This window comes from Enterobacter cloacae complex sp. P47BA, assembly GCF_014930485.1.
Lineage (GTDB): Bacteria > Pseudomonadota > Gammaproteobacteria > Enterobacterales > Enterobacteriaceae > Enterobacter > Enterobacter bugandensis.
Genome location: NZ_JADBRF010000007.1, coordinates 115344 through 172242, shown reverse-complemented (window position 1 = coordinate 172242; position 56899 = coordinate 115344). Strand labels below are relative to the sequence as shown.

Annotated in this window: 53 protein-coding genes, 1 tRNA gene, 4 pseudogenes and 1 riboswitch (2 of these 59 only partly in view); of the genes and pseudogenes, 25 read left to right on the top strand and 33 right to left on the bottom strand. The window is 55.0% G+C overall.

Translation table 11 applies throughout. The features are described 5' to 3' along the window. The 7 genes from IM299_RS09750 to IM299_RS09720 all read right to left on the bottom strand — a co-directional run. A protein-coding gene (locus IM299_RS09750; protein WP_135346065.1) for a hypothetical protein crosses the window boundary here: on the bottom strand, positions 1-483 show its 5' portion. It extends 72 nt beyond the left edge of the window; the window shows 483 of its 555 coding nt (coding positions 1-483); the start codon lies at positions 481-483; the stop codon falls past the left edge of the window. A 29-nt stretch (positions 484-512) separates the two neighbouring features. Beyond that, complete coding sequence (locus IM299_RS09745; RefSeq protein WP_193357408.1) at positions 513-1112, bottom strand: LuxR C-terminal-related transcriptional regulator; 600 nt, start codon at positions 1110-1112, stop codon at positions 513-515. Positions 1113-1140: 28 nt separating this feature from the next. Next, positions 1141-2046 (bottom strand): hypothetical protein, encoded by a 906-nt coding sequence (locus IM299_RS09740; protein ID WP_193357407.1) that lies wholly within the window; start codon positions 2044-2046, stop codon positions 1141-1143. A 10-nt stretch (positions 2047-2056) separates the two neighbouring features. Beyond that, a complete protein-coding gene (locus tag IM299_RS09735; protein WP_193357406.1) occupies positions 2057-2830 on the bottom strand; it encodes an OmpA family protein in 774 nt (257 codons plus the stop codon). Positions 2831-2880: 50 nt separating this feature from the next. Further along, entirely contained in the window at positions 2881-7788 is a 4908-nt protein-coding gene (locus IM299_RS09730) for a YadA-like family protein (protein ID WP_193357405.1), read from the bottom strand. 264 nt (positions 7789-8052) lie between these two features. Further along, positions 8053-8577, bottom strand: a complete 525-nt coding sequence (locus IM299_RS09725) for an OmpH family outer membrane protein (protein ID WP_193357404.1) — start codon at positions 8575-8577, stop codon at positions 8053-8055. Between the two features lie 97 nt (positions 8578-8674). Continuing rightward, positions 8675-9109 carry a winged helix-turn-helix domain-containing protein gene (locus tag IM299_RS09720; RefSeq protein WP_193357403.1) on the bottom strand — a complete coding sequence of 145 codons (435 nt, stop codon included), beginning with the start codon at positions 9107-9109 and terminating at the stop codon, positions 8675-8677. Positions 9110-9829: 720 nt separating this feature from the next. Here IM299_RS09720 and IM299_RS09715 point away from each other — a divergent pair. Together IM299_RS09715 and IM299_RS09710 are read left to right on the top strand one after the other, a co-directional pair. Beyond that, positions 9830-10672: a helix-turn-helix domain-containing protein gene (locus IM299_RS09715; protein WP_193357402.1), complete on the top strand. Its 843-nt coding sequence runs from the start codon at positions 9830-9832 to the stop codon at positions 10670-10672. Continuing rightward, the gene (locus tag IM299_RS09710) at positions 10650-11141 is read left to right on the top strand and encodes a hypothetical protein (RefSeq protein WP_193357401.1); all 492 of its coding nucleotides are present in this window, start codon (positions 10650-10652) and stop codon (positions 11139-11141) included. Before IM299_RS09715 ends, IM299_RS09710 begins: the two co-directional genes overlap by 23 nt. A gap of 66 nt (positions 11142-11207) precedes the next feature. On the opposite strand, the gene IM299_RS09705 is transcribed toward IM299_RS09710, so the two are convergent. Then, positions 11208-11567, bottom strand: a complete 360-nt coding sequence (locus IM299_RS09705; RefSeq protein WP_193357400.1) for a helix-turn-helix domain-containing protein — start codon at positions 11565-11567, stop codon at positions 11208-11210. Between the two features lie 100 nt (positions 11568-11667). On the opposite strand from IM299_RS09705, the gene IM299_RS09700 reads away from it, so the two are divergent. Next, the gene (locus IM299_RS09700) at positions 11668-12417 is read left to right on the top strand and encodes an SDR family oxidoreductase (RefSeq protein ID WP_028012645.1); all 750 of its coding nucleotides are present in this window, start codon (positions 11668-11670) and stop codon (positions 12415-12417) included. Between the two features lies 1 nt (position 12418). On the opposite strand, the gene IM299_RS09695 is transcribed toward IM299_RS09700, so the two are convergent. Continuing rightward, positions 12419-12922 (bottom strand): DedA family protein, encoded by a 504-nt coding sequence (locus tag IM299_RS09695; RefSeq protein WP_188245800.1) that lies wholly within the window; start codon positions 12920-12922, stop codon positions 12419-12421. A gap of 154 nt (positions 12923-13076) precedes the next feature. Beyond that, positions 13077-13246, top strand: a riboswitch (M-box (ykoK) riboswitch). 60 nt (positions 13247-13306) lie between these two features. Between IM299_RS09695 and IM299_RS09690 the strand changes: the two genes are divergently transcribed. Next, positions 13307-14308, top strand: coding sequence for a magnesium transporter (locus IM299_RS09690; protein ID WP_193357399.1), 1002 nt, complete (start codon positions 13307-13309; stop codon positions 14306-14308). Positions 14309-14350: 42 nt separating this feature from the next. Here the strand turns inward: IM299_RS09690 and IM299_RS09685 are convergent, their stop codons facing one another. Continuing rightward, entirely contained in the window at positions 14351-15427 is a 1077-nt protein-coding gene (locus IM299_RS09685) for a LacI family DNA-binding transcriptional regulator (RefSeq protein ID WP_193357398.1), read from the bottom strand. Positions 15428-15696: 269 nt separating this feature from the next. Here IM299_RS09685 and IM299_RS09680 point away from each other — a divergent pair, with 269 nt between their 5' ends. Next, entirely contained in the window at positions 15697-16962 is a 1266-nt protein-coding gene (locus IM299_RS09680; protein WP_193357397.1) for a maltoporin, read from the top strand. 104 nt (positions 16963-17066) lie between these two features. On the opposite strand, the gene IM299_RS09675 is transcribed toward IM299_RS09680, so the two are convergent. The 6 genes from IM299_RS09675 to IM299_RS09650 all read right to left on the bottom strand — a co-directional run bounded on the left by IM299_RS09675 (position 17067) and on the right by IM299_RS09650 (position 24172). After that, complete coding sequence (locus IM299_RS09675; protein ID WP_072250618.1) at positions 17067-17309, bottom strand: PTS transporter subunit EIIB; 243 nt, start codon at positions 17307-17309, stop codon at positions 17067-17069. Between the two features lie 131 nt (positions 17310-17440). Then, the gene (locus IM299_RS09670) at positions 17441-19498 is read right to left on the bottom strand and encodes a beta-galactosidase (protein WP_193357396.1); all 2058 of its coding nucleotides are present in this window, start codon (positions 19496-19498) and stop codon (positions 17441-17443) included. Positions 19499-19527: 29 nt separating this feature from the next. Continuing rightward, positions 19528-20730 (bottom strand): arabinogalactan endo-beta-1,4-galactanase, encoded by a 1203-nt coding sequence (locus IM299_RS09665; protein ID WP_193357395.1) that lies wholly within the window; start codon positions 20728-20730, stop codon positions 19528-19530. 2 nt (positions 20731-20732) lie between these two features. Beyond that, complete coding sequence (locus IM299_RS09660) at positions 20733-21584, bottom strand: sugar ABC transporter permease (protein WP_042715482.1); 852 nt, start codon at positions 21582-21584, stop codon at positions 20733-20735. Positions 21585-21595: 11 nt separating this feature from the next. Beyond that, complete coding sequence (locus IM299_RS09655; protein WP_041910572.1) at positions 21596-22900, bottom strand: carbohydrate ABC transporter permease; 1305 nt, start codon at positions 22898-22900, stop codon at positions 21596-21598. A 57-nt stretch (positions 22901-22957) separates the two neighbouring features. Then, positions 22958-24172, bottom strand: coding sequence for an extracellular solute-binding protein (locus tag IM299_RS09650; RefSeq protein ID WP_041910573.1), 1215 nt, complete (start codon positions 24170-24172; stop codon positions 22958-22960). A 321-nt stretch (positions 24173-24493) separates the two neighbouring features. Here IM299_RS09650 and IM299_RS09645 point away from each other — a divergent pair, with 321 nt between their 5' ends. Beyond that, positions 24494-25609 (top strand): ABC transporter ATP-binding protein, encoded by a 1116-nt coding sequence (locus tag IM299_RS09645; protein ID WP_193357394.1) that lies wholly within the window; start codon positions 24494-24496, stop codon positions 25607-25609. On the opposite strand, the gene hpxK is transcribed toward IM299_RS09645, so the two are convergent. The 7 genes from hpxK to hpxU all read right to left on the bottom strand — a co-directional run bounded on the left by hpxK (position 25606) and on the right by hpxU (position 31941). Continuing rightward, a complete protein-coding gene (gene hpxK / locus IM299_RS09640) occupies positions 25606-26832 on the bottom strand; it encodes an allantoate amidohydrolase (RefSeq protein WP_193357393.1) in 1227 nt (408 codons plus the stop codon). The two genes, IM299_RS09645 and hpxK, sit on opposite strands and share 4 nt — an antisense overlap. Then, complete coding sequence (locus tag IM299_RS09635) at positions 26829-28070, bottom strand: alanine--glyoxylate aminotransferase family protein (protein ID WP_025912976.1); 1242 nt, start codon at positions 28068-28070, stop codon at positions 26829-26831. Before IM299_RS09635 ends, hpxK begins: the two co-directional genes overlap by 4 nt. A gap of 13 nt (positions 28071-28083) precedes the next feature. Then, entirely contained in the window at positions 28084-28821 is a 738-nt protein-coding gene (locus tag IM299_RS09630) for an amino acid ABC transporter ATP-binding protein (protein ID WP_008499843.1), read from the bottom strand. Beyond that, entirely contained in the window at positions 28802-29458 is a 657-nt protein-coding gene (locus IM299_RS09625; RefSeq protein ID WP_193357421.1) for an amino acid ABC transporter permease, read from the bottom strand. Before IM299_RS09625 ends, IM299_RS09630 begins: the two co-directional genes overlap by 20 nt. Further along, positions 29458-30123, bottom strand: a complete 666-nt coding sequence (locus IM299_RS09620) for an amino acid ABC transporter permease (RefSeq protein WP_045630219.1) — start codon at positions 30121-30123, stop codon at positions 29458-29460. Before IM299_RS09620 ends, IM299_RS09625 begins: the two co-directional genes overlap by 1 nt. A 4-nt stretch (positions 30124-30127) precedes the next feature. Further along, entirely contained in the window at positions 30128-30910 is a 783-nt protein-coding gene (locus tag IM299_RS09615) for a transporter substrate-binding domain-containing protein (RefSeq protein ID WP_045261681.1), read from the bottom strand. A gap of 191 nt (positions 30911-31101) precedes the next feature. Continuing rightward, a complete protein-coding gene (gene hpxU / locus IM299_RS09610; protein WP_045261682.1) occupies positions 31102-31941 on the bottom strand; it encodes a MurR/RpiR family transcriptional regulator HpxU in 840 nt (279 codons plus the stop codon). 143 nt (positions 31942-32084) lie between these two features. On the opposite strand from hpxU, the gene hpxW reads away from it, so the two are divergent. From hpxW to hpxZ, 4 genes are read left to right on the top strand one after another with little or no spacing between them, the layout of a single operon-like run. After that, positions 32085-33668 carry an oxamate amidohydrolase gene (gene hpxW, locus IM299_RS09605; protein ID WP_193357392.1) on the top strand — a complete coding sequence of 528 codons (1584 nt, stop codon included), beginning with the start codon at positions 32085-32087 and terminating at the stop codon, positions 33666-33668. Between the two features lie 10 nt (positions 33669-33678). Continuing rightward, on the top strand, positions 33679-33867 hold the full coding sequence (gene hpxX, locus IM299_RS09600; protein WP_028012637.1) for an oxalurate catabolism protein HpxX: 189 nt from the start codon (positions 33679-33681) through the stop codon (positions 33865-33867). Continuing rightward, entirely contained in the window at positions 33864-35261 is a 1398-nt protein-coding gene (locus tag IM299_RS09595) for an AtzE family amidohydrolase (protein WP_193357391.1), read from the top strand. The genes hpxX and IM299_RS09595 overlap by 4 nt, the downstream gene beginning before the upstream one ends. Further along, entirely contained in the window at positions 35258-35644 is a 387-nt protein-coding gene (hpxZ, locus tag IM299_RS09590; protein WP_060572763.1) for an oxalurate catabolism protein HpxZ, read from the top strand. The genes IM299_RS09595 and hpxZ overlap by 4 nt, the downstream gene beginning before the upstream one ends. A gap of 48 nt (positions 35645-35692) precedes the next feature. Here hpxZ and puuE read toward each other — a convergent pair whose 3' ends face one another. From puuE to IM299_RS09575, 3 genes and pseudogenes are all read right to left on the bottom strand, one after another. Then, positions 35693-36625 carry an allantoinase PuuE gene (gene puuE, locus IM299_RS09585; RefSeq protein ID WP_193357390.1) on the bottom strand — a complete coding sequence of 311 codons (933 nt, stop codon included), beginning with the start codon at positions 36623-36625 and terminating at the stop codon, positions 35693-35695. Further along, positions 36513-37381: pseudogene (locus IM299_RS09580) on the bottom strand (aspartate/glutamate racemase family protein); the annotation flags it as partial. The pseudogene IM299_RS09580 and the gene puuE, both read right to left, overlap by 113 nt. Then, entirely contained in the window at positions 37381-38097 is a 717-nt protein-coding gene (locus tag IM299_RS09575) for a GntR family transcriptional regulator (protein ID WP_045630054.1), read from the bottom strand. The gene IM299_RS09575 and the pseudogene IM299_RS09580, both read right to left, overlap by 1 nt. A gap of 144 nt (positions 38098-38241) precedes the next feature. Here IM299_RS09575 and IM299_RS09570 point away from each other — a divergent pair, with 144 nt between their 5' ends. Together IM299_RS09570 and guaD are read left to right on the top strand one after the other, a co-directional pair. Further along, the gene (locus IM299_RS09570) at positions 38242-39738 is read left to right on the top strand and encodes an NCS1 family nucleobase:cation symporter-1 (protein WP_193357389.1); all 1497 of its coding nucleotides are present in this window, start codon (positions 38242-38244) and stop codon (positions 39736-39738) included. Between the two features lie 101 nt (positions 39739-39839). Continuing rightward, entirely contained in the window at positions 39840-41156 is a 1317-nt protein-coding gene (gene guaD / locus IM299_RS09565) for a guanine deaminase (protein WP_193357388.1), read from the top strand. On the opposite strand, the gene uraH is transcribed toward guaD, so the two are convergent. Together uraH and uraD are read right to left on the bottom strand one after the other, a co-directional pair. Further along, complete coding sequence (gene uraH, locus IM299_RS09560; RefSeq protein WP_045630051.1) at positions 41136-41459, bottom strand: hydroxyisourate hydrolase; 324 nt, start codon at positions 41457-41459, stop codon at positions 41136-41138. The genes guaD and uraH overlap by 21 nt on opposite strands. Next, on the bottom strand, positions 41456-41956 hold the full coding sequence (uraD, locus tag IM299_RS09555; protein WP_048958410.1) for a 2-oxo-4-hydroxy-4-carboxy-5-ureidoimidazoline decarboxylase: 501 nt from the start codon (positions 41954-41956) through the stop codon (positions 41456-41458). The genes uraH and uraD overlap by 4 nt, the downstream gene beginning before the upstream one ends. A 239-nt stretch (positions 41957-42195) precedes the next feature. Between uraD and hpxO the strand changes: the two genes are divergently transcribed. From hpxO to IM299_RS09540, 3 genes are read left to right on the top strand one after another with little or no spacing between them, the layout of a single operon-like run. Next, a complete protein-coding gene (gene hpxO / locus IM299_RS09550; RefSeq protein ID WP_193357387.1) occupies positions 42196-43350 on the top strand; it encodes an FAD-dependent urate hydroxylase HpxO in 1155 nt (384 codons plus the stop codon). Between the two features lie 15 nt (positions 43351-43365). Continuing rightward, a complete protein-coding gene (hpxD, locus tag IM299_RS09545; RefSeq protein ID WP_193357386.1) occupies positions 43366-44400 on the top strand; it encodes a molybdenum cofactor-independent xanthine hydroxylase subunit HpxD in 1035 nt (344 codons plus the stop codon). A gap of 11 nt (positions 44401-44411) precedes the next feature. Next, positions 44412-45347, top strand: coding sequence for a PDR/VanB family oxidoreductase (locus IM299_RS09540; protein WP_193357385.1), 936 nt, complete (start codon positions 44412-44414; stop codon positions 45345-45347). Positions 45348-45437: 90 nt separating this feature from the next. Here IM299_RS09540 and IM299_RS09535 read toward each other — a convergent pair. Next, positions 45438-45622, bottom strand: a pseudogene (locus IM299_RS09535) (DJ-1/PfpI family protein); the annotation flags it as partial. A 22-nt stretch (positions 45623-45644) separates the two neighbouring features. Then, a pseudogene (locus IM299_RS09530) lies at positions 45645-45960 on the bottom strand (glucuronyl hydrolase); the annotation flags it as partial. A gap of 73 nt (positions 45961-46033) precedes the next feature. Here IM299_RS09530 and IM299_RS22890 point away from each other — a divergent pair. Continuing rightward, positions 46034-46251, top strand: a pseudogene (locus tag IM299_RS22890) (helix-turn-helix domain-containing protein); the annotation flags it as partial. Between the two features lie 272 nt (positions 46252-46523). Here IM299_RS22890 and IM299_RS09525 read toward each other — a convergent pair. Together IM299_RS09525 and IM299_RS09520 are read right to left on the bottom strand one after the other, a co-directional pair. Continuing rightward, positions 46524-47024 carry a hypothetical protein gene (locus IM299_RS09525; protein WP_193357384.1) on the bottom strand — a complete coding sequence of 167 codons (501 nt, stop codon included), beginning with the start codon at positions 47022-47024 and terminating at the stop codon, positions 46524-46526. Next, positions 46997-47827, bottom strand: coding sequence for a winged helix-turn-helix domain-containing protein (locus IM299_RS09520; protein WP_193357383.1), 831 nt, complete (start codon positions 47825-47827; stop codon positions 46997-46999). Before IM299_RS09520 ends, IM299_RS09525 begins: the two co-directional genes overlap by 28 nt. A gap of 401 nt (positions 47828-48228) precedes the next feature. Here IM299_RS09520 and IM299_RS09515 point away from each other — a divergent pair, with 401 nt between their 5' ends. The 8 genes from IM299_RS09515 (at position 48229) to IM299_RS09480 (ending at position 56301) form a co-directional block, all read left to right on the top strand. Continuing rightward, positions 48229-48852, top strand: coding sequence for a hypothetical protein (locus tag IM299_RS09515; protein WP_193357382.1), 624 nt, complete (start codon positions 48229-48231; stop codon positions 48850-48852). An 820-nt stretch (positions 48853-49672) separates the two neighbouring features. Next, positions 49673-50233 (top strand): type 1 fimbrial major subunit FimA, encoded by a 561-nt coding sequence (fimA, locus tag IM299_RS09510; protein ID WP_048958396.1) that lies wholly within the window; start codon positions 49673-49675, stop codon positions 50231-50233. 73 nt (positions 50234-50306) lie between these two features. After that, positions 50307-50846, top strand: a complete 540-nt coding sequence (locus IM299_RS09505; protein WP_048958394.1) for a fimbrial protein — start codon at positions 50307-50309, stop codon at positions 50844-50846. A gap of 74 nt (positions 50847-50920) precedes the next feature. Continuing rightward, positions 50921-51607, top strand: coding sequence for a fimbria/pilus periplasmic chaperone (locus IM299_RS09500; RefSeq protein WP_048958392.1), 687 nt, complete (start codon positions 50921-50923; stop codon positions 51605-51607). Between the two features lie 80 nt (positions 51608-51687). Beyond that, the gene (locus tag IM299_RS09495) at positions 51688-54306 is read left to right on the top strand and encodes a fimbrial biogenesis usher protein (protein ID WP_193357381.1); all 2619 of its coding nucleotides are present in this window, start codon (positions 51688-51690) and stop codon (positions 54304-54306) included. A gap of 10 nt (positions 54307-54316) precedes the next feature. Continuing rightward, positions 54317-54847: a fimbrial protein gene (locus IM299_RS09490; RefSeq protein WP_193357420.1), complete on the top strand. Its 531-nt coding sequence runs from the start codon at positions 54317-54319 to the stop codon at positions 54845-54847. 12 nt (positions 54848-54859) lie between these two features. Further along, entirely contained in the window at positions 54860-55363 is a 504-nt protein-coding gene (locus tag IM299_RS09485; RefSeq protein WP_048958388.1) for a fimbrial protein, read from the top strand. Between the two features lie 17 nt (positions 55364-55380). Continuing rightward, complete coding sequence (locus IM299_RS09480; protein WP_193357380.1) at positions 55381-56301, top strand: fimbrial protein; 921 nt, start codon at positions 55381-55383, stop codon at positions 56299-56301. A gap of 162 nt (positions 56302-56463) precedes the next feature. Here IM299_RS09480 and IM299_RS09475 read toward each other — a convergent pair. Then, positions 56464-56551: transfer RNA gene (locus IM299_RS09475), tRNA-Ser, on the bottom strand. A 278-nt stretch (positions 56552-56829) separates the two neighbouring features. Between IM299_RS09475 and IM299_RS09470 the strand changes: the two genes are divergently transcribed. Continuing rightward, positions 56830-56899, top strand: partial view of a D-alanyl-lipoteichoic acid biosynthesis protein DltD gene (locus IM299_RS09470; RefSeq protein WP_193357419.1) — the beginning only. The gene runs 1067 nt beyond the window's last position; 70 of the gene's 1137 nt are visible here — the first part of the coding sequence; it begins with the start codon at positions 56830-56832; the stop codon falls past the right edge of the window.

The following is a 56899-nucleotide window of genomic DNA, read 5'->3' as shown; positions in this document are numbered from 1 at the left end:
GAAAATATTTTCCCAAATCTGGTTAATGACCTCTGGCGTGGAAACGGCAACCTCAATAAACAGTGCAAAGATAAGTGAAATCCCTTCAGGCAGATGGGTGTAAGCTCTTCGACTACATACCTGGTTAGCCCTGAACTCGATAAGAGAGATATTCTTTTTGAAGAGGAGATCAACATCTCTCTCGGTCTTCAAATCTAAAATTTCCTTGTAAAATCGGTCAGAGATAATCGCATGTTCATTTACGGTATCGGCACTCATTAACGTACAGCCAAACCTTTCACACAGATCCTTATCCATAGCCTTTACGAGCAAACTGTTTTTTGCGTAGGTGGTAATCGGATTGAGAAACTCCTTATTTATCAATCCCAGAATAACTTCATTCTTGGTCTTGCCTAAGGTTCTGGATATGGCACTTAGGGCGTAAAGCACATCCCTGTCTATTCCAGAAACCGTTAACTCAATGTTTTTTTCTTCATCGTACATCGGATCGCTCTCCCTGTTAGAGAAAATATTTACAGCTTACTGTCAGTATTTAATATCGTGTTCTTAACAATGAAAACATCAGCCAGCGTCTTGATTCCGCACTTGGTGAAGGCTCTATATTTGTAGGTGTAGACGGTTTTCACACACATATTCAGACTTCGTGCAATATCATGAATACTCCTTCCCGCGATGATCGCATTCATGATGTATCGCTCTGTAAATGTTAAGCACAAACTTGCAAACGAAGTAATGTGATCTGAAGCTATTACCTTATTGGTTAACACATTATAGATTGCCTTCAGAAAACAATTTAAGGTATTTTTGATTAGGTAAACTTTGCCTCTAACCTGAATCCTGACAATATCACGAATGATTGAGAATATTACTGACTCCCTGGTGACACTGCGGGGTGTAATAAATTCATTTACCCCATTGTAACGCACATCAATAAGGTTGATAATTCGCGAGACCCCATGGTGCTTCGTTAACAATGCAGGGTTCTCGGCCACGGCAATCTTCAGGCCATCGCGGCTTAATTGCGGTGCGATGCGCTCCTCAATTAAGCATTTCAACCCATGCGTAAAATAGGGATTTTTGCAATGTATGGCTATGAGTATTGAACGGTTCATAACACTTCCTGTATGGAATGAAACATAATCAATCAGCGGGTATCGTAGTCACTTTTGCGTCAGCAGCCAGATTAACGGTTATGTAATAATCTTTACCCATGATTTTCCCGTTCCCAAGCCATGGGATTTGCTGATAAGCCAGAAGAAAATCATCACCTTCTTTTGAAAGGGAAGTCCCTTGATTATCAGTTATTTTGTACCCTGCGCTTGAGAGTTCACTCACTTCAATACCAGCAGACCGAAGTGTTTCAGCATTAATTTTAATCGCATTTAAATATTGGGCGGCGTAGCTAGCAATCGACGTATCAAGATCTTGTTTAAGCTCAGAAAAAGAATATTCAGATTTCTGTTGCAAATCATTGGCTATTAGCGAATAAAACTGGGCCGTGGATTTCGCCACGGCCATTTGATCGATGGCCAGTTCGTTGAAACGTGCTTTATCCCATTCGATAGTCTCGGATGGTTCCTGTTTATTGCTTTGATTCATCAGTGGCCAGAATGACCACGTTTTGCTCTTATTATTATCTGCGTCTTGCGTCTTTTTTATCTTATATGCATCCAGGTTCATTTTATTGTGCAGGGAGATCGCAAGCCACGATGCACAAGCTTTTTGCTGATGTTTACTGTCCCTATTCACCAGCAGCGAAAGCGGGTTCCCCGAAGCGGGAATGGAAGAGATATTGACATTATTTTTCGTCAGGATGAAATTGATCTCATCCTGACGTTTTACACCGCGGGCAAGATCGCATATGAGGCGCATCAATGGCTTATTCTCTTTTCCATTAACCAGCGGAAAGGCGCTCTTGAGTGCATCATTAATTACCGTATAGGCCGGCATGCTGATCGTATTGAACGGTCTGTAATCCTGCTCAGCGACGGCGTGCGCAGGATTTAACAGTAATTGTGATGAAATCAAGGCCATTTTTGCGCTCATATGCTATTCCTTATTTTACTTCTATTGTAATTCGACGATTTTCTGCCAGGCAGGCGATCACGGCTGGTGATACAGGCCCTGGACACATCACGCGTGGCATCATCGATCCCATACCTTCAACCGCGATCGCAGAAGGAGAAATGCCTTGTTCGATAAGAATTTCTTTTACTGCCTGCGCACGGGCCATTGAAAGCAGGTAATTTTTCTCCTGCGAACCAATTCTGTCCGTATGGCCAGTGACCTTGATACTCTGAGGCTTGTTACTCGTTTGTTGAATCTCTTTCGCAACCTGGCGAATTGTACGCACACCCTGCGGGCTTAATCTGCTCTCTGCGAAGGCGAACAAGGCTTCCGCTGAGATATCTTTATTATAAGTATCGCCTTTTGTTTTTTTGCCTGCTAACGTTAGGCAATTTTCTGGTTTAAACCAAGTGCTGCCAATTTTCATATGGGAATCAAATAGAACCTTATATTGGCATGTCATTTCTTCGCCTTCAGCGTTGGGAATATGGACAATGTAATCCCATTCTTTTACGCCTAATACACCCTCATTGAAATGTGGAACGCCAATCATTTCATATAAATTATGCTTGGTCATGCCGGGTTTTATTCTGGAAATATTCTCCAGCGTAACGTAACTCCCCTCTCCGACTACCGCCTGGTTTAAATCCGGGAAAATAGGTGAAGCCGTTTTTCCTGCTTTATCCACATCGCTGATAGAGTGAGTACAGCCGACCAGCGCCATTGAAAAGGCAATGGCCAGTTTATTAATGTGCAGTTTCATTTTGTGTCCTTTAATTTTTATACTCCCCGCCCGGAGGCGGGGAAATATAATTACCACTGATAGCCTACGCCGATAGCCGCGCCAAAATCACCCTGACTATTTGTCGAGCCAGACAATTTTGTTACCCATTTGCCGTTATCAGAAATCGTGGAAACACCTAAGGCAATGGCAGACTGCCCCTGATAGGTACCCCCCGCCATACCGACCATGCTGGCGCCAGGAGAATAAGGCTGAGGCAGACCAGACATCGCCATCGCGCCTGCAATACCCGCGCTTAATTTATCCTTCTGGTCGTTCACCATATTTTTTAAGGCTTTGAACTGGTTGTTCGTATACTGGTTAGCATTCGCTTCCGTCTGCTTAAGCTGGCCTACGTTTACGGCATCCGTCAGTTCAGTACCAGCGGCAACGTTCGTGATTTGACGTTCCCCCCCGGCAACCCCTACGGATACCGTATTCATGCGATCGGCAACCGAGTTTGCGCCCAGGGCCACTGAGTTGGTGGCCGTAGCGGAAGAACCGTTACCCAGTGCAACGCTATTTTCCGCCGTCGAAGATGCGAGCGTACCGATTGCCATGCTATTGCTTCCCGACGCTTTCGAGCCCGCCCCCCCTGCGACGGCGTTATTCCCTTTAACCACTGGCTTGGCATAGTTATCGGTATTATTCACCTGGAACATCCCTTCCGTTCCGTTGGAAATATTATTCACCGTGTTGCCGATGTTGGAGACATCGCCACTGACTTCTTTCAGCTGCGCAACGTTTACCGCGTCGGTATCTTCGGTACCTGCGGCGACATTGGTAATCTGACGTTCATTATCTTTAGCACCTACAGAAACAGTATTTTCACGATCGGCAACGGATCCCGCACCGAGGGCGACGGAGTTGTTGGCCGTCACGCTGGCGTTTTCACCTATCGCCACGCTTCCTTCACCTGCAGCATTCGCGTTGTGGCCATTAGCAATCGCCCCACTTCCCGTTGCGTGGGCGCCATTACCCGTCGCCACTGAATTATCACCCGATGCCAGGGTTCCTTGTCCCAACGCCACGGCATCAGCGCCGGTCGCCATCGCTTCTGTTCCCGTAGAGTTCACTTTCAGGTAGCGCATCGTCGGTACAATACTGCCGTAGACAACGTCCTCTACATCAATCAGACGGTTATCAATATTTTCCACCTTGACATTGGTCGCATAAAGCTGGGAGCCATTAACGGCATCGGTACTGGTTGCAGACAATTCGCCTTCAGCCACGTTAGTGATCTTATTGATCACCGTGCCGCCGTGGCTGGCGCTAAACGCATTAAGTGCGGGATCCCACAACAACGCATCGTTTTGCAGACCCTGGACATCACCATAAATGTTCTCAATTGCGCTGTTCGTTGCAAAAAGCTGCGAACCGTTCACGGCATCAGTGCTGAGGGCTGACAGACGTCCAGCAGCGACGTTGGTGATGGTGCGTTCGCTGCCCAGATCGCCAATACTGAGCGTGCTTTTCGGATCTATACCGGCAAAATAGTACTCAGTCCCCGCCAGAGTTGTTTTTTCCGTTTTAGCAGCCTTCGCCGTCTTTGAGCCGGCTCCCAACGCAATATCATTATCGTAGTTAGCAACGGCGCCCATACCGATGGCAACGGAGTCATCACCTATGGCGCTGGAATCTTTCCCGGTCGAGTTAGCATGGAAGTACTTCGTACCCGTGTCGTAAATATTCGTCACTCTGTTATCAACATTGGCAATATCCTGCGCATTTTGCGTGATATTGTTAGTGTTCGTTGTGACCTGGTCATTTGTGGCCTTGAGCTGAGAACCATTGACCGCATCCGTACTGCTATCCGTCAGGTCACCGGCCATGACGTTGGTGATCTTGTTGACCGCAGTAGTGCCGTGGCTGGCGCTGTACGCATTCAGGGTCGGGTCCCACAGCAGCGCATCGTTCTGTAGGCCGCTTACATTGTTGTACAGCGTATTCACCGCTGAATTAGTGGCGTGCAGCTGGGAGCCATTCACGGCATCAGTACTTTTATCAGACAGACGTCCGGCAGCCACATTAGTAATGGTGCGTTCGCTGTCCAGATCGCCAATACTGAGCGTGCTTTTCGGATCTATACCGGCAAAATAGTACTCAGTCCCCGCCAGAGTTGTTTTTTCCGTTTTAGCAGCCTTCGCCGTCTTTGAGCCGGCTCCCAATGCAATATCATTATCGTAGTTAGCAACGGCGCCCATACCGATGGCAACGGAATCATCACCTAAGGCACTTGAGTCAGTGCCATTAGAATTAGCATGGAAATACTTCGTTCCCGTCTCGTAGACATTCGTCACTCTGTTATCAACATTGGCAATATCCTGCGCATTTTGCGTGATATTGTTGGTGTTCGTTGTGACCTGGTCATTTGTGGCCTTGAGCTGAGAACCATTGACCGCATCCGTACTGCTATCCGTCAGGTCGCCGGCCATGACGTTGGTGATCTTGTTGACCGCAGTAGTGCCGTGGCTGGCGCTGTACGCATTCAGGGTCGGATCCCACAGCAACGCATCGTCCTGTAGGCCGCTTACATTGTTGTACAGCGTATTCACCGCTGAATTAGTGGCGTGCAGCTGGGAGCCATTCACAGCGTCAGTACTTTTATCAGACAGACGTCCGGCAGCCACATTAGTAATGGTGCGTTCGCTGTCCAGATCGCCAATACTGAGCGTGCTTTTCGGATCTATACCGGCAAAATAGTACTCAGTCCCCGCCAGAGTTGTTTTTTCCGTTTTAGCAGCCTTTGCCGTCTTTGAGCCGGCTCCCAACGCAATATCATTATCGTTGTTAGCAACGGCGCCCATGCCAATGGCAACGGAATCATCACCTAAGGCGCTTGAGTCAGTGCCATTAGATTTAGCATGGAAATACTTCGTTCCCGTCTCGAAAATATTCGTTACTTTGTTACCCAGGTTAGTAATGTTGGACGTATTAGTTGCTACATTTTGATTCGTCGCATAAAGCTGGGAACCATTGACCCCTTCAGTACTATTACTGTTCAGTGCGGCAGCGGCAACGTTAGTAATCTTCTTACTGCCAGCGCTAATTCCAGACGTTGTGACAGTCGGCCCGTTGGTAATAGTCAGACCCGTATTGTCCAGCTTGGTATTACCTGCAGTTCCGCCGATCGTTGCGGAGGTAAAGACCGGATTATCTGCCATCTGTATAATCAGATTACCCGTCTGGTTATCAACGGTCGTACTGATATTTGCGGCAGAGAATGACCCCGCCGTTGACGCACCGCCAACAATGTTCACCGTATCGCCCAGTTTTTTTGCCACCGAACCGGTATTACCTTTGAATGTTAACGGCGTATCTGCGAGCGTGGAGATCGCCTGGGTATTTTTTGTGATATTAGTCGTATTCGTCGCCACGTTCTGATTTGTTGTGAACAGCTGGGACCCATTCACTGCATCGGTACTGGAACTGTTAAGCGCCCCTGCAGCCACATTGGTTATTTTATTTGTGGTCGCAGTACCATGCGTAGCGCTGTAGGCATTTTTACTGGCATCCCAGAGCAGGGCGTCGTCAGCCAGGGCGTTAACGTCACCATACAGGGTGTTGAGCGCCGTGTTGGTGGCGTAAAGCTGTGAGCCGTTTACACCGTCAGTACTCGCTGCAGTCAATTGACCGGCAGCGAGATTGGTCAGCGTTCTCTTTATTTCACCGCTTCCACTGGTTCCGGCTGTACCAATGCTCACCGTACTGTCGGGGTTCGTCCCCGCAAAAGAATAGCTCTTACCGCCCAGCGTGACGCTGGCGGTTTTATTTGCAGCACTCGTTACAGACCCGGCTCCTAAAGCCACGGAATTGGCATTACCTACACTGGTATTGTTGCCCAGCGCCAGACCGTTGGTAGCGGTTACTTTGCCGTTATTCCCGAGCAGTACTCCACTGGCAGCTGAGACGCTACCGCTGTTTCCGAGGATCAATCCGTTAGACGCCGTAACTGCGCCATTATTACCGAGGATAATACCGCCGCTGGCATTCGTAAGCTCACTCAGTTCGCCAACAGCAATACCTTTCGCGGAGTTGGATACCTTACTGGAGTTCGCTTTTTGCGTTGCTACATCGAAAGTCCCGCCGCCGATAACAATTGCGCTGTCTGAATTTTCAACCGTTGCGTGTTGACCTATCACAACACTCTTGGCGGAATTATTCACTACCCCCTGACCAGAAAAAACGTAGGCGTTATGCGAATTTGTAACAGTATTCTGGAACCCCATCACAAGGCTACCGCCGTCTGTAGGCCCACCATGTAAAGAAGAGTCGCTAATTTTATTCCATGAGCCAAACGTCATGCTCCTGCCCGGGGCATCAATGGTATTTTCATTACCTACTGCGAGCATATTTGAATTGTAATTATCTGCCGTTGAGGATACGGTATTTAAAAGTTGGTTATGGTAGCCAATAGAAACACCCGCATCCGTTAATACGCTTGAAGCACCCGCTCCAATTACAACGCTCTTGGTACCTCTGGCTGTAGAATTATATCCGATGGCAACAGACTCTTGTCCCAGAGCTTGCGCATTATCACCAAATGCAATTGTACGCGTGTTACCGGCCAGAGCATTTAATCCAAGTGCTACAGATAAATTTGAAGAGCGTGCACCGGTACCAATAGCGATGCTCGCATTTCCATCGGCTGTATTTGAGAGTACACAATTTCCAGCAGTTACTGTAGTCCCCCCATTATCTTGAGTGCCATTTGTGCAATATGCTCCTCCGGATTGCACAAATGCCTGAGCCTGAGGCACAAACAGCAGCCCCTGCAATGCAGCCAGTACAATATATAATTTCTTAAGACGGAATACAGCGTGCCCTTTTTCCTTAACGGCACCCACAACGCTGCTTTTACCATGAGAGGGAGAAAGTTCACTAACCGGTATTAACATTTGACGAGAACTATCCCAGACGAGTCTATATATTTTATTCATAGCTTATTCTCGATTAAAAAAATCCCTGAGGGCAGAGAAATATCCCTGCCATGCGTTAGTACAGATAAATACAAACTCACAACACATGCGTGCAGATGCGTAATGCCAGGCATTGCATCGCTCATACAACAGTGCTGTCAGACCGAATACCGCTAATATTGGTGGCAAAATAATTAACTTTATTACGTTCGTTATACTCCGCGTTAAATACCCTGAAACACGCCAACAACGGGTTGGCGCGGCCCTGTTCATCAGTAGCAGGAATTACTCCTCCTCAGAGCGAGTGACTTTAATTTCAGGCAATGGTCCAAAATTGACTTCGGTAACAGTTAACGCCGCAATAACCTGATCGGTAATATCCAGGCTTTGATCGTTGGTTAGCACCAGCGAACTGTCTACCGCCAACGGATAACCCCTGGCAGTGATAACGTTTTTAACAGCCTTGTTAATTTCAAGCATCGTCGCCTGCCGGGCCAGCTGACGGTTTTTTTCAATGACCTGACGCAAAATCTGCTGATCGACCATTTTTGTCTCTTTGGCTTCGTCAGCCGACAGCGTGGCGTAGAGGCTTTCAGCCTCCTGCTCAGAATTACGCACCGAATCGAGTACCGCATTCATTCGCGCCTGTTCCTGTTCACTCAGTGAGGAGGACGCAAGCACCCTGTCGGTATCAACAATCACGAACGTCGGTTTTTTGAAGTTTACAAAACACCAGCCTGTCATCAGGCCGATGATAACCAGGGTTAAAATATAGATCTTAATAAATCCGAAATTGTATTTTTTCATCATTCACACTCTTGAAATATTCGCCTTCGCATCAGCCAGGCATGCTAACCCCTCACCTTGTACGATTAACCGCAAGGGTGATAACTTCATGCAGAAGACGCTAATTTATTGAAGATTTCAGTAATAACGATTTTTTATTATCACTCACCATACTGCTTTGCCAGATAAAGGATGCCCTGATGTAAACAGGTTCCATAATTGCACGATTTGCAATATAGCCTTTACCTTCTACGCGGGTGATAAAATTTGGTTCAACCCCCAGATTCGTCAGTTTTTTCTTTAATTCGTTCATGACTTGCCATAAACGTGGAGTGGATGCTTTAAGGCCATACCCCTCCCAGACATTGCGCATGATCTCGTCATCAGGTATGAGACCCGTATTTGCTTTCTCCAGGATAAAATCCAGCAAATGAAACATCGTCCTTCTCAAACGAACGGGTTTTGAAACAATGTTTAAAGGTATCAACAGGGACTGCTCTTTCATGAAGAACACCCCTTCAGAATCGCTCCCCAGTAAATAACCTAATCGTTTCATTGTGCTGCACCTCCACTAAACCGCTGGAAAATTACAGTGTTCATTCCGTTTTAATAAAACCTTTAGATTCTATGCGGCTAATATAGATCCGGGAGAATCAAAACATCAATTTATGTAAACCATAAGTCTAAATGCGAAAATAAAAAGCACGAACCAGCACATAACACCACTTAAAAACAAAAATTCAGAATATTATACCAATAAGCGGCTTTTGATTAAATTCATTCCAGTTAAACCTCCAGTTATAATCATGAAGTTCTATCTCCTTTATTCATCTCAAAAAAAGAAGATTGTTTTATACTAACGTCGGCTATTAACATGCATAACAGCTCCACATCCCACAGTTTATTAACAAGGTTTTTCCCCCTCCTCTTTAGATCGGTTGCCACGGTTTGAATCAATAAATACGAAGCCACATTGATAATGTCGATATTCCTTTGCTGGATGGGGCTAACGCATCCCACCAGTCCCGCTAGTGCCTCGCGTTCAATCACTTCTGCGACCTAGCCTAACAACGCCAGATGCCATAAAGCCACATGTATCGTCAGTTGATTCATTTACAAATAAATAATCCATTAAAACGGTTTTTTACAAAAATTAACTCTGGTAGAAGGGGGCATATTCAGATTGTGCTAAACTGCCGCAATCTTGCATTTGACGATTTTATAAACAGATAAAGCATTTTTTTAACCACCCTTAACGGGCAAACAGGACGCTGGAATGGTTTTCTGGATTGATTCGACGGTACGATTTCGCCCGGAGGATGGGTGTTTGTGGTCTTACGAAGACGAGAGTTCAGCTATCGTCCTGACCCTGACCATGAAGCGCCTCCTCACGCTGCTGCTGGAAATGCGAGGTCACACGCTGACCCGGGACAAACTGCTGGAGTGCGTTTGGGATGCAAACGGCCTTCGCTCTTCAGGCCATACGCTGAATAAATATATATCTGAGTTAAGAAAGCACTTAACACTGTTAGGAATGAGGCGAGAATGCATTGTAACCATACCCCGAGTAGGGTTTATGTTTAATGCAGATATTGATGTACAGTTTCAACTGAGTGAGACGAGCAAGGCAGCCGCACAAATACCCGTGCTCTCTTCGGAAAAGCAAGACAACGCCGGGAAGAGTGAATCCGGATTTGCAGACAAGGTAAGCAACTTCGCGCGTTATTCCTCCCTAAACTATTTGATCTTCATCTTGTCGATCGCCGCTATGGGCGTTTTATTAACCGCTTGTGGCTATCTGCTCTCGCAGTCCGTTGTGACCAACAGAGAAGATATTCCGCGCTATTTCTTGTTTAACTATCAAAGTTGCCCTGTCTATACCGTGCAAAAAAACTCAGTGGCCCTTTCTGAAAAGAAAAAGAAGCTTTTCCTTGAACTTGCCGCGAAAGAAAACATGCTATGCCTGAGCGGCACCTCTTTTCTTTATCAGGCTTCAGAGTCTTATATTTTTGGAAAAAAAGGACGAGCGTTCATCAGCAGCTGCACTTCTGATGAAAATAACTATCTCTCGTGCCTCAACTTCTACTGGTCCGGGCATGAAAGTAATGATGAGATTTAAATACGCTTTTATAGCCGCCCTGACAGTCATATTCTTCGCTGGCTGCGGTGCGGTTCTTTATCACCACCAGACCTCTCCTGGCATAAGGGTTAACTGCTCTGCCTTAATCCAGTATGACCACCGGGAACCGGACTTTGCGTCTGTCGTTGAAGTTAATTTTCGCCTATTCAAAAATAATACGGGCAGAGCAACGCTGTCGGGCACGATCAACACTCCAGGAGAGAAGCAGACAATTTCCCGCAGCATTGCGTTTGCCTGGAACGCACTCTCTCCCGATGAAATTACCTTGCACAGTTTTGCCTATATAAAGAACATCAAAGACAGTGCAATGGATGAAATATTCAAAAAAAGCTTTTTATATGCTCCGAAAGGGGCCAGCAGACAACTGCGGCTCAGCCCGTTGAAAAACGCGTGGCTAATCGGCAACGTGCAGTCGCCTTTTGCTCTATGCATTAATAAAATGCGGTAACGATACCAGCCCTCAACGGGGCCGGTTCTTACGCTACATCACCGCCCCCACTCCAGAAACGCTGGCCTAACGCTTCAGCTGGTCGCCGTACTCGCTCATCCAGGCGGCCAGCGGCGAAAGTGCGTCCTGCAGGGTTAACCCCAGCTCGGTAATTTGATACTCCACGCGCGGGGGGATCTCCGGGTAGACCGTCCGCGTCACCAGCCCGCGCTGCTCAAACAGGCGGAGCTGCTTCGTCAGCTCTTTCTGCGTGATGGGGGCAGCGGCACGCAGCAGATCGCCAAAGCGTACGGGCGTGTTGAACACAATCAGGCGATAGAGAATGGGGATCGCCCACTTACCGGATATCAGGTTGACAAACTGCGTCATCGGGCAGGTATACGCCTCAGATTTTTTTTCGCAGCACACCTCCAGCATTTCTGCCATAGCACACCTCTTGCCTCGTTAGTATCCATTTGGTACCTGGTTTCCTTTCGATACTAACGTTTCTATAGTGCTTTCTCCAGTGACATTTCAGGAGAAGAACATGGGTCGTTTAACCGATAAATATACGCTGATTACCGGCGGTACCAGCGGCATTGGTCTTGCCACCGCGCAGGCGTTTATCGCCGAAGGGGCGCGCGTCGCCGTGACCGGACGCAACCCGGACACCCTCGCCGAAGCAGAGCGCATTCTGGGCGATAAGGCCTGGGTGATCCCAACCGACGCAGGCGATATCGCGTCGCAAAAAGCGCTGGCGGAAACTCTCGCCGCTCGCTGGCCACGCCTGGACGCGGTGTTTCTCAACGCTGGCGACGTGACGCACGCGCCGCTGGAAGCCTGGCAGGAGGATGCGTGGGACCGCCTGATGGGCATCAACCTGAAGGGACCGTTCTTTTTAATTCAGGCGCTGCTGCCGCTGCTGAATAACCCGTCGTCGGTGATCCTCTGCGGCTCCGTGAGCGCACGCATCGGCCTGCCCACCAGCAGCGTGTATGCCGCGAGCAAGGCCGCCCTCCTGTCGCTGGCGCGTACGCTGTCGGCGGAGCTGCTGCCGCGCGGGATCCGCGTCAACGGGTTGAGCCCCGGTCCGGTGGAAACGCCGGCATTTACGAAGACGGGCTTAAGCGAAGAGACGCTTAACGCGATGATGGCGGAGATCATCAAGCTGGTGCCGCTCGGCAGAATGGGCTCGACGACGGAGCTGGCAAAAGCCGCGCTCTATCTGGCGTCCGACGAGTCGAGCTACACGGTAGGAACGGAGCTGCTGGTGGACGGCGGAATGGGGAGTCTGTAACTCAAAAGGCGCTGATGCCGGTGACCGCGCCGACATACAGCGCCGCCCATGCACAGGCGGAAAGCAGGCTGACGGCGTAAACTTTGACGGCGTTCAGCCTGAGCATCCCTGCCGCCAGCGGCACGACATAACGCAACACCGCCAGAAAGCGCGACGTAAACAGTACGATGACACCGTTTTTTTGCAGCTGATGCTGAACCCGTAAAAACGTAGCGGCATGCTTCGCCGTAAAGCGCGCGACAAGCCGGGTGTGCCCCATCAGCTGGCCGATATGGTAGTTCAGCACCGATCCCGCCGTTGCCCCCAGCACCACGGCGAGCCACGCCAGCGCCAAGTGCATGCTCCCCTGGCTGACGCCGATGCCCGCCAGCAGCATCACCGAGGCGGGCGGCAGCACGGAGGAGATCAGCACCGTGGACTTGCTCAGCGCCATTACGAATAACAGCGCGAACAGATGTGCCGGATAAAGCGCAAAATGATTCAGCAGATTATCAAACCACGCCATTTTCCTTCCCCCGTTAATTAATCCTCCATTTAAAAGGAATAACCTTAAATAAACCCTCAACATTTTATCAATAAGATTTACCTAAACCTTTCTTAAACATTATTTAATTTCCTGAGCGATAAATTTAAACAGGCGTATTATTCCTCACGCTTTACAACGATCTCGTTATGGCGAAGCTCCTGTACAAATACACGTTATCGCTCTGGTGGGTTCGAGAGAACCGGCACAGGGTAAAACAGGCACTGTCGAATCAAGGCTTTGTCAGTATAACTTCCCTTGCGGGATACGGTGTACAGTGCTGAACCCAGGACGTGGGGATCTCCTTTCCGACATGCCCTGTCTTGCTCGCCCCTGAGAGATTTTATTATTCAAAGGGAATTCACTATGTCTTACGCTATTCACAACCACAACCTGGCATTCAATGACAGCGCGGTCGCGCAATATATGAATACCGATTTTATTGTCCTCGACGTTTCATTATGCGTGGCGCTGGCGCGCGAGCAATTCTTCGAAAAATTAAAAGACGATGATATTCCGTCGCATATTTTTATTAAAGACCATGGACGCCTGGCGGGCATGATTGCGGTACGCAAATTATTGCAGGTCACGGATACCGTGCAGCCAATTAAAAGCCTGATGATTTCACAGTTTTTGCAGGTCAAACCGGAAGATGAACGAGCCGATGTCGCCGGACTTCTGGCCCACGGCGAGGCGGACGTCGTGCCGGTGGTGACCCACGGCAAGCTCGTCGGCTGCCTGACCGAGCGCGAAATCGCCCATCTGCTGGAAGATGACGTCACCGAAGACGCCCAGCTTCAGGGGGCGACGCTGCCGCTGGAGAAGCCCTATCTGGAAACCAGCGCCTTAAGCCTGTGGAAGAAACGCTCCGTATGGCTGCTGCTGCTGTTTGTCGCGGAAGCCTACACCAGCTCGGTGATCCAGCATTTTGAAGAGGCGCTGGAGTCCGCCATCGCACTGGCGTTCTTTATTCCACTGCTGATCGGCACAGGCGGCAACAGCGGGACGCAGATCACCTCCACGCTGGTGCGCGCCATGGCGCTGGGGGAAGTGCGTCTGCGCGACGTTGGCCGCGTGCTGCGTAAAGAGATGACCACCTCGCTGATGATTGCCGCCACGCTCGGTATCGCCGGATGTATCCGCGCCTGGATGATGGGGATTGGGCTGGAAATCACGCTTATCGTCAGCCTGACGCTGGTATGCATTACGCTCTGGAGTGCGATTGTGTCGTCAGTGATCCCGATGGTGCTCAAGCGCTGCGGCATTGACCCGGCGGTCGTCTCCGCACCGTTTATCGCGACGCTTATCGACGGAACAGGGCTGATTATCTACTTCAAAATCGCCCAGTACACGTTGGGGCTGGAGTGATCCTGTGAGCACCTCATTCATTCGAATGAGGTGCTCACTCAGCTAACCATCGCCGAGCTGATGCGCGATCTCACGCAGCTGCTGGGCAAGCGCCTGCAGGTTTTTCCCCTTCTCCCCTTTTGGCCCGGTGGACTGCCGCACCACCAGACGGGCAGGTAAAATCGAGGACATACGCTGGGCATTATCTTCACCGCTGTCCAGTATGCGGCGTACCGCCTCTTTACCCTGCAGATCTAAATCCAGAGATACCGTCGTCAGCGCCGGGTAGAAGAACGCGCTTTCATAGGTGTCATCGTAGCCAATCACCGACTTTTCGCCCGGAATTGAAATCTGCTGCTGATGGAACGCGCTCAGCACGCCGAGCGCCATCTGGTCGTTAGCCACCAGCACGGCGGTAAATTGCCCCGCTTCACGCAGCATCTGCAAGGCACCGGCGTAACCGCTCTGAGCGTCCCAGTTTCCGCGGATCACCGCCGCAGGCTCCAGGCCGTAACCCTTGAGGGTTTCGAGCCAGCTTTTTAGCCTCAGCTGTGCCGATACGGAGGATGCCGGACCCGCCAGCAGGGCAATATCCCGATGCCCCAGTTCGTAAAGATATTTGACGCTGGCGCGGGTGCCATCCGCCGGGTTAAACGAAACGTTAAACACTGAACTGTACGGGTCTACATCAAGAAACAGGCAGACGATATCGTCGTTGTCGGTGGCGATTTTCTGCGCCGCTTCAGCCTCCAGCGGCACGTTGATGATCACCTTGCTCACCAGCTGGGATTTCAGCTCGTTGATAGAATCCTGAATACTGTGGTTGACGTTCTCATCAATCATGGAGATCAGAACCTGGTAGCCTTCCACATTGGCATAGCGTTTCACCGCCGCCGCAATCTGCGAAGGCGCGTGCAGCGCCAGCGAAATCGTCACCAGCCCAACGGTCTGGCTCTGCTTGCCCACCAGTTGCTGAGCCAGTCGGTTGGGTACATACCGCAATAACTCTATGGATTTCTCCACCTTGCTGCGCGTGGCGTCGGATACATTGGCAGATTTATTCAGTACCCTGGACACGGTCTGATAGGAGACGCCCGCATGGCGTGCCACGTCCTCTAACGTTGCGCTTTTCGACTTCATGGTCCGGTTCCTTATGTTGTTATGCGCTGATTGTAACAGGGGTGCTGAAAAAAAACGCTCACCACCCTCTCGCCGTGGGCATAACGCCATAAAAAAGTACGACGCTCACAATGCCATAATTTGTATCCAATCTCATTACTCGTCACAAAATTGTCTATTTTATTTGCTGTTAATCACACATTTAGGATCGCGTAATTGCCAGTTAACGGGTTTAGGCATTTTATGACAGCGGATTTGTGAACGTATTACAAAACAATAAGAGGGTTACAATGAACACGACGATCCGCTCTGTATCTGTTGCGTTGGCTGCCGCACTGGCATCTTCTTCGCTGTTTGCAGCGTCTTCAGTACCGATTGATTTTCATGGATATCTTCGCTCCGGCGTGGGCGTCTCACGGGATGGTGGGATGGAGGAGTGGCAAAAGAACAAAATTGGCCGTCTGGGTAACGAGGCCGATACCTACGGCGAACTGGAGCTGGGCTCCGAGGTGTACAAAAAAAACGACGTCAGTTTCTATCTCGACAGCATGGTGAGCATGGTCTCAGACGGCTCCAACGACAATGAAACCACCTTAGATGACGATGCCCAGTTCGGCCTGCGCCAGCTTAACCTGCAGATCAAGGGGCTGATCCCCGGGGATCCCAATGCGGTGATTTGGGGCGGTAAGCGCTACTACCAGCGCCATGACCTGCACATCATTGATACCAAATACTGGAATATTTCCGGCTCCGGTGCGGGTATCGAGAACTACACGCTTGGCCCGGGCGCAGTCTCCGTTGCGTGGATCCGCGGCGATGCCAACAACGTGGACTACCGTGTGGATGGCGACAGCGACGTTAACATCAACTACATCGACCTTCGCTATGCGGGCTGGAAGCCGTGGGCGGGCGCGTGGACGGAAGTGGGCATTGATTACGCCATGCCAAACCCGACCAACAAGCAGAAAGAGTACGGCGGGCTGTACGAAGCCGATAACGGCGTGATGGTCACCGGTGAGATCAGCCAGGATATGTTTGGCGGCTTTAACAAGCTGGTGCTGCAGTACGCCAATAAAGGTCTGGCCCAGAACATGGTGTCTCAGGGTGGCGGCTGGTACGACATGTGGAACTACGTCAACGACGCCACCGGCTACCGCGTGATTAACACCGGCTTAATTCCGATTACCGACAAATTCTCCTTCAACCACGTGTTGACCTGGGGCTCGGCGGACGACACCACGCAGTACACGGACAAATCCCGCCTGGTGTCGCTGGTGGGCCGCGCGCAGTACCAGTTCACCGAATACGTGCGTTTGATTGGCGAAGTGGGCGGATTCTACCAGCAAGATACCTACACCGACGGCTCTAAGTACAAGCAGAGCGGCGAGAAGTACACCATCGCGCTGGGGCTGGCAGATGGACCTGATTTTATGTCGCGTCCTGAACTCCGCGTCTTTGCCTCTTACCTGAATGATTCCGAAAAAGGGCAATCCTTCGAAGATGGTACCGCGAATAATACCTGGAACTTTGGGGTACAGGTCGAAGCCTGGTGGTAAGTTTTCATTTTTAAAAAGCGTTAATCATTATTGTATCTCCAGCTATTTGCAGCCTATATCTCTGCTCAGGGATAGCCATTACGTTGGCTATCCCTTTTTTATATTTACTGATTAAAATGTTCGTCTAATAATTTCCGTAATGTATCAGACTGCCTGCCGAATATAGCGTGCACCTGCTGACCGATAATAATCACCCCCAGCGCCCCTTCATTCTGTAACGCCTGTGAATCGACCTTATTTAAATCTTTTACCGTCACGCGCAGGCGGGTAATACAGGCTTCGACGTGCTCGATATTATCGTCGCCGCCAAATGCCGGAATTAAACGCTGGGTAATTTGACTGTCCATAATACGCCTCTCTGTTATTCAGATAAAAAAATGCCCGCTCGTAGAGCAGGCGTTTTGTGCCTTGTTGCCGGGACGGTGCGGTCTGATGCCCTCACCCCAACCCTCTCCCACAGGGAGAGGGAGAAAATCAACTACGCTTTACGCCTGAGCACCCGGCAGTCCCAGGGGAGCAGCACGATATCGCCCGCAGCGGCGGCATCGTTCATGCAGTCGGTATAACCCTGCGGCAGCGTGATGAGCTGCTGCTGGGCCGTGTAGTTCTGCACAAACACCCAGGCGGTTTCGCCATCCGTACGCGCCGTCGCGACCACGCCCGGTGGGAACTCCCCCTCGACCGCGCGCGGCAGCGCCAGCTCGTCAATAATTCCGGCGAAGAAATCGCGCTGGAACGGCAGGTCGTTGCGCGAGGCCACGTGCCACGCCTTGCCTTTGCCGAAGCGGTTGACCGTCACCGCGGGGCGACCGGCGTAGAAATCATCCCGGTAGGTTGCCAGCGCCTGTGCGGATTCGGTGTGGATCAGCTCGCACAGATGCCTGACCTGATACGGCCCCTGCAGGCCCGCCGCATTGCCCGCCAGCCCCTGAACCAGGTTTCGCTCTCCGTCACCCAGGCAGTCAATCTCTTCCGCCCAAATGCCGAGGAGCTTGCGCAGCGGGCCCGGGAAACCGCCGAGGTGGCAGAGGTCGGTCTCATCCACTACCCCGCTCCAGTAGGTCGTCACCAGATGCCCGCCCGCGGCCACAAAGGCTTCTGCCCGCTCGGCGAAACCTTCGCGCACCATGTAGAGCATGGGGGCAATCACCAGCGCGTAGCGGCTCAGATCGCCGTCAGCGTCGATGACGTCAACCGCGATGCCCTTTTCCCAGAACGGACGATAGTGTTCGTTGACGGTTTTTTCGTACTCCATCCCCATGTTGCGCGGGCCTTCGGCATCGTCCAGCGCCCAGCGGTTTTGCTGGTCAAAGATAATGGCCACGCGCGCGTCGGTGCGGCACCCCACCACATCAGGCAGACGCGCCAGCATCTCCCCCAGACGCGTCACTTCGCGCCCGACGCGGGTATCAAGATGCCCCACGTGATCGATAACCGCCCCGTGGAATTTCTCCACCGACCCGCGGCTCTTACGCCACTGGAAGTACTGCACCGAATCCGCCCCGTGCGCCACCGCCTGAATCGACGAGAGAATGTGCATCCCCGGTTTTTTCAGCTTGCTGGTCGGCTGCCAGTTAGTGGTGCTCGGCGTGGACTCCATCAGCACAAAGGGTTTACCGCCCTTCAGGCTGCGCATCATGTCGTGGTACATGGCGGTATAGCAGGCCAGCTGCGTTTCGTCTTTCTCCCTGTGCCACATCGGGTAGCTGTCCCAGGAGATGAAGTCGATCGCTTTCGCCAGCTGCCAGTAGTCGTAATCGTAGAAATACTCCATAAAGTTGGTCGTCACCGGCAGTTCGGCATTGGCGGCCTTCAGCGGCGCCACCTCATGCCGGCAAAAATCGGTGACCTGCGCGGTATTGAAGCGGCGCCAGTCAAGATTCAGGCCGTGAATCGACACTTCCCCCTGCGGCGCGGGGGACTCAATCTGCGACCAGTCGGTGTAGGTATGGCTCCAGAAGGTGCTCCACCACGCATGGTTCAGCGCGTCGAGGGTTTTGTAGCGCGCCTTTAGCCAGTCGCGGAAGCGTTCCTGACACAGTCTACAGTGGCATTCGCCGCCGTACTCGTTGGAGATATGCCAGCCCAGCACCGCCGGATGATGCGAATAGCGCGCCGCCAGCAGGCTGTTAATGTTCATCGTCTTTTCGCGGTAGACCGGAGACGACATGCAGTGGTTATGACGCCCGCCGTGCAGCGCGGGGACGCGGTTGCGCCCGACGCGCAGCACTTCCGGATATTTTTGCGACATCCATGCCGGACGCGCGCCGCTCGGCGTAGCGAGAAATATATGAATGCCCGCCGCATAGAGTTTTTCAATAATGCTGTCCAGCCAGGCAAAATCATATTCTCCTTCATGCGGCTCGAGTTTCGCCCAGCTAAATATCCCCACCGACATGACATTACATTTCGCCTGCTGCATCATGGCAATATCTTTTTCAATAATACCGGGGTAATTCTCCCATTGCTCCGGGTTGTAGTCGGCGCCATGCAATAACGCCGCGACCTTTGGACTTAAAGGCGCAAATTTATTCATATTTAAAACGTCCTGAATGGAGATAAAAACTAGTTAAATACCGTTATTGACGGCAGCACTTTCCCCTGGCAATCAAATAACGCCTGATTCTCGCGGGCGTTACCCTCTTTCCACTCGTCATGGATATATTTCATGCCGGTTTTGGTGGCCCACGTGGTGCCCGGAACGGCTATCCAGGTCGGTTCCCAATAAAAGATGCCCTTGCCGCGACGGTCAGGCACATCAATAACGGACTGCATTAAATCGTGAATATAATCGTACTGACCCTGAACGGTGCCGGGATAGCCGCCGTCCTTTTCTTCTTTCGCCTGGAAGCTGTTCTCGGCGTTATCGCAGTTCTCCAGCGTATAGCCATAGGCCGCTTCCACCACAATCACGTCTTTGTTGTAGCGCCTGCTGATGTCATCCATATTGGACTTCAGCGCGCTAATCGGGCCGTTCCAGTAGGTATACATCGACAGGCCGATGATATCGAACGGCACGTTCCGCTTCGTAATTTCATCAAACCACCAGCGGAAGGTGTCATTTTTGGTGCCTTCGGCCAGATGCAGCATGATTTTCACCTGCTCGCCGCCGGTCAGGTTCTCTTTCATCCCGCCAATGGCGGCGTTAAGTAGACCGGCTAAGCGATCAAATTCGCCGCCACCCTGCCCCCAACTTTTTCCCTCTGGCCACAACATTCCGCCGTTGATTTCGTTACCTATCTGCACCATGTCGGGCAGCACGCCCTCTTTCTTAAAGCGGGCAATGGTGTCGCGAGTGTAGTCATGGATCGCCGTTTTCAGCTGCGGGTAGTCCATCTTCTCCCAGGCTTTTGGCTTGAACTGTTTGCCCGGGTCGGTCCAGAAATCGCTGTAGTGGAAATCGAGCAGCAGCTTCATGCCCTGCGCTTTCACGCGCTTCGCCAGCGCAATCGTATTTTCGAGATTATTACTGCCGCCGCCGTAGGTATTGCCGCTCGCATCCTGCGGGTCTACCCACAAGCGCAGGCGCACGGTGTTCACGCCGTTCGCTTTGAGGATCGCAATCGCGTCCTGCTGCTGGCCGCTCTGGTTATAAAATTTGGCACCATGCTGTTCCGCTTCCAGCAGCGTCGAAATGTCCGCCCCCTTAATAAAATCCGCCGGCATGGCGTTAAAAGGACGGGTTTTCACCCCGTCCGCAGCAAACGCGCTCGCGGCAAGGCCACATGAGAGGCAAACGGCAAGTAAAGCAGGTTTGAGACTTTTCATGATTATCCTTTGGTACTCCCGGAGGTCAGGCCGGAGACGAAGTATTTTTGCAGGGCCAGGTAGAGGATCGCGACCGGCACCGCAATCAATACCGCACCTGCCGCGTAGGTGGTGTAGCTGGCACCCATTTTTTGCGCCACCAGGTTATAGAGCCCGATGGGTAAGGTGTATTTGTCCGGGGTGCGAAGAATAGTGCTGGAGAGGATGAAATCCCCCAGCGGCCCGGTGAAGGAGAACAGCGCCACCACCGCTACAATCGGCTTCGAAAGCGGCATGATAATTTCGATGAAAATCCGGAAATTACTGGCCCCGTCCATGCGCGCGGATTCATCAAGATCTTTCGGGATGGCGTCGAGGTAGCCTTTCATCAGGTAGGTATTCATCGGGATCATGCCGCCCACGTAGATCAGCACCAGCGCCAGATGGCTGTTGATGAGGCCCAAAAGCTGCGACAGCACGAAGATGGCAATCAGCGCCGAGAACTGGGGGATCATCTGCAGGAGCAGGAACAGCATCAGCCCGTTCTGGCGTCCCTTAAAGCGAAATCGCGAAAAGGCATAGGCGGTAAAACTGACGCTGATTAAGGTCAGCACCATGGTCAGGAAGCTGATCTTCATCGAGTTCCAGTACCAGGTCATGTAGTTCACCTGGCCGTTAAACAGGTCGGCGTAGTGCTGCACCGAAAAGTTCTCAGGAATAATTGAGGAGCTGAGCAGGCTATTACCCGCGTTGAACGACGCGCCGACCGTCCACACCAGCGGGTAAATGATAATCGTCGACACCAGCACGATAACCAGCCAGGAGAGCGAGAGGCGTACCCACTTCTCACGTTTAATACTTTGTGATTGAGCCATTGTTACGTCCCTTACGCCATGTCGTCGTTTTTGAAAGATTTGGTGGCGCGGAACTGCCACAGCGCCAGGCCGACGACAAAGATCGACAGCAGGATAGTGATGGTCGCCGCAATCGCGTACTGTGACGACGACATGGTGAGCTTGTAGATCCACGACACCAGGATATCTGTCCCACCCGCATTGGACCCCACCACCGCTGGCCCGCCGTTGTTGAACAGGTAGATGATGTTGAAGTTATTGAAGTTGAAGGTGTATTGGGTAATCAGTATTGGCGCAATGGCGTAAAGCACCAGCGGCAGCGTGATGGTGCGCAGCTTGGTCGCACTGCTGGCCCCGTCCATCGTGGCGGCTTCGTACAGATCGTCCGGGATCGCCTGCAGCACGCCGGTAGTCATGGCAAAAACAAACGGGAAGCCGAGCCAGGTCTGCATCAGGATCAGCGCCGTTTTGGTCCAGAACGGATCCGTCATCCAGGCTTTTGGCGCAATGCCGAAGAAGGCCAGAATGGCGTTGTTTATCACACCGAAGGAGTCGTTGAACATTCCGGCAAACACCAGAATGGTGACAAAACCCGGCACCGCCCACGGCAGAATGAAGATGGTGCGGATAAGCGGCTTAAAGCGCAGGTCTTTCTGGTTCACCAGGATAGCCAGCAGCACGCCCACGGTACATTGCAGCGTGGTGGCGAGCAGCGTCCAGACCACCGTCCACTGCAGGACGTCAAAGAAGGTTGAGCGCCAGATGGAGAGCGTGAAGATATTGATGAAGTTCTTAAACCCAACCCAGTCCACCAGCTTAGCCGGCGGCGTGTGGTAAAGATTATAGTTAGTAAAGGCGATGGCAAAACCGAAGAGGATCGGGAAGACCACCACAAACACCAGCAGAATAAAGCCCGGCGTGATCATCAGATACGGAAAGCCGTCGCTCAGCAGCATCTGATACTGTTTACGCACGCTGTTTAGCGCCAGCCCTTCATCGCGTTTTCTGCCATTCACCCACGCATCGCGCATCGACAGGTAATACACCATCACGCCAAATGCGGCGATCAGTACGCTGATGATCCCTTCTGCCAGCAGGAAGATGGAGTTATCACGCGGCACTTCCTCCCCCAGCGTCACCAGCCCCCAAAGCCCTTCGCGCAGGAAATCGGCAAAAACGCCGATAAAACTGGCCAGCAGCACCAGGAAGATAACGCCCTTCAGCCACTGGCGATGATAGAACTGGCCGAAGCCGGGGATGACCGCCAGCAGCAGGCCGGTCCAGGCGTGACGCCCGGCCCCGTGCGGTCTGGCAAAATTTTCCGGGATGATACTCACAGACAACTCCTTTCAATAAAACGGGAGAGTGGCCTCCCGTTCTGCGACGTCAGAAAATTACTGGTTGCTGGCCTGCATGGCTTCGATTTGCATCTGGACCTGTTTCTCTGCGCTGTCCAGCGCGGCTTTGGGATCCTGTTTGCCGGTCAGGCTCAGCTCCAGCGCGGCGTTGGCCGGCCCCCAGACTTCGCCCATTTCAGGGATGCCCGGCATGGCGGTGGCTCGCGCGGCCTGTACCGCAACGGCACTCGCCTTCTCGTCGTTCTTGATAACCGGGTCGTCAATCATTGCGGTCAGCGGCGGGATCTCCCGCGTGGCCACGTAGCGGGTTTTCACGTACTGCGGCTGGTTGATGAATTCGATAAATTTCTGCGCCAGCGCTTTGTCCTTGCTCCAGGTGGAAACGACGTAGCCTTTCACGCCGAGGAAGGAGCTCATGGGCTTGCCGTCCGGCAGCGTGGGTAGCGGCGCCACGCCGTAGTTGATGCCTGCCGCTTCATACGGCTGGAACGCCCACGGGCCATTGATGACGGCTGCCGCTTTCTTCTCGGTAAACAGGGAGTCGATAGCGTTCAGGCCGTTGTCACCGACTATCCCGGCCGGGAAAATATCGTCAGCGTAGAATTTTTTCAGGTACGTCACGGCTTCTACCGCACCCGGCTTGTTCAGGCCGACGTCGCTGGCGTTATAGCCGCCTTTGCCGTTTTGACCGAAGATGTAGCCTCCCATCGGGGAGATTGCGCCCCAGCTGTAGTAAATCTGATCGAACTTGGCGAGCAGACCGTACTGGTTTTTTGCGCGCTGCTGTTTAGAAAAGTCATACCAGTCCTGCAGCGAGTTGAGCGGCTTGTCGATGAGATCTTTGTTGTAGATCAGCACCAGCGTCTCAACCGCTTTCGGCACACCGTAGAGGGCGTTATCCATTTTGAAGGCGTTAATCGAGGCCGGGGTGTACTGTTCGGTCTGCTTAGCCTCCAGATTCAGGGGGGTCAATAACCCTTGCACGACGGCGCCGCCCAGTTGATCGTTAGGGATGACCAGCACATCCGGGCCAATCCCTGCCGGGCCGTCCAGACGCAGTTTTTCGAGCTGCTGTGCGTAAGGGGTTTCCTGCACGTTGACCTTCACGTCGTACTGTTTTTCAAAGTCCGCGACCGCATCTTTAATACCGGACGACTTCTTGATGTCTTCCCAGACGTTAAGCTGCGCGGTGGCGTGAGCCTGTACCGCGAGCGTAGAGAGGATCAGAGCAGCGAGTATGTTCTTTTTCATTATCAACCTCATGTGAAGGTATAACAATTTTATGGTTGTTATGGCATCTGACGCCCTACAAACCCCGCGATATATCCCGATAAAACTGGCGTTGTACGTCTAACACCAAATGCCTTTGGTTGGTTATACGCTACCCTTCACATCATGATAACTCTACATAAAACTGTAAGTTGTGTGATCGTCATAACATTAATGGAATATCTGTATAGGGCGCATGAATGCTGGAAGTTATAGTCAAGGCAGACAAATTGCACCGTCCGGCCACGTTGAACACAATTGTTATACGTAAAACATACTCGGCGGTTTACCTGGGGAACACTGATGTCGAACATACAATTGAGGAATGTCACCAAGCGCTTTGGCGACACCGTCACGCTCCACAACGTTAATCTTGATATTGAGGACGGTGAGTTTGCCGTATTCGTCGGGCCTTCCGGCTGCGGCAAATCCACTATGCTGCGCATGATTGCCGGGCTGGAGGAGATAAGCGACGGTGAAGTGCTGATCGGTAACGAGGTGATGAACGACGTCGCCCCTTCCCATCGGGGTGTGGCGATGGTCTTTCAGTCCTACGCGCTCTATCCGCATATGACGGTGGCCGAAAACATGGGCTACGGGCTGAAGGTGAATAAAGTACCGAAAGATCAGATTAGACATCAGGTCGAGATGGTCGCCAAAACGCTGCAGCTTTACCACCTGCTGGACCGCAAACCCAAACAGCTCTCCGGCGGCCAGCGCCAGCGCGTCGCGATTGGCCGCGCTATCGTCCGTAACCCGCGCGTCTTTATGTTCGATGAACCGCTGTCCAACCTGGATGCCGAACTGCGCGTGGAGATGCGCCTGCACCTCGCCCGTCTGCACCAGGAGCTGAAAACCACCATGGTGTATGTCACCCACGATCAGATTGAGGCCATGACGCTGGCGGATAAAATTGTGGTGATGAACTACGGCAAGGTCGAGCAGATAGGTGCGCCGATGGAGCTCTACTATAAGCCTGTGAACAAGTTCGTTGCCGGGTTTATCGGCTCGCCGAAGATGAACTTCCTGCCCGCCACGGTTGAAGCATGGCAGCCTGGCGCGCTGACGGTGCGGCTGTCGCAGCAGAAGTCGCTGACGCTTGCCCTGACCACCACGCCGCTGACGCCGGGAAGCCAGGTGACGCTGGGCATTCGTCCGGAACATTTGACCACCGACACTCGCCAGGGTACGGGACTGGAATTTAACTGTGAAGTGGTGGAACGCCTCGGGAACAACACCTACCTGTTTGGTCAGTGCTACGGTCACGACAACGTTAAAATCTTGCTGCCAGGAGACGTGCAGTTCGCCCCGTGGCAGAAGATTAATGTGGCCTTCGACGATCGCCACTGCATGGTCTTTGACGAACAGGATGTCCGCGTCAGTGCAGATATCGAAGATGCGGTGCGTTCGGTGGCCTAGCTCGCCAGCCTCTCAACCGCTCCCTTAAATGCCTCAATCGCCAGCGCGACATCTTCAGCCATCACCGATTCCGCCGGATGGTGGCTGATGCCCCCTTTGCAGCGCACAAACAGCATGCCCACCGGCCAGCGTTCTGCCAGCGCGATGGTGTCGTGCCCGGCACCGCTCGGCAGCGATAATGAGCGCCCCTGCACCGATTCAACGGCCTGTCCCAGCAGCGCCTGCAAACGCGCATCGCACGGCGTGGCGGCGATACGGTAAAACTCCTCGGCGCTGAAACTCAGCCCGCGACGAGCGGCAATGGTTTCCGCCTGCGCCAGCAGTTCCGCGAGCAGCGCGTCCAGCGGGGCATCCTGCGGGCCGCGAATATCCAGAGAGAGCGCAACGTCGCCCGGAATAACGTTGACCGCACCGGGCAGGCAGCGCAGTTCCCCGACCGTCGCCACCCGATTACCGCCCTGCTGTCGCGTGGTGTTTTCAATCAGCACCATCCATTCGGCGGCGGCGGCCAGGGCATCCTTACGGTGATGCATCGGCACGGTACCCGCGTGTCCGGCCTCTCCGGTGAAGCGGCAGTTGAGGCGGCGCGCGCCGTTGATGGCTTCCACCACGCCCAACGCCAGCCCTTCCTGCTCCAGACACGGTCCCTGTTCAATGTGCATCTCCAGACAGGCGCTGAAATCGTCCTGATGACGTGCCGCAAGCGCCACGCGGGCAGGATCGAGCCCCGCCTGCACCATCGCCTGCACCACGCTGATGCCGCTGGCATCACACGTCTCCAGCCAGCCCTGCGGCCAGGTGCCCGTTATTCCCCGGCTGCCTAACAGGGTGATCCCAAAACGGGTTCCCTCCTCGTCACCAAAGCCGACAATCTCAATGGCCTGGGCCAGATGCAGCCCCTGCTGGTGCAGGCTGTCCACCACTTCGATGGCGGTGAGCACCCCGAGCATGCCGTCGTAGCGCCCCGCATTGCGTACGGTATCAAGATGCGAGCCGAGCAGCACCGCCTGCGCCCCTTCCTGTGCGCCCTCATAGCGCCCACAAATATTGCCCACGCTGTCCTGCCAGACGGTCATGCCCGCCTGGCGCATCCACTCTCCGACCAGCTGGTTGGCCTGCAGATGCTGCGTGGAGAGGTAAACCCTTGTCAGCGCATCCGGGGTTTCGCTGATGGCGGCCAGCGCATCGGCGCGCGCCATCACCCGTTCTGCCGCCGGGCTCATTGCGGCGTCTCGCGGCGATAGTGGTCCCACGCGGCCTGCATGGCGGCACCCTGGGTGGTGGTGAATTTCAGGTAGTTCAGCACCGACTCCAGCGCGCTCAGGGTGGTCATCACGCAGTCTTTGCGCGCGTTGTAGCCCATGGTGCCAATGCGCCACACTTTGCCGTGCAGCGGGCCAAACGAGGTGCCGATTTCAATCCCGAAATCCTCCAGCATCAGCTTACGCACCTGGTCGCCGTTGACGCCCTGCGGAATGACCACGCCCAACACGTTGTTCATCTTGTGCTTCAGATCGCCAAAGGTCTCCAGCCCCATCGCCTGAATCCCCTTCAGCAGCGCGTCGCCGTGCAGCCTGTGGCGGGCGATGCCGTTATCCAGCCCCTCCTGCAGGATCAGTCGCGCGCACTCGCGGGCGCCAAACAGCGCGGTGGTCGCTTCGGTGTGGTGGTTGAGGCGCTCCGGCCCCCAGTAGTCCATCACCATGCCGAGATCGAAGTAGTTGGAGTAGATCATCTCCTCATCGCCGTCTCGGTGGGCGTCGGTGCGAATGCCCTCCTCAACGCATTTGCGGCGGCGGATCGCCTCCTCCATGCGCGCGCTCAGGGTGATCGGCGACGTGCCCGACGGGCCGCCGAGGCACTTCTGCATCCCGGCCGAGACGGCGTCCAGCCCCCATGCGTCGGTCTCCAGCGCGTTGCCGCCGAGCGACGCGGTGGCATCGGTGTAAAACAGCACGTCGTAGCGGCGGCAGATGGCGCCGAGCTCCGCGAGCGGCTGCAGCATGGTGGTGGAGGTGTCGCCCTGCACGGTCAGCAGCAGGCGCGGACGAATACGCTTAATCGCATCCTCCACCTGGTCCGGGGTGAACACCTCGCCCCACGGCACCTCGATGGTATGCACCTCCGCGCGGCAGCGGCGGGCAATTTCGCACAGCAGGTGTCCAAAGCGGCCAAAGACCGGCACCAGCACTTTATCTCCGGGGCGGATGGCGGAGACCAGAATGGCTTCAATCCCCGCGCGGGAGGTGCCGTCCACCAGCATCGTCCAGCGGTTCTCGGTGCGAAACACGCCGCGATAGAGCGCCATCACCTCGTTCATGTAGTGGGTCATGGCCGGATCGTACTGGCCGATCAGCTGGCTCGACATGGCGCGCAGCACGCGCGGGTCGGCGTTGATCGGCCCCGGCCCCATCAGCAGGCGCTGGGGCGGGTTGATTTGCGGAAAGTGTGCGATATCCATTTGTCAGTCCTTATCAGTTGAGGCCGCGCACGGAGGAGATGAACTGCTTCAGTTCCGTGGTCTGCGGGTTGGCGAACAGCGTTTTGCTGTCGCCCTGCTCCCAGACTTTCCCCTGGTGCATAAACACCACGCGGTCGCCCACCTCGCGGGCAAAATTCATTTCATGGGTCACGAGAATCAGGGTCATCCCCTCAGCCGCCAGCTGCTCCAGCACCTTGAGCACTTCGCCCACCAGCTCCGGGTCAAGCGCGGAGGTGATCTCGTCGCAGAGTAAAACTTTAGGCGACATCGCCAGCGCGCGGGCAATCGCCACGCGCTGCTGCTGGCCGCCGGAGAGGCTCGACGGGTAGTAATCCAGACGATCGCCAAGCCCCACTTTCTCCAGCATGCGCTGGGCCAGTTCGCGGCATTCGGCGGCGCTTTTCTTCAGCACCCGACGCGGGGCGAGCATCACGTTCTCCAGCGCCGTCATGTGCGGGAACAGGTTGAAGCTCTGGAACACCATCCCGACCGAGCGGCTGATTTCACGCGCCTGGGAATCCCGGTCGGTAATGGTCATGCCGCCCAGCTTGATGCTTCCGTCCTGATACCCTTCCAGGCCGTTGATGCAGCGCAGCAGCGTGCTTTTGCCCGATCCGCTGCGCCCGATGATGGAGATCACCTGGCCCATGTCGATATCCAGATCGACGCCCTTGAGCACGTGGTTATCGCCGTAGTACTTCTGCACCTGATTAATGGTGATGAGAGGCATTGAATTTGGTCTCCAGATAGCGGCTGTAGCGCGACAGCGGATAACACAGAATAAAGTAGCCCAGCGCCACCAGCGCAAAAACCTTAAACGGCTGATAGGTCACGTTGGTCAGCATGGTGCCGGCCTTGGTCAGCTCGATGAAGCCGATAATCGACGCCAGCGCGGTGCCTTTAATCACCTGCACCGCAAAGCCCACCGTCGGGGCGATGCCGATGCGCAGCGCCTGCGGGGCGACGACGCGAAACAGGGTCTGGCCGAAGGTCAGCCCCAGGCAGCGCGACGCTTCCCACTGGCCTTTAGGCAGGGCGCGAATGCTGCCGTACCAGATATCGAGCAGAAACGCGCTGGTGTAAAACGTCAGCGCCAGCGAGGCGGCGGTCCACGGCGAGACGTCGATGCCGAACAGCGCTACGCCAAAGAAGGCCAGGAACAGCTGCATCAGCAGCGGGGTGCCCTGAAACAGCTCGATATAGCCGCGGATAATGCGCTTCACCGTGCGCCCGCCCGTCAGGCGCAGCAGCAGGAGCGGCAGCGTCACCGCCGCCCCGCCGACAAACGCCACCAGCGACAGCAGTACCGTCCAGCGTCCGGCCAGCAGCAGGTTGCGAATAATGTCCCATTCAGTAAAGGTGGTCATCATGCCTGCACTCCCAGCCATTTGCGTCCTGCCGCCATCATCAGCTGGCGCAGGGTAATCGACAGCGCTAAGTAAATCCCGGTTGTCACCAGATAGACCTCAAAGCTCAAAAACGTTCTGGACTGGATCAGGTTAGCGGCGAAGGTCAGCTCTTCATACGAGACCTGCGACACCACCGACGAGCCGAGCATCACGATGATGCACTGGCTCACCAGCGCCGGATAAATGCGCTGCAGCGCGGGCGGCAGCACCACGCGAATAAACGTCTGCAGACGGGTTAGCCCCAGCACGCGCCCGGCCTCCCACTGTCCTTTCGGCGTGACCTGAATGCCCGCGCGGATAATTTCGGTGCTGTACGCGCCAAGGTTCACCACCATTGCCAGCAGCGCCGCCTCCCCCGCCGTCATCTTCAGGCCAAGATTCGGCAGGCCGAAGACGATGAAAAACAGCTGCACCACAAACGGCGTGTTGCGGATGATCTCCACGTAGCCGCCCCAGATCCGGCTGTACCAGCTGGTGCGTCCGCTGCGGATCGCTGCGCCGAAAATCCCGATTGCCAGCCCGCCGACGGTTGCCATTACCGTCAGCTGAATGGTGACCCACAGCCCCGCCAGCAGCTCCGGCCAGTGCGGCCAGAGGGCTGAAAAATCAAGTTGCTCCGTCATCGGCTCAGGCGCCAAGGTTTGCCGGCAGCGGGGCCTTCAGCCATTGCTCGGACAGGCCGTTCAGCGTGCCGTCCTTGATGCCCTGCTCAATCAGCGCATCCACTTTTGCCTTCAGGGCCGGTTCGTTCTTCTTCAGGCCGATAAAGCACGGTGAGTCTTTCAACATAAAGCTCGGCACTGGGGCTTTATCCGCGTTCTGGCGCGAAATGGCCGCCACCACGAGGTTGCCGGTCGCCACGTACTGCACCTGGCCGGAGAGGTAGGCCGAGAGCGTGGTGTTGTTGTCTTCGTAGCGTTTCACGTTGGCGTCTTTCGGTGCCAGGCCGGTCAGCACCATGTCCTCCACCGCCCCGCGCGTCACGCCGATGGTTTTTCCGCTCAGCGCGGCGGCGTCCTTCAGCTCGGCGCCTTTAGGGCCAAACACGCCGAGGAAGAACGGTGCGTAGGCGCGGCTGAAGTCGATCACCTTCTCGCGCTCCGGGTTTTTACCGAGGCTGGAAATGACCAGGTCCACCTTATCGGTTTGCAGGTACGGCACGCGATTGGCGCTGGTCACCGGCACCAGCTGCAGCTTGAGCTTCATCTGTTTCGCCAGATAGCGCGCCATATCGATGTCGTAGCCCTGCGGCTGCAGATCGGTCCCCACCGAGCCAAACGGCGGGAAGTCCTGCGGAACGGCAATGCGAATGGTGCCGCGCTTCTCGATATCCTGAAGCTGGTCAGCCTTTGCGGGCAGCTGAGTGAAGAGACAGGCGGCCCCGGCCAGTGCAATAAACAGTTTTTTCATGGTGCTTCCCCGTAACGTTAACATGAAACAAAAGATTCTTTGAATGTGATTTTGCAACTAATGTGCCAGATAAGGCGAAGCGGGGAATTTTCTCTTAAAGCCTGATAAAACGCGGACGGGGCGAAAATACTCTCTATTTTCGCCCCGTTCAATTGCACCATTTCAATGCAAAGCACCAGCCTGATGCCCCATTATCGTTGTTCGAGTTCGTCCAGCTGCTGGTAGAGGGAGGCAATCTCGTGAATGCGCGGGCGGCCTTTATCGAGAATGTCATGCAGGAAGGCGTTCGCCAGCAGGTTGATCAGGCTGTTGACCGAGGAATAACTGTCATAGGCGGAGACGCTGTCCAGCGGGGCGCAGAGCTGCCAGCTCGCCAGCGGAAACAGGCTGTGGGCCTGCGGCTCGCACATCAGCAGCACCGGAATGCCGCTACTCTGAAGCTGCTGCATCAGCGGACGAATGATGCGCGGGCGGCGGCGGAAAGCCATCATCACTACCAGATCGTCCGGCGTTAAGTCCACCAGCTCCTCGCTCAGGCTCTGCCCCGGCTGCGGCAGGACCAGCACCTGACCGCGCGCCTGCAGCAGCTGCTGGCGCAGGTGGAGCGCCGCCGGATAGGCGTTACGCATGCCGATAATCACAATGCGCCGCGCCTTGACCATGCAGGCCATGGCGTCGGCAAACTGCTGCGCGTCAAGGGCATTGACCCACTGGGTCAGGTTCGCCATCTCCTGCTTGTAGTGGCGCGCCAGCAGCGTGTTGCCCTGCACCGCGTCGCGGTTATCGGTAAGCGGCATCCCGCTCTGGCGCAGGGTGCGCAGCTCGTCGCGCATGTCCTTATATTTCTCATAGCCCAGACGCTTAAACAGACGGCTGACCGTGGCTTTCGACACCCCGCTCAGCTGCGCCAGCTCGGCGCTGTTGTAGCTGATCAGGTCGTCAAAATGGTCGAATATAAAGTCTGCCACCCGTTGCTCCTGCGGCGACAGCGACGGGTATTGTGCTTTCAGACGTTCATCCAGTTGTTCCATAGCGCCTCTGTAACTTTTATTTCATCACATTATACCTTTCTTTATACGTATTCATTATACGTGCCAGCTTACTGAAACTTTTCTTTCAGAACTGGAACAGCTTTTGCAGCGCCTTGTGACTTTCAGTGTTACGAGGACTTCTCATGCAAAGCAACGTCTCCACGCACGGCATGGCCGTTGCGCCCCACCATCTTGCCAGCCAGAGCGCGCTGGCGGTGCTGCGCGAAGGCGGCAGCGCGATTGAAGCGATGGTCGCGGCGGCGGCCACCATCGCCGTGGTTTACCCCCACATGAACGGGCTGGGCGGCGATGGCTTCTGGCTTATCGTGCCGCCAGAAGGCGACCCCATCGCCATTGACGCCAGCGGCGCGGCGGGATCGCGCGCGACGCTTGCCGCCTACGACGGGCACACGCACATTCCCCATCGCGGACCGCAGGCGGCGCTCACCGTCGCCGGCACGGTGAGCGGCTGGGACGAGGCGTTGAAAGTTTCCCGCGAGATGACCGGCAAGTCGCTGCCGCTGGCCCGCCTGCTGGCCGACGCCATTGACTATGCGCAAAACGGCACCCCGGTCACGGCCTCACAGGCCCATGCCACGGCCAGTAAATTCGACGAGCTGAAGGCCATCCCCGGCTTCGCGGAAACGTGGCTGGTGAACGGTAAGCCGCCCCAGGTCGGGAGCCGTTTTTACCAGCCCGCCATGGCCTCAACCCTGACGCGCCTCGTAGAGGACGGTCTGGACAGCTTTTATCGCGGCCCGCTGGCGGACGTGCTGGCGCACGGTATGGAGACGCTGGGCATGCCCGTGACGCTGGCCGATCTTAACGTGCACGTTGCCCGGCGCACCGCGCCGCTGAAGCTGCAGCATCAGCAGGGGGAGCTCTTTAACCACGCCCCGCCGACGCAGGGGCTGGTCTCGCTGGCGATACTCGGCATCACCGACCGCCTGAATATGGCGGAGGCCAACGACGCGGACACCATTCACCGCATCGTTGAAGCCACCAAGCTGGCCTTTGGCCTGCGCGATGCCCACATTACCGACCCGCGTGAACTGAAAACCGAGATTCAGGAACTGCTGGATCCCGCCGCCCTGCAGGCGCTTGCCGACAGGGTTGACGACAGCCGCGCCGCGCCGTGGGGAACCGGAAAAGGGCCCGGCGATACGGTGTGGATGGGGGTGATGGACAGCAGCGGGCTTGCCGTGTCGTTTATCCAGAGCCTTTATCACGAGTTCGGCAGCGGCGTGGTGCTGCCCGATACCGGCATCGTCTGGCAGAACCGGGGGGCGTCGTTCAGCCTCGACCCCGCCCATCTTCTGGCCCTCGCGCCGGGCAAACAGCCGTTCCACACCCTAAACCCGGCGGCGGCGCGTCTGAAGGACGGTCGCGTGATGGTGTACGGATCGATGGGCGGCGACGGACAGCCGCAAACCCAGGCTGCGCTCTTTACCCGCTACGTTATCCAGGGCGTCCCCCTGCAGGAGAGTATCACCCGCCCGCGCTGGCTGCTGGGGCGCACCTGGGGACAAACCTCAGACACCTTAAAACTGGAAGGACGCTTTAGCGCTGAGACGGTCGCTGAACTGCGGGCGCGGGGGCATGAGGTCGAACGCTTCCCGGACTTTAGCGAAGCGATGGGCCACGCGGGCGCGATTGTCCGGCACCCCAACGGGCTGTTTGAAGGGGCGTTTGACCCGCGCAGCAACGGCGCGGCCGCCGGATACTGAGGAGAAAACAATGACGACACAACAACCCGACTGGCAGGCGTATCTTGCGCAAATGGAGTCCGTACTCGGCGTGACGCTGGACGATGCCCGCCGCGCCGAGCTGCAGTTGCAGTTCAGCCGCATTGCCAGCATGGCCGCCCCGCTGATGGCGCTGCCGCTCGACGACCGTCTGGAGATCGCAGGAGTGTATAAAGCATGACGCTACACGAGATGAGTATCAGCGACATTCAACAGGCGCTGAGCGCGGGCGAGCTGAGCGCCCATGAGATTGCCCGCCAGACGCTGGAGGCGATTGGGCGCGTTAATCCGCAGATCAATGCCTGGACCACCGTGACGGAAGCACGCATGCTCGCCGAGGCCGAGAACATCGACACCCTGCGCCGCGAGAAGCGCCCCCTGCCGCCGCTGGCGGGCGTGCCCTACGCGGTGAAAAACCTGTTCGACGTTGCCGGACACACCACCCTCGCGGGCGCCGAGCTGTTCAGCCAGCGTCCCGCTGCGGCCGCTGACAGCTTCGCCGTGCGCCAGCTGCGCAGCGCGGGCGGGCTGCTGTCCGGGATGGTGAATATGGACGCCTACGCCTACGGCTTTACCACCGAGAACAGCCACTACGGCGCGACGCGTAACCCGCACGACCTGACGCGCATTGCGGGCGGGTCCTCCGGCGGTTCAGCCGCCGCCGTAGCCGCCGGGCTGGTGCACTTTTCGCTCGGCACCGACACCAACGGGTCGATTCGCGTTCCGGCCTCCCTGTGCGGCATCTATGGCCTCAAGCCCACCTTTGGCCGCCTGTCACGATCCGGCAGCCATCCGTTTGTCGCGAGCCTGGATCATGTCGGCCCATTTGCCCGCCGGGTGTGCGACCTGGCGTCCGTGTACGACGCGCTGCAGGGCCGGGACAGCAGCGACCGTTTTCAGGCAGAGAGCTCGCGCGAGCAGACGCGCCCCCTGCTAGACCGCGGGCTTGACGGCCTGCGCTGCGCGGTGCTCGGCGGCTACTTCACCACCTGGTGCGATGCGGATGCAAGAGACGCCGTGTCGCGGGTGGCGAAGGCGCTCGACGCGCAGGATGAGCTGCAGTTTCCGGACGCCGAGCTTGCGCGCTCCGCGGCGTTTATCATCAGCGCCTCCGAAGGGGGAAACCAGTACCTGCCCGCGCTTCGCCGCGAGCCGGAGCGTTTTGAGCCGCATTCCCGCGAACGGCTGCTGGCGGGCGCGATGATCCCCTCCGCCTGGTACATTCAGGCCCAGCGGTTTCGCGCGCACGCCCGGCAGGCGTTTAGCACCCTGTTCGCGCAGACCGACGTGCTGATCGCTCCGGCAACGCCGCGCAGCGCGACGCTCGCGGGTGAGCAGACCATGGAGATTAACGGCCAGCCGCTCCCCATCCGCGCCAGCATGGGGATGCTGACCCAGCCGATATCATTTTTGGGCCTGCCGGTGACCACCGTTCCGCTGCGCACCGCCCAGGGTGCACCGATTGGCCTGCAGCTGATTGCGGCGCCGTTTAACGAGCAGGCCTGCCTGCGCGTCGCGCGCGTGCTGGAAGAGAGTGGGATCGCCGATGCCCGTCCGGCGGAGGTGGCAGCATGATAAATCACGATGACATTAACCTGCCGTGGGTGGTTGCCGAGGTGACCGCCACGTTTTATCGCTATGAAGACGCGCTGGTGAGTAACAACATTGCCGTGCTGGACGAGCTGTTCTGGCACGACAAAAACACGGTGCGTCTGGGGGCGGGTGAAAATCTCTACGGGATTGATGAAATCCGCGCCTTTAGGGCGGCGCGCCCGTCTGCCGGGCTTCAGCGGACGCTGCGCCACACCGTGATTACCACCTTCGGGGAGGATTATGCCGTGTGCAGCACCGAGTTTACCCGTGAAGGTACGGAGCGGATTGGCCGCCAGCAGCAGACGTGGGTAAGGTTTGCCTACGGGTGGCGCATTGTTGCGGCGCAGGTGAGTTTGATGTCGTAGCCGTAGGCCGGGTAAGGCGCAGCCCCCACCCGGCAAAACATCGCACAATTACTTCTGAAACGGATGCACTTCCCGCCAGTGGTCGGCAATCTGCTGGCGGGTACAGACCCACACCCGATCGTGCTGCTGCACGTAATCCAGAAACCGTTGCAGCGCGCGAAAACGCCCCGGCCTTCCCAGCAGGCGGCAGTGCATGCCGATGGACATCATCTTTGGCGCGCTCTCCCCCTCCTCGTACAGCACGTCAAAGCTATCCTTCAGGTACGTATAAAACTGCTCGGCGGTGTTAAACCCCTGCGCGGTCGCAAAGCGCATGTCGTTCGCATCCAGCGTATAGGGCACGATCAGGTGCGGTTTTTGAGTGCCGTCGCCGCAGGTCACTTCCGTCCAGAAGGGCAGGTCATCGCCGTAGTAGTCACTGTCGTAGTCGAAGCCGCCGTGCTCAACCACCAGCTGGCGGGTGTTGGGGCTGTCGCGCCCGGTGTACCAGCCCGTTGGCGGCTTGCCGAACAGGTCGGTAAGAACCTGCACCGCCTTATGCAGGTGGTCGCGCTCCTGGCGGATGTCCATGTTCTGATAGTGGATCCAGCGCCAGCCGTGGCTGACCACGTCGTAATCCGCGGCTTTGATCGCCTCAACAATCTCCGGGTGACGCGCCAGCGCCATTGCCACGCCAAAGACCGTCAGCGGCAGGCCGCGTTTTTGAAATTCATTGTGGATCCGCCAGAACCCGGCGCGACTGCCGTATTCGTAGAGGGAGTCCATCGACATGTGTTTATCCGGGTAGCTGGCCGCGCCAATGATGTCCGACAGGAACTGCTCGGACCCGGCATCGCCGTGCAGAACGTGGTTTTCCGCCCCCTCTTCGTAATTGAGCACAAACTGCACGGCGATGCGTGCCTGATTCGGCCACCGCGCGTGCGGCGGGTTGCCCGCGTAGCCGCGCAGATCCCGTGGATAATCCTGTTCGAAAAGCCCCATTGCCACCCCCAAAAATTAAAATGGATTCAATGCCTGAAATTGTCCGCTTAACGCTTTGTTCTCCGGGAACGCCAGATCGCCGTGCTTGCTGGTCGACAGCCCCAGCGCTACCAGCGATTCCACCATCTTCACCGCCGCGCTGACGCCGTCGATCACCGGTACGCGCAGCTCGCGGGTCAGCTCCTGCGCAAGGGTCGCCATGCCGCCGCAGCCCAGCACGATGGCGCCGCAGCCATCCTCTTTCAGCGCCTGTATACAGCGCGCGCGCACCTTCTCCTGCGCCAGACCGCTGCCGTCCTCCAGCGCCAGCACCGGAAGGTCGATGGCGTGCAGCGCTGCGCAGTGGTCCTGAAAGCCATACTGGTGCAACAGATGGCGGGCAATAATCAGCGTGCGCGGCAGCGTGGTAACCACCGAAAAGCGCGTCGCCACCAGCGTCGCCATATGCATAGCGGCTTCGGCAATGCCGATAACCGGCCCCTGCGCCAGCTCGCGCGCCGCCAGCAGTCCCGGATCGCCAAAGCAGGCAATCACGTGACCGTCCACGCCCTGCTCCCTGCCTTTTTTGATCTGTTCCAGGACACCAACGGCGGCGATGGCCTCATCAAAGTGGCCTTCTATAGACGGCACGCCCGCGCCCGGACAGACCGCGAGGATCTCCGTTCCCGGCGCCGCCACCGCGCGGGCCGCCGCGCCGATGGTTTCCGTCATCGCGAGGCTGGTGTTGGGGTTGATCACTTGTATACAGACAGACATTACGACTCCTTGTGGCCGGCAAACAGCCGGGCAAAATCAGGCAGGCACTCGCCCGCCCGCTCGAAGCAGAGGCTGGCAACGATGTGTTCAAAATGGTGCATGAGGGCATCGCTTAGCGGCTGCAGCGCCTTCTGGCGCAGCAGATCCACAAGCTGTTCGTGGTCGTTGCAGCGACAGCCCTGACGCCACGGCGCGCCCCAGGTGGCAATCACCAGCGAGGAGCGCTGGCTCAGGCTTGTCACCATCTCCGTCAGCACCTGGTTGCCGGAGATGGCCTGCAGTTGTATGTGGAAACTGGCGGAATGTCGGATTGCCGCCGGGCCGTCGTACGCCTCGTGCGCCTGCTGCTCCTGACGAATAATGGCCTCCAGCGCGGCAAGGTGCGGCGGCTGACAGTGCGCCAGCACGTCCGGCAGGTTAGCGACCTCCAGCAGCGCGCGGGTGCGGAAGATGTGCCGCGCCTCTTCCACCGTCGGGCTGGCGACGTGTGCACCACGTTTGGGCGTCAGGGTGACCATTTGCACAGCGGCGAGTCGTTGAAGCACCTTGCGGATGCCCGTGCGGCTCACGCCAAACACCTCGGCCAGCGCCTCTTCCGGCAATTTGCTCCCCGGCAGCAGCTGATGTTCGACAATCGCGGTCATCAATGCCTGGAAGATGGTTTCGTCTTTGTCATGCAGGTCTGGCGCGGTCTGCAGGGCGTTTATGTTGTTCATTCACCACTCCGAATTTTACTTTCCGTTATCGAATCGTATACATAAAAATAAAATATTGCATACAAGATTTATTATTTTGGCCTGAATCCTGCAACACCGTTTGCACTCCCACTCAACGGGTTTTCATTCACAGGAGCAGGTTTCATGCCAAACAGTCAAAACGCACAGCAGAGTACGGCCGCTGATTCCGGTACGGTTTACAGCCCACGTCTTTGCAATGAGGATCTGGCACCGACGCGTGACCAGAACTGGAGCTGGTACAACATCTTTTCTTTCTGGATGTCCGACGTTCACAGCATGGGGGGTTACGTTGTTGCCGCGAGCTTCTTTACGCTCGGGCTGGCAAGCTGGCAGGTGCTGCTCTGCCTGCTGGTGGGGATCTGCATTGTGCAGCTGTGCGCCAACCTGGTGGCCAAACCGAGCCAGATGGCGGGCGTGCCCTATGCGGTGATCAGCCGTCAGGCGTTTGGCGTCTTCGGGGCCAATATTCCGGCGGTGATCCGCGGGCTTATCGCCTTTGCGTGGTACGGCATCCAGACCTGGCTTGCCGCCAACGCGCTGATGCTGGTGGTGCTGAAGTTCTGGCCTTCTCTGGCGAGCCTTACCACCGGTGCCTTCCTGGGCCTGTCGCCGCTGGGCTGGATCTGCTTTGCCATCATGTGGGTTCTTCAGGCGATGGTCTTCTGGCACGGCATGAGCGCCATTAAGCGCTTTATTGATATCGCCGGTCCGGCGGTCTATGTGGTGATGCTGGCCCTCGCGGGCTGGATTGTATACAAGACCGGTTTTGATGGGATCTCTTTCACCCTCGCCAGCAAATCCCTGAGCGCGGGCGAGCAAACCTGGCAGATGATCACCGCGACCGCGCTGGTGGTCTCCTATTTCTCCGGCCCGCTGCTCAACTTTGGCGACTTCTCCCGCTACGGCAAAAGCATGGGTGAGATCCGCCGCGGCAACCGCTGGGGGCTGCCGTTTAACTTCCTGCTGTTCTCCATCGTCACCGTGGTGATTGTGTCCGGCACCCAGTCGCTGTTTGGCCGCATGATCACCGATCCGATCGAGACCGTCAGCCGCGTGGGCAACGATCTGGCCGTGGCAATTGGCCTGCTGACAATGATCACCGCCACCATCGGGATCAACATCGTCGCGAACTTTGTCTCACCGGCGTTTGATTTCTCTAACTGCTCGCCGCAGAAGATCAGCTTCCGCACCGGAGGGATGATTGCCGCCGTCGGCTCGATCCTGCTCACCCCGTGGAACCTGTTCAACTCGCCGGAGCTCATCCATTACACCCTCGACGTGCTCGGGGCGTTTATCGGCCCGCTGTTCGGCATTCTGATTGCCGATTTCTACCTGATTAAGCGCGGCAAGGTGTCGGTAGACGATCTCTTCGACGATACGCCAAAGGGCAAATACTGGTACCGCAACGGCTTTAACCCGAAGGCCATTGGCGCGCTGATCCCATCCGTTGCCGTAGGTCTGGTGATTGGCTTTATCCCGGCCCTGCATGAAGTGGCAAACTTCAGCTGGTTTGTCGGCGTCTTCCTCGGCGGCGTGACCTACCGCTGGCTGGCGCGGGAAGAGCGCGAGACGGCAGGCGAGGCCTCGTTCAGCTCCCGCGTAGCGACGCAAAAAGAGTAACCCCTCCCTCCGGCCGCAGTTTATCTGCGGCCCGTTCATTCTGGCACCGTTCTTGCTGAGCTTTTTCACCCCGCTACGCAAACACTAAGGCAGGACCCACGATGGAATACCAGACTGCGATACGCGGTGCATTTTTCGATATCGCCCAGGTCTGCGACAGCGCAGACGCGATTGCCCAACACGCCCGCTACCTTGAGGACGGGCTGCTGTTTATCCAGAACGGAAAAATTCTGGCGCACATGGCGTGGCAGGAGGGCGAGCAGTATCTCGACCCCTACAAAGGCTACACGGACCTGCGCGGCAGGCTGCTGCTGCCCGGTTTTGTCGACACCCACGTTCATTATCCACAAACGGAGATGATCGGCGCCTTTGGCGAACAACTGCTGGAGTGGCTAACCACTTACACCTTCCCGGTGGAGAGCCAGTTTGCCGATGAAGCCTACTCGAAAGAGATCGCCGAATTTTTCATTAACCAACTGGTGAGCAACGGCACCACCACCGCGCTGGTGTTTTGCACGCTGCATCCGCAATCGGTCGAAGCGCTGTTTACCGAAGCCCTGCGCCTCAACATGCGCCTTATCGCCGGAAAGGTGATGATGGACCGGCACGCGCCGGACTACCTGAGCGAAGATGCAAAGCAGAGCTACCGGCAGACGCGGGAGCTGATCCAGCGCTGGCACCATCGGGGGCGGCTGGGGTATGCCATTACGCCGCGCTTTGCCCCAACGTCCTCACCCGAGCTGCTCGCCGCGGTCAGCCTGCTCAGAGAGGAGTTTCCGGATACCTGGCTGCAGACCCATCTCAGCGAAAACCCAAACGAAGTGGCCTGGGTGAACGATCTCTGGCCGGAGCACGAGCGCTATCTGGACGTATATCACCACTACGGCCTGACCGGCGAGCGCAGCGTGTTTGCCCACGCGATTCATCTGCATCACAGCGAGTGGCAGTGCCTGCACGACACTGGTTCGGCGGTGGCGTTTTGCCCCACCTCGAACCTGTTTCTCGGCAGCGGGCTGTTTCGCCTGCCCGCCTGCTGGCAGCACAAGGTGCGGATGGGCATCGGCACCGACGTCGGCGCGGGCACCACCTTCAGTATGCTGCGCACCCTGGGAGAAGCCTACAAGGTCGGCCAGCTTCAGAGCTACCGCCTGCGTGCCAGCGAGGCGTTTTATCACGCCACGCTGGGCGGCGCGCACGCCCTCAGGCTGGACGATAAGATTGGCAACTTCGCCCCCGGCAAAGAGGCGGATTTCGTGGTTATCGATCCTGACGTGACGCCGCTGCAGCGCCTGCGCAATCGCCGCTGTCAGGATATCTACGAGCAGCTATTTGTGCTGATGACCCTGGGCGACGAGCGCAACATCAGTGAGACCTGGGTCAACGGCGAGCGGGTGTGGTCAACTGCCCCGGTAGGTTGACCACCCGCCTGGCGCAATCACAAACGGCAGATGGAAGTGCTCGTCTGCCGCTTCTCCCGTCACAAACTCAATTTGCGCGCAGGGGTAGATCGTCTCCCGGCCGGTTGCGCGAAACCACCCGCCGATCTCCGCCACCAGCCGATAGCGGCCTGCTGGCAGGAAAGGGACAAATTCGGTGATGCGACCATTAGCGTTGGTCACGCCCGTCGCCATGATTTCGCCCTCCCGTTCTAGGTGAACCGTCACGCCCGCGGCGGGTTTGCCCGTTGAAATATCGAGAATATGGGTGCTGAGCGTGCTCATTCGCTAATCACTCCTTCCAGCCGCAGCAGCGTAATTTCCCTCAGCTGTTCCAGCGCCGCCTGAACTTCCTGCGCGTCGCTGTTCTCCAGCCGCGCATTCAGTATCTGTAGAATGTCCTCGCCGCTCCGGCCCTTCGCGCGGATCAGAAATACGCGCCCAAAGCGGGCCTCGTAGCGGGCGTTACCCTCGCGCAGCGCCTGCGCAAGCGCCGCGTCACGGTCATTCACCGCGCCCTGCTCCTGACGCGACAGCGCCGCCTCCACCTCTTCACCCGCGGGCTTTTCGCCGATGCGCGGGTGCGCGCTCAGGGCTTGCGCTAACGACGCCTCATCCCAGCGCTGCATCAGCGCCTGCGCCGCGATCGTCAATTCACCCCGGCTCGGGTAAGGCCGTCCACAAACCAGCGCCTCAGCCCAGCCGGGGAGCGCCACGCAGGGGATGAGCAGCGCGAGAGCCTCTTTCTCAGGAAGATGATTGAAGTCGTGCAGTGCGATCATAGTGTCTCCTTTATTGTCCTCCTCCGGGTTGTTGCACAAACCACGCCACTCTTGTCGCCGATGTGAAACAGTCGATTCTGTATGGCTGGACAGGAAATTATTGATTCATAAAAAGGCATATTCACCGTGTTTGCGCACCTTAGCAGTGCAAACTCACCTCCCACAACGCCGTTTTCGCCACTCTGCAGCCTGGTACGCAAATTGCTGAATGTTTTTACACCCTGCAAAAGGAGAGAAGCATGAAAGCAATCGTCATTGGCGCGGGTATTGGCGGCCTGAGCGCTGCCGTCGCGCTAAAGAAAGCGGGCATCGACTGTACCGTGTACGAAGCCGTAAAAGAGATCCGGCCCGTCGGGGCGGCCATCTCCATCTGGCCTAACGGCGTGAAGTGTATGCAGCACCTCGGCATGGGCGACATTATCGAAACCTACGGCGGTCCAATGCGTTTTATGGCCTACAAGGATTACCGGCGCGGCGACACCCTGACCCGCTTCAGCCTCGCCCCGCTGGTTGAACGTACCGGCGGGCGCCCCTGCCCCGTCTCGCGCGCTGAACTCCAGCGCGAAATGCTGGACTTCTGGGGTCGCGACAAGGTGCAGTTCGGCAAGCGCGTGGAACACGTCCACGAAGACGACGCGGGCGTAAGCGTGACCTTTACCGATGGCACCACGGCAACAGGCGATTTTGTGATTGCCGCCGACGGCAGCCACTCGGCGGTTCGTCCGTACGTGCTGGGCTATACCCCGGAGCGCCGCTACGCCGGATACGTGAACTGGAACGGGCTGGTGAAGATTGATGAAGAGATTGCCCCGGCGCACCAGTGGACCACCTTCGTTGGCGAGGGTAAACGCGTGTCGCTGATGCCCGTCTCCGGCGGACGTTTCTACTTCTTTTTTGACGTGCCGCTGCCCGCGGGCCTGGCGGAGGATCGCACCACCCTGCGCGCCGATCTCACGGGCTACTTCCGCGGCTGGGCGCCGCCGGTGCAGAAGCTTATCGCCGCGCTGGATCCCGATACCACCAACCGCATTGAAATCCATGACATTGAGCCGTTCAACAACCTGGTACGCGGCAACGTCGCGCTGCTCGGCGATGCCGGGCACAGCACCACGCCGGATATCGGCCAGGGCGGCTGCGCGGCCATGGAGGACGCTGTGGTGCTGGGCGAATGCCTGCGTGAAAACCACAACATTACGCTGGCGCTGCGGCAGTACGAAGCCCTGCGCTGCGACCGGGTGCGCGACCTGGTGCTGAAAGCGCGTAAACGCTGCGACGTCACCCACGGGAAAGATATGGCGTTGACGCAGGCCTGGTATCAGGAGCTCAAAGAGGAGACCGGGGAACGCATTATCAACGGTCTGTGCGAGACCATTCAGGGCGGCCCGTTAGGCTGAACAAGAGGGACAACGATGAAAAGAGAACCTACTCCACCCGCCCACTGTACGTTTGAGCCGGACGACTGGCTGCGCCTGGCGAAATGCTGGCATCCGGTTGCGCGCGCCTGCGACGTCGGCCCGGCCCCCGTCAAGGCCACCCTGCTGGATGAACAGCTGGTGATTTACCGAATTAACGACCAGGTCGTGGTTGCCCGGGACGTGTGTCCGCACCGCGGCGTGCCGCTGACGCTCGGCTTTCACGACGAGCACGGGATTATCTGCCCCTACCACGGCTTACGCTTTGGTGAAGACGGCCGTTGCAACCGTATTCCGTCCAGCCCCGACCAGCCCGTTCCGGCGAAGCTGAACCTGATTAACTACGCGGTGGAAGAGCGCTTCGGCCTGATCTGGACCTGCCTGGCGTTTGACCCGGACAATCCCGTGCCGCTGCCCACCATGCCGCACTGGAGCGACGACGGATTTCAGCAGATCAACTGCCCGGCGTTTGAGGTGAACGGCTTCGCCGGGCGCCAGGTGGAGGGGTTTCTGGATGTTGCCCACTTTGCGTGGATCCATACCGATACCTTTGCCGATCCCAATAATCAGCTTGTCCCTATCTATCAGCCGCAGGAGACGCCCTTCGGTTTCGTGGCCGATTACTGGAGTTCCGTGAGCAACTATCCCGCCAGTTCACCCGTGCAGGCGCCAGAAGGGTTCCAGTGGCTGCGCCATTTTGAAATGCATCTGCCGTTTACCGCCACCCTGACGATTCATTTTCCGGGTGAATCGCGGCTGGTGATTATGAACGCCGCCTCGCCCGTCTCGTCACGGGTGACCCGCATGTTCGCGCCCATCGCGCGCAACTTTGATCTGCATATTCCGGTGGAGGACGTGCATGCCTTTAACCTGCGCATTTTTGAAGAGGATCGCCTGATGGTCGAAACCCAGCGCCCGGAAAGTCTGCCGCTGGATCTCACTCTGGAAGCCCATATTCCGGCAGATAAGAGTTCGATTGCCTACCGTCGGGGACTGAAGAAGATGGGCTTTGGCGAATTTTTCCTGGTATGACGGAGGCCAATATGCTGAACGTGATCGTTGACGGGCTGTGGCGCGAAGGGGATAAAAGCCTCGCCGTCAGGCTGGTGGCCGAAAACGGCGACGCGCTACCGGCGTGGCAACCCGGCGCGCACATTGATGTCCACCTGCCCTGCGGCGTGGTCCGCCAGTACTCTCTGACCGGGGCATGTGGCGACGAGAGCTATCTTATCTGCGTGGGGCGAGAAGCCGCCTCGCGCGGCGGGTCGCGCTACGTTCACGAAACGTTGCGTCCGGGACAGAGGCTTTCGATCTCGGCCCCGCGCAATCTGTTTCCGCTGCATCAGGCTGAGCGGGTATTGCTGCTGGCAGCAGGGATTGGCATTACGCCGCTGTATGCGATGGCATTGCAGCTGAAAGCGACCGGAACGCCGTTTACGCTGCACTATTACGTCAGAAACCGGGAAAGCGCGGCGTTTGCGCGCGAACTCTCGCAGTGCGGTGACTGCATTATTCATACCACCACCCCACGAACCACGCTGGCGGAGCATTTCCCCGCGCCTGAAGTGGGGCTGCACGCGTGGGTGTGCGGACCTGCGGGGTTTATGGAGAAAGCGCGCGATGTGGCGGCGGCGAAGGGATGGAATGACGCCCATATCCACAGCGAGGCGTTTCAGCCCGCTCCCCCTGTCACAAGCGGCGTCGCAGGTGAGATCTTTACGGTCAAGCTTGCCTCTACCGGCGAGCGCTGGCCGGTGCCTGCGGATAAGACCATCGCTCAGGTATTACAGGAAAACGGCGTGGACGTGCCGCTGTCCTGCGAAATGGGGATCTGCGGCGCCTGCCTGACGCCGGTGATTGATGGCGTGGTGGACCACAGGGATAGCGTGCAGTCGGAGGCAGAAAAAAGCGCGGCTGACCAGCAGGTGGCGCTCTGCTGTTCGCGGAGTCACTCCGGGGAGCTGGTGATTGCGCTGTAGAACAACATAAATATCCTCCGGCATAGCCGGAGGTTTTTCTGATGCGCCAGTAAGGCCCTGTTACCCGCCTCGTCCCGGCTGCCACGCATGATCAATATGGCTGGCCTGCAGAGTGCTGTCCGCCACCATAGAGATGGCGTGGTAGCTCCCCACTTCGCGACTCTCGCCGCAGGCAATCGTCTGCACCGTAATATTCAGGCGGCGCAGGATATCGACAGTGACAATCGCTTCCCCTCTTCAAAACCGGGGGCTAATAGCACGACTACGCTTTTCATCTTGCTCTCCATTGCTTAAGGGTTACCAGTACGGGTGCCAAATCTGTTGCAGCCGCGCCAGCAGCTCAAGATAGAAATAGTCTCCCCCAGCAACAGCACTGATCGACACCCTTACCGCAGCCCATATGATAAACCGAGTGCTGCAGCAGCCCTTCGGTCGGATCGTCGTCGTCAGCAAGGTAGTTATCGGTCAGCGGCAGCGCAATACGCAGCGCCATCTCTTCGTAATACCCACGGTTTGCGTCGAGCGTCGGCAGCGCCTTGACCAGCTCCAGCAGGCCACAGACGGCAATCGCTGCCGCTGAACTGTCGCGCACGGCGTCGGTACAGAGCAGCGCCGACTGGCGAGCGGCTTCGTTGCCGGTGAGCCGCCAGGCGCTGATGCAGGAGAGCGAATAGAGGAACCCGCCACGCCAGCAGACTTGCGGCACCCTCCACGAATATCTGCTGACCCGGCGGATAAAAAGCAGCTGCGATCTGTTACGGTACAGCGATGAGCATGTTGGCGCCATTGCCCTGGCCGTTGGGTTTGCGAGGTGACCTATTTCATTACCTGCTTTAAAAAGATGATACGTCAAACGCCGCTGCAGTATCGACGCAGTCTCCGCGGCACCAGGATTCCCTGTTAAGGCGGTTTTAACAAACAAAAAACCCAGGTCGCCTAACGAACCGGGTTTGGTTAAATACCCCGCCGACATTGGATGCCGGATCGATACTCATCACAAGCGTTATCCTTCCCTGATCGGACGGTCATACCTCAGGCCAGGGACATTTTACCCACTTCAATTTTAGCCGAATGGGTTGAGAAATATGTAACAAACGGGTATTGATCCCACCGAGTTGCGTGATTTTGCACCGGTAAGCCCTATCACTTTTCAGAACCGAATATGATGAAAAAACATCAATCAACTATGCAATAAAAAACAGGTGTAAAATCTTTGACAAAAATGAGCCCATTCGTACCTTGTGGGTAGATTTGAAAAGTAAGTCTGGCCCCTGTTTTTTCATAAAATGAAGGAAGCATATTAGCTAAAGCTGAAGGCTCCGCAGTATCCTGAAGTGAAATCATAGTTCTTTTATTCTCAAGATAATAATTTTCGTTCAACGTCCTGTATTTAAAGCAAACCTGCCGATAAATCTTACTTGTTTTACCTTCATTGTCCGTGAGTAACCCAGCCAAAGTAGCAATCCCATCATCTCCAAGAAAGGAATAACTTAAACGCAAAGAAAGATGTTCATCACCTTTGTAAATATTAGTTACTGCACTACAACTCAATCTTTTAGCTTCATGTTCACCCCACATACACATCAGCACAATTAATATGCACGTCATTATAATAGAAGACACGCAAATAATCATAAGATAACTTTTATTCAGTCCAGATAAAAATCTGATACGCATTCTTCCTCCTCTGAAAGATGATTATTACAATAAATTACTGATAAACGACTAACCGGTTCGACTAAACTTATAAAAACCCGCTCATTATTTTCACAGTTAACCCTTCTTTTTTCAAGAATATCTTCCAAAGAGGAGTCACCTGCATAGTTAGGATGTATATATATTTTACAGTTATTTATTTGTACATGAGCTTTTCTATAGGAAGAGAAAAAACCATCATTCATCAAAAACTGATTAATCGCAGCATACACAATAAGGGTTGAAAAAAAAACTGCAAGACCTAATAAAAAACCTTTCGTTTTAAGTCTGTTTAAGAATTCAGGAAGCGAAGAGGGACTTCCTTCTGGTTTGTTTATGACATTTGTGATTGCCACTGCAGTTAAAGTATTCTTCTCATCTTCTATAACTTCCTGTAAAACTTCAGCGCTTTCATAGTTGGAGGTGAGTATCTTGATCTTTTTTGATATGCTAACACCTTTCCCGTAATGGGTAGATATAATATCATTTTGCATACCTGCATTCTCCAGACCACGCCGTAAGTTAAGCATCGTCTGATAAAATGTGTTATGACTGATCACTATTCCTCTTTTTCCCCACACCTCTTCGATGAGCTGTTCCTTTGTAAGAATGTTTCCCTGTTCCTCAATTAAAAGACGGAAACAACCTGAAGCAGTGCTGAGAATATTTACCTCCTCTTGAGTATTGATGTTATACAGGGTGTTATTTTCTGGGCAGAAGCGTAGAGTTCCTTCAATAGTAAAACATACTGCGCTTCGTTCTGTTCTAGCATCATGTAAAGCCATTTATCTAAGTTCCACTAACAACATTTTATCATCATGTTATACCGTTCTGTAACAACAAGCATAACCTTAGGAAAATTCCTAATCAAGCAATTCCATAACCTTAAACAGAAATAATATTTCTGTTTATGAAACATCCGCTCCTGAAAGATTCATCGCCTCAAAATGGCAATAAAGAATCAGGCAATTATTAATTTTCAATTCAGTAATAATTACACCCCCTCAATAAATAATTAATAAATAATTAATATTTAAAATCAGATGAGAGTTCACTTTTTCATTCATCATGTTAGTGTTACCGTTAGCAGTTCATGATAAAAATCTTTCGTTAAAACATAAAACCCCCTGGAAACAAGCATGAACAAGCGAGTCTTTATCAATTCAAACATCAAAGGGATTCAGTAATGCTAACTATAACAGACAACTATTATTTTGGAGCAGCATTCAAACATAAAAATGCCTCTAAAATAATTCATCCCGAGGAACTCTTAAAAAAAGACAAAAACAAACAATCATGTATAGGTAACAATACAATAATTATCGTCAGTATTAAAAACCACTCTCTTTTACTGGGAACTATAAAATTGTTATTGAAATTTAAAATCAGAACTGTCTTTTTATATATCAACAGTATTAGCAAAAGATTTTTAACAGTTACTGTTTCTGGGATTATCGTCATTTCTGGAAAATTACAACCTCAAAAATTCATAGAGATAATTAATCAAACACAACAAAAAGAACATAATTCTCCCATTGTGAAACTGGAGAAAATTGCACCACAAGATTGGGCAATTTTACTGTGTTTATTTCGAGGGCTTGACCGCAAAATCATTTCAACTCTTTTCGACATTTCAGAAAAAGCAATTAGCTTCAGAGTCAATCTGGTATGCAGCAAACTAAAAATACCTCGTGGGAATAGGCCCCAAAAAATCAATACATTAGAGATTTTTTTCACAATATATCACAGCCAAATGTATGAAGGTAAAGAAGTTCAGGAACCAATTTTCCCTATGGCGCATGCGTCATAAATTCCATTAGCATCCATCAACCCGTCCACGCAAAGCAATGTAAGTCTGGTATCTCCGCCCCCCAGGAAGTCCATGTACATTTAAAATCCACCCACAATAAATCATTCCAGGCTGAACATAATTCAAGTGAAGATTTTTACATGTAAATAATGGGGCGCTTTCCGGACAACTGCAGCAATACAATCATTAAAAATACTGGGATGCTATCGGGTACGGACGCCAAAAACTGCTGCTTTGCTCCTTTGCTCCTTTGCTCCTTTGCTTACTGGAGTATAGCAGCTTTTAATTTCGATTCTTAAGCGATAGTTCTATAAGTGGTCTTTTATACACATTTCTTTCTGTATTGATCATGGCCTTCCTGCCCCCTTGATATAGGTGACAATGACATTAACATCATTTAGATATTGTGGTGACAAGCCAGAGCGAAGCAAATTACACTACGTCCGTTGAATGACTAAAACCCGGTTAACGCATAAGCTCACCAATAGCTGGACGTTGTATGTGAGAATACAGTTCTTAAGCACATAAAAAGTGGGCCTTACATGCAAAAGCACACTTCACTTCATAATCACCCTAGATGCTAAATTATTATCTTACCAGCATCTAAAAATGTGAAAATCTTAAATTTAACGCCCCCCCATTATTTCATTTTTTCTCAGCAGGATCTTTCATTAACATTCTCAACGTCCATCAACTGACTAACCGCCAAAAACCAGTAATACAGGGGGATTTATTTACTGATGGACACTAAATGATTTTACGCCCAAGAAATATCAAGAGCAACTGACTTTAATTAACACTTAATTAAAAGGAAAATGTAATGAATGCCAAAACTATCTTCATGGCAGCGATGTCTGTATTGTCGATGACCTCAGCTACAGCCTTTGCGGCCACCACCGGAACCACAACCACAGTTAATGGTGGTACGGTGCATTTTAAAGGAGATATTGTCAACGCTGCCTGTTCAGTTAATTCTAATTCTGCCGAGCAGACCGTTAATCTTGGACAAATACGCTCAGCAAAGCTTAATAAAGCAGGTGCCACAAGTTCCCTTGTAGGCTTCAATATTGAATTAGGTGACTGTGATACCAGCGTCTCCAGCCAGGCTTCCGTTGCATTCTCTGGTACTACCACTGATAGCGCTAATCCAAGCGTACTCGCCCTGCAGAGCTCTTCTGCAGGTGGTGCCACCAACGTCGGTGTACAGATCCTCGACAAAACCGGCAAGCCGCTGGCTCTGGACGGCACCTCCTTCAGCGCGGCCACCACACTCAACGACGGCAAAAACGTCATTCCTTTCCAGGCACGTTACTACGCCACGGGTGTGGCCACAGCCGGTACTGCTAACGCAGATGCCACCTTCAAAGTGCAGTATCAGTAACACGTTAATCGAGCAGGGTAGCATTCCGGGCCAGGATGGCCCGTTATCCACGACGGGATTGGGGGTGATAACGATGCAAGGAGTGAAGACAGGTTTGCTGATGTTTCTGCTTCCACCGCTGGCGCTGGCAGGCAACCACTGGAACGTCACGGTAGCCGGGGGGAACATGCGTTTTCAGGGCGTCATCATCGCTGAGTCCTGCCGTATTGAAGCCAGCGATCAGCAGATGACCGTCAATATGGGGCAGATCAGCAGCAATCGCTTTCATTCTGCCGGGGAAGATGCCAACCCCGTGCCATTCGATATTCACCTTCAGGATTGCAGCACCGCAGTCAGCCAGCATGTCGGCGTGTCGTTTCGCGGCGTGGCCGATGGCAAAAATCCGGATGTGCTTTCGGTTGGCGAAGGACCGGGTATCGCCACCGGCGTAGGCATCGCGTTATTTGATAATGAAGATCAATTGATTCCGCTGAATAGCCCGCCGGGCACCTGGCGGCGGCTGTATACCGGTCCCACCACGCTACATTTTGTAGCCAAATATCGGGCGACCGGCAATCGGGTCACCGGAGGAGCAGTAAACGCGCAAGCCTGGTTCTCTCTGACCTATCAGTAATTAACCAGAAGATATACCTGAAACAGGAAACAACGGTAAGCACAAAAGGGGTAAATGTGAAAAAGAGACTGGGGATGACGCGCGGACTACTGGCGGGATTATTGATGATAGCCGCAGGAGGTTACTCCTCATGGGCTCATGCAGGCGTGGCGCTCAGCGCTACGCGGGTTATCTATCCGGCCGGACAAAAACAGGTGCAGTTAGGTGTAACCAATAATGACGACAGCAGTACCTATCTGATTCAGTCATGGGTGGAAAACGCTGACGGCGTTAAAGATGGCCGTTTCGTGATTACGCCACCGCTGTTCGCCATGGAGGGAAAAAAAGAGAATACTTTGCGCATCATTGACGCCACGAATAAACAGCTGCCTCAGGATCGTGAAAGCCTGTTCTGGGTTAACGTCAAAGCCATTCCTTCGATGGACAAATCCAGACTGAGCGATAACACCCTTCAGCTGGCAATTATCAGCCGTATCAAACTCTACTATCGCCCGGCAAAGCTGGCGTTGCCGCCGGATCAGGCGGCGGAAAAGCTGAGATTCATCCGCCATGGTTCTTCATTAACGTTGACTAACCCTACGCCTTATTACCTGACCGTCACCGAACTGAACGCCGGCACGAGGGTGCTGGAAAACGCGCTGGTGCCGCCAATGGGAAAAACCTCCGTCAAGCTACCGACGGACGCCGGTAGCAACATTACTTATCGCACGATTAATGATTACGGCGCGCTGACACCAACAATGAAAGGCGTGTTGCGTTAATTCATCTCGGGCCCGCCGGACGGGCCATTACATGCATAAATTCAGAAAAGACAGCCGGGTGAATTCAGACCGGAGGGACTATGTCACATCTTAAATATGGACAGGACCATTTTGGTTCCCCCAGCGCCGTGCTCTGCTCGCGCGCTATTTTGGCCCCCGTGGCGCTCTGTATTTTCCTGCAGGCGGGTCACGTGCAGGCTGAACGCTATTTTAACCCGCGTTTCCTGGCTGACGACCCTGCGGCGGTGGCAGACCTCTCCGCTTTCGAAAACGGACAAGAGGTGCCACCCGGCACGTATCACGTCGATATTTACCTTAATGACAACTTTATGACCACCCGCGATGTCACTTTTAACCGCAGCGAAAAAAACCGCGGATTAAGCCCGTGTCTGAACCCCGGCCAGCTGGCAAATATGGGGATTAACACTGCGGCGGTTACCGGAATGAACGCCCTCGCCGCCGACGCCTGCGTGCCGCTGACCGAACTTATCACTGATGCTACGACACGCTTCGATGTCGGCCAGCAGCGCCTGTACCTCACCGTGCCGCAGGCCTTCATGAGCAACCGCGCGCGTGGATATATTCCCCCTGAATTATGGGATGATGGCATTAATGCCGGGCTACTGAACTATAACGTCACTGGAAACAATGTCCGTAACGATAACGGCGGCAACAGCAATTACGCCTGGTTAAACCTGCAAAGCGGGCTTAATTTCGGTGCCTGGCGACTGCGTGATAACTCCACATGGAGCTACAGCAGCGGCAGCAGTGCTGGCCATGAGAATAAATGGCAGCACGTCAATACCTGGCTTGAGCGTGCTATCCCGCCGCTGCGCTCGAACCTGACCCTTGGCGATAGCTACACAAACAGCGATATTTTCGACGGAATCAACTTCCGCGGTGCCCAGTTGACGAGCGATGACAATATGCTGCCGGATAGTCAGAGGGGGTTTGCACCAGCAATACATGGTATCGCGCGTGGCACCGCACAGGTATCCATTAAACAAAATGGCTATGAGATTTATCAGAGCACGGTACCGCCGGGTCCATTCACCATTAACGATCTCTATGCTGCGGGCAGCGGCGGCGACCTGCAGGTGACGGTTAGAGAGAACGACGGTACCAGCCAGGTCTTTAGCGTGCCGTGGTCAACGGTGCCGATTCTGCAGCGCGAGGGCCATACCCGTTACGCGCTGACCGCTGGCGAGTATCGCAGCGGCAACAATCAGCAGGATGAGCCGAGGTTCTTTCAGGGCACTGTCTTACACGGTCTGCCTGCGGGCTGGACGCTATATGGCGGTACTCAGCTTGCCGATCGCTATCGCGCCTTTAACGCCGGTGTGGGGAAAAATATGGGTGATTTCGGTGCCGTGTCGCTGGATATCACGCAGGGCTACGCCACCCTGCCCGACGGCAGCGATCATCAGGGGCAGTCGATTCGCTTTCTCTATAACAAATCGCTGAGCGATGTCGGCACGAATATTCAGCTGGTGGGCTACCGTTACTCCACGGAAGGTTTCTACAGACTGGCTGATACGACCTACCGGCGAATGAGGGGTTACAACGTTCAGACCCAGGACGGCCCGATCCATGTCACGCCGAAATTCACCGATTATTACAATCTCGCCTGGAACAAGCGCGGCAAAGTACAGCTGAGCGTAACTCAACAGTGGGGACGTAACGGCACGCTTTATCTGAGCGGCAGCCAACAGACCTACTGGTCAACCGGTAAAGCGGATCTGCAGTTACAGGCCGGACTAAACGCAGCAGTGAACGATATCAACTGGACGCTAAGCTACAGCGTGACCAAAAACGCCTGGCAGCAAGGGCGCGACCAGATGCTGGCAGTCAACATCAACATTCCATTCAGTCACTGGCTGCGTTCTGACAGCCAATCGGTTTGGCGGCACGCCAGCGCCAGCTACAGCATGTCGCACGATCTTCATGGCCGGATAACCAATCTCATGGGACTTTACGGCACGCTGCTGGAAGACAATAACCTGAGCTATAGCGTGCAGCGTGGCTACGCCAGCGGCGGCGAGGGCGATAGCAGCAGCACCGGCTATGCGGCGCTGAACTACCGCGGCGGCTACAGCAACGCCAATATTGGCTACAGCCACAGTGACGGCTCTGAACAGCTCTACTACGGCGTCAGCGGGGGCATATTGGCCCACGCCAATGGCGTGACCCTGAGCCAGCCGCTAAATGACACGGTAGTCCTGGTGAAAGCGCCGGGTGCAGGTAATGTAAAAGTGGAAAACCAGACCGGGGTACGTACCGACTGGCGCGGCTATGCGGTGCTGCCTTACGCCACCGAGTACCGCGAGAATCGGGTGGCGCTGGATACCAATACGCTTGCCGACAACGTCGATCTTGATGACGCGGTGGTGAGCGTCGTCCCTACCCACGGCGCGATCGTACGGGCGGACTTCAAAGCCCACGTCGGGGTCAAATTACTGATGACGTTGACCCATCACGGCAAACCGGTTCCCTTTGGCGCAATGGTCACCTCGGACAGCAATCAAAGCAGCAGTATCGTAGCCGATAACGGCCAGGCCTACCTGAGCGGGATGCCGCTCGCCGGCAGCGTGCAGGTGAAATGGGGTGAAGGCGCGGACGCCAGCTGCGTCGCCAGCTATCGCCTGCCGGAAGAGAGTCAGCGGCAGGCACTGAGCCAGCTATCGGCAGAGTGCCGTTAAGGAACGCATGATGATGAAAAAACCATTTGCCCTGTTCGGCATCGCCCTGACGCTGGTTTGCACCAACGCGCTTGCAGCGGACAGCACCCTCACCATCAGGGGTAACGTGCGCGATAACGCCTGCGCGGTCGCCGCCGAATCGAAAGAGTTTGCCGTCAATCTGATGGATAACGCCGCAAAGCAGTTCAATGCCATCGGTGCGACCACGCCGCTGGTACCGTTCCGCATCGTGCTGTCGCCCTGCGGCAGCTCGGTGACGGCGGTCAAAGTCGGCTTTAACGGCAGCCAGGATAGCGACAATAACGACCTGTTAAAAATCGACGGTGGTGCCTCCGCAGCGGCGGGCATGGCGGTGCAGATCCTCAACGGCCAGCAGACAATGCTGCCTGTCAACGCGCCCTCTTCATCGATCGTCTGGACTCCCTTAACGCCGGGGCAGACCAACACCCTCGGTTTTTACGCCCGGCTAATGGCAACCCGCGTACCGGTGATCCCCGGTCACGTCTATGCCACCGCGACCTTTACCCTTGAATTTCAGTAACCGGAGGCTGAAATGAGATCAAACTACGCAGGATGGCTTCTGGCTGGCGCATTAGCGTCAGGTATCAGCACGCTGAAGGCCGCCGATATCACCCTCACGGTGAACGGCAAGGTGGTGGCCAGGCCATGTACGGTCTCTGTCACTAACGCCAGTGTTGACCTCGGCGATCTTTATACCTACCACCTGGTGTCGGCGGGCTCCTTTTCTCCCTGGCGCAGCACAGCACTTGAGTTAAGCAACTGCCCGGTCGGGACCTCGCGCGTCGTCGCGACCTTTAGCGGGACCGCTGACAGCACCGGCTATTACAAAAATCAGGGGACTGCGGGCAACATCCAGCTTGAACTTCAGGACGACAGCGGCACCACGCTCAATAACGGGGCACAAAAGTCGGTTCAGGTCGATGCCAGCTCGCAGTCGGCGCGCTTTCCTCTGCAGGTTCGGGCCTTGTCAGTCAACGGCGGCGTCACCCCAGGAACCATCGATGCGGTCATTAGCATCACCTATACCTACGCCTGAATCAGGAGAATGTATTGATGAAAAAAGTTATTACTCTGTTTGCCACCCTCCTGCTGACGGGCTGGTCGATTAACGCCTGGGCGTTTTCATGTAAAACCAACGCTGGCGCGACGATTCCCATCGGTGGTGGCTCGGCTAACGTATACATTACCCTTCCAACGACGGTTCAAATTAAGCCCCTGTATCCTTTGGCTGAGATTGATCTGTCTCAGTACATATTTTGCCGTAATGATAGTATCGGCGTGACTGACACTGTCACTCTGATGCAGGCCATTGACTATAACAGCCTGCAATGGAACTTTAACGCTTACATGAATTCGGAGGGACCGGGTAAAGGGGGTTATGGTTTACCCATATACATCGAAAGCTACCCGGCCAGTTACTGGACCTCGCAGTACTCACCATGGCGCATGTGGTTTAATATTGGACCAGATACAAACTCTGCAGGTAGAACCATCCCCGCCGGACAACTGATGGCTGCAGTGTTTATGAAGCAAACCAGCTCCTTCAGCAGCAAAGCGTCCACTTACGCCTGGTATCTTTATGCCAACAACGACATGGTGGTAACAGCCGCAGGATGCGACGTCTCGGCCCGTAACGTGACGGTGACCCTGCCCGAGTATCCGGGTAAGACGACAGTACCGGTTACCGTTCGCTGCGGACAAAGCCAGACGCTCAGCTATTATCTTTCCGGTACAACATCCGACAGCGTAAACACCATTTTTACCAATACCGCATCGGGTTCACCGGCACAGGGTATCGGGATACAAATGCTGCAAAACGGCGTTCCTGTCCCGGCAAACCAAAACATATCGCTGGGAACCGTGGGCTCTTCGCCGGTAAACCTGGGGCTGACGGCTACCTACGCACGCACCAGTGGGCAGGTGACTGCGGGTAACGTACAGTCGATTATCGGCGTAACATTTGTCTACCAGTAAGCTTTCATCGCTGTATTTGCAGGCGCTGGCGACAAGATGAAAATGGAGTGAGCTGTCTTTTACTTTCTCAGGTGAGTCAGTGTAAGCCAGACGGTCAAGGCATAATGACAAATCAGCACAAAACAAAAAACCCAGGTCGCATAACGACCTGGGTTTCGAATTTGGCGGAAGCGTAGAGATTCGAACTCTAGAACCCTTTCGGGTCGCCGGTTTTCAAGACCGGTGCCTTCAACCGCTCGGCCACGCTTCCAAAGTGAGGCGCACTATAAACATCTATTAGCGCCTTGTAAAGCAGGAATTTTTCTATTTTTGCCTGCAGGCGTTTGACTGCGCAAAAAGTCACCCGGACGCTTTCCTGCCCTCCCCCCTTCCCCCCTTGTACATACCGTTACACAGCAACGCTCATCCTTTTAAATCACCGTGGTATAGAATGCAAAAAAAATAGACGGCCATGTGTTTTGTAATGGTAATAAATCCGGGTGATGCGGGTTTTAACGCATTACTGTCATAGCGCCTTACTGGTTGATGATGAAAATCAAAAATACGTTTTGCTTACATATCCTGATGGCCGTTTTGGCCATTTTAGTCCTGAGTTTTC

Coding starts and splice junctions, on each gene's coding strand:
- IM299_RS09745 (WP_193357408.1), bottom strand. CDS start 1,112: ATGAACCGTTCAATACTCATAGCCATACATTGCAAAAATCCCTATTTT.
- IM299_RS09740 (WP_193357407.1), bottom strand. CDS start 2,046: ATGAGCGCAAAAATGGCCTTGATTTCATCACAATTACTGTTAAATCCT.
- IM299_RS09735 (WP_193357406.1), bottom strand. CDS start 2,830: ATGAAACTGCACATTAATAAACTGGCCATTGCCTTTTCAATGGCGCTG.
- IM299_RS09730 (WP_193357405.1), bottom strand. CDS start 7,788: ATGAATAAAATATATAGACTCGTCTGGGATAGTTCTCGTCAAATGTTA.
- IM299_RS09725 (WP_193357404.1), bottom strand. CDS start 8,577: ATGATGAAAAAATACAATTTCGGATTTATTAAGATCTATATTTTAACC.
- IM299_RS09720 (WP_193357403.1), bottom strand. CDS start 9,109: ATGAAACGATTAGGTTATTTACTGGGGAGCGATTCTGAAGGGGTGTTC.
- IM299_RS09715 (WP_193357402.1), top strand. CDS start 9,830: ATGGTTTTCTGGATTGATTCGACGGTACGATTTCGCCCGGAGGATGGG.
- IM299_RS09710 (WP_193357401.1), top strand. CDS start 10,650: ATGAAAGTAATGATGAGATTTAAATACGCTTTTATAGCCGCCCTGACA.
- IM299_RS09705 (WP_193357400.1), bottom strand. CDS start 11,567: ATGGCAGAAATGCTGGAGGTGTGCTGCGAAAAAAAATCTGAGGCGTAT.
- IM299_RS09700 (WP_028012645.1), top strand. CDS start 11,668: ATGGGTCGTTTAACCGATAAATATACGCTGATTACCGGCGGTACCAGC.
- IM299_RS09695 (WP_188245800.1), bottom strand. CDS start 12,922: ATGGCGTGGTTTGATAATCTGCTGAATCATTTTGCGCTTTATCCGGCA.
- IM299_RS09690 (WP_193357399.1), top strand. CDS start 13,307: ATGTCTTACGCTATTCACAACCACAACCTGGCATTCAATGACAGCGCG.
- IM299_RS09685 (WP_193357398.1), bottom strand. CDS start 15,427: ATGAAGTCGAAAAGCGCAACGTTAGAGGACGTGGCACGCCATGCGGGC.
- IM299_RS09680 (WP_193357397.1), top strand. CDS start 15,697: ATGAACACGACGATCCGCTCTGTATCTGTTGCGTTGGCTGCCGCACTG.
- IM299_RS09675 (WP_072250618.1), bottom strand. CDS start 17,309: ATGGACAGTCAAATTACCCAGCGTTTAATTCCGGCATTTGGCGGCGAC.
- IM299_RS09670 (WP_193357396.1), bottom strand. CDS start 19,498: ATGAATAAATTTGCGCCTTTAAGTCCAAAGGTCGCGGCGTTATTGCAT.
- IM299_RS09665 (WP_193357395.1), bottom strand. CDS start 20,730: ATGAAAAGTCTCAAACCTGCTTTACTTGCCGTTTGCCTCTCATGTGGC.
- IM299_RS09660 (WP_042715482.1), bottom strand. CDS start 21,584: ATGGCTCAATCACAAAGTATTAAACGTGAGAAGTGGGTACGCCTCTCG.
- IM299_RS09650 (WP_041910573.1), bottom strand. CDS start 24,172: ATGAAAAAGAACATACTCGCTGCTCTGATCCTCTCTACGCTCGCGGTA.
- IM299_RS09645 (WP_193357394.1), top strand. CDS start 24,494: ATGTCGAACATACAATTGAGGAATGTCACCAAGCGCTTTGGCGACACC.
- hpxK (WP_193357393.1), bottom strand. CDS start 26,832: ATGAGCCCGGCGGCAGAACGGGTGATGGCGCGCGCCGATGCGCTGGCC.
- IM299_RS09635 (WP_025912976.1), bottom strand. CDS start 28,070: ATGGATATCGCACACTTTCCGCAAATCAACCCGCCCCAGCGCCTGCTG.
- IM299_RS09630 (WP_008499843.1), bottom strand. CDS start 28,821: ATGCCTCTCATCACCATTAATCAGGTGCAGAAGTACTACGGCGATAAC.
- IM299_RS09625 (WP_193357421.1), bottom strand. CDS start 29,458: ATGACCACCTTTACTGAATGGGACATTATTCGCAACCTGCTGCTGGCC.
- IM299_RS09620 (WP_045630219.1), bottom strand. CDS start 30,123: ATGACGGAGCAACTTGATTTTTCAGCCCTCTGGCCGCACTGGCCGGAG.
- IM299_RS09615 (WP_045261681.1), bottom strand. CDS start 30,910: ATGAAAAAACTGTTTATTGCACTGGCCGGGGCCGCCTGTCTCTTCACT.
- hpxU (WP_045261682.1), bottom strand. CDS start 31,941: ATGGAACAACTGGATGAACGTCTGAAAGCACAATACCCGTCGCTGTCG.
- hpxW (WP_193357392.1), top strand. CDS start 32,085: ATGCAAAGCAACGTCTCCACGCACGGCATGGCCGTTGCGCCCCACCAT.
- hpxX (WP_028012637.1), top strand. CDS start 33,679: ATGACGACACAACAACCCGACTGGCAGGCGTATCTTGCGCAAATGGAG.
- IM299_RS09595 (WP_193357391.1), top strand. CDS start 33,864: ATGACGCTACACGAGATGAGTATCAGCGACATTCAACAGGCGCTGAGC.
- hpxZ (WP_060572763.1), top strand. CDS start 35,258: ATGATAAATCACGATGACATTAACCTGCCGTGGGTGGTTGCCGAGGTG.
- puuE (WP_193357390.1), bottom strand. CDS start 36,625: ATGGGGCTTTTCGAACAGGATTATCCACGGGATCTGCGCGGCTACGCG.
- IM299_RS09575 (WP_045630054.1), bottom strand. CDS start 38,097: ATGAACAACATAAACGCCCTGCAGACCGCGCCAGACCTGCATGACAAA.
- IM299_RS09570 (WP_193357389.1), top strand. CDS start 38,242: ATGCCAAACAGTCAAAACGCACAGCAGAGTACGGCCGCTGATTCCGGT.
- guaD (WP_193357388.1), top strand. CDS start 39,840: ATGGAATACCAGACTGCGATACGCGGTGCATTTTTCGATATCGCCCAG.
- uraH (WP_045630051.1), bottom strand. CDS start 41,459: ATGAGCACGCTCAGCACCCATATTCTCGATATTTCAACGGGCAAACCC.
- uraD (WP_048958410.1), bottom strand. CDS start 41,956: ATGATCGCACTGCACGACTTCAATCATCTTCCTGAGAAAGAGGCTCTC.
- hpxO (WP_193357387.1), top strand. CDS start 42,196: ATGAAAGCAATCGTCATTGGCGCGGGTATTGGCGGCCTGAGCGCTGCC.
- hpxD (WP_193357386.1), top strand. CDS start 43,366: ATGAAAAGAGAACCTACTCCACCCGCCCACTGTACGTTTGAGCCGGAC.
- IM299_RS09540 (WP_193357385.1), top strand. CDS start 44,412: ATGCTGAACGTGATCGTTGACGGGCTGTGGCGCGAAGGGGATAAAAGC.
- IM299_RS09525 (WP_193357384.1), bottom strand. CDS start 47,024: ATGCGTATCAGATTTTTATCTGGACTGAATAAAAGTTATCTTATGATT.
- IM299_RS09520 (WP_193357383.1), bottom strand. CDS start 47,827: ATGGCTTTACATGATGCTAGAACAGAACGAAGCGCAGTATGTTTTACT.
- IM299_RS09515 (WP_193357382.1), top strand. CDS start 48,229: ATGCTAACTATAACAGACAACTATTATTTTGGAGCAGCATTCAAACAT.
- fimA (WP_048958396.1), top strand. CDS start 49,673: ATGAATGCCAAAACTATCTTCATGGCAGCGATGTCTGTATTGTCGATG.
- IM299_RS09505 (WP_048958394.1), top strand. CDS start 50,307: ATGCAAGGAGTGAAGACAGGTTTGCTGATGTTTCTGCTTCCACCGCTG.
- IM299_RS09500 (WP_048958392.1), top strand. CDS start 50,921: ATGACGCGCGGACTACTGGCGGGATTATTGATGATAGCCGCAGGAGGT.
- IM299_RS09495 (WP_193357381.1), top strand. CDS start 51,688: ATGTCACATCTTAAATATGGACAGGACCATTTTGGTTCCCCCAGCGCC.
- IM299_RS09490 (WP_193357420.1), top strand. CDS start 54,317: ATGATGAAAAAACCATTTGCCCTGTTCGGCATCGCCCTGACGCTGGTT.
- IM299_RS09485 (WP_048958388.1), top strand. CDS start 54,860: ATGAGATCAAACTACGCAGGATGGCTTCTGGCTGGCGCATTAGCGTCA.
- IM299_RS09480 (WP_193357380.1), top strand. CDS start 55,381: ATGAAAAAAGTTATTACTCTGTTTGCCACCCTCCTGCTGACGGGCTGG.